This window comes from Arthrobacter hankyongi, assembly GCF_022012395.1.
In the GTDB taxonomy this organism is placed as follows: domain Bacteria; phylum Actinomycetota; class Actinomycetes; order Actinomycetales; family Micrococcaceae; genus Crystallibacter; species Crystallibacter hankyongi.
Map to the genome: position 1 here is coordinate 113,193 of NZ_JAKLTQ010000004.1, position 55,687 is coordinate 168,879.

The 55,687-nt window shown below is 69.6% G+C and carries 55 protein-coding genes and 1 tRNA gene (2 of these 56 only partly in view); 35 read left to right on the forward strand and 21 right to left on the reverse strand.

Translation table 11 applies throughout. The features are described 5' to 3' along the window. The 5 genes from LVY72_RS08180 to LVY72_RS08200 form a co-directional block, all read left to right on the forward strand. A protein-coding gene (locus tag LVY72_RS08180) for an MFS transporter (protein ID WP_237819562.1) crosses the window boundary here: on the forward strand, positions 1–595 show its end. 626 nt of this gene lie to the left of the window's left edge; only the last 595 of its 1,221 coding nucleotides appear in the window; its start codon lies off the left edge, out of view; its stop codon occupies positions 593–595. 116 nt (positions 596–711) lie between these two features. Further along, positions 712–1,773 carry a metallophosphoesterase gene (locus LVY72_RS08185; RefSeq protein WP_237819564.1) on the forward strand — a complete coding sequence of 354 codons (1,062 nt, stop codon included), beginning with the start codon at positions 712–714 and terminating at the stop codon, positions 1,771–1,773. A 118-nt stretch (positions 1,774–1,891) separates the two neighbouring features. Beyond that, entirely contained in the window at positions 1,892–3,217 is a 1,326-nt protein-coding gene (locus LVY72_RS08190; protein ID WP_237819872.1) for an MATE family efflux transporter, read from the forward strand. A 10-nt stretch (positions 3,218–3,227) separates the two neighbouring features. Next, complete coding sequence (locus LVY72_RS08195; protein WP_237819566.1) at positions 3,228–3,800, forward strand: hypothetical protein; 573 nt, start codon at positions 3,228–3,230, stop codon at positions 3,798–3,800. Positions 3,801–3,853: 53 nt separating this feature from the next. Then, a complete protein-coding gene (locus LVY72_RS08200) occupies positions 3,854–4,264 on the forward strand; it encodes a hypothetical protein (RefSeq protein WP_237819568.1) in 411 nt (136 codons plus the stop codon). Positions 4,265–4,329: 65 nt separating this feature from the next. Here the strand turns inward: LVY72_RS08200 and LVY72_RS08205 are convergent, their stop codons facing one another. Further along, on the reverse strand, positions 4,330–4,884 hold the full coding sequence (locus LVY72_RS08205; RefSeq protein WP_237819570.1) for a CGNR zinc finger domain-containing protein: 555 nt from the start codon (positions 4,882–4,884) through the stop codon (positions 4,330–4,332). 152 nt (positions 4,885–5,036) lie between these two features. Here LVY72_RS08205 and LVY72_RS08210 point away from each other — a divergent pair, with 152 nt between their 5' ends. The 4 genes from LVY72_RS08210 (at position 5,037) to LVY72_RS08225 (ending at position 9,815) form a co-directional block, all read left to right on the forward strand. Continuing rightward, positions 5,037–6,167 carry an EamA family transporter gene (locus tag LVY72_RS08210; protein WP_237819572.1) on the forward strand — a complete coding sequence of 377 codons (1,131 nt, stop codon included), beginning with the start codon at positions 5,037–5,039 and terminating at the stop codon, positions 6,165–6,167. A gap of 247 nt (positions 6,168–6,414) precedes the next feature. Beyond that, positions 6,415–7,773 carry an MFS transporter gene (locus LVY72_RS08215; protein ID WP_237819574.1) on the forward strand — a complete coding sequence of 453 codons (1,359 nt, stop codon included), beginning with the start codon at positions 6,415–6,417 and terminating at the stop codon, positions 7,771–7,773. A gap of 148 nt (positions 7,774–7,921) precedes the next feature. Next, on the forward strand, positions 7,922–9,445 hold the full coding sequence (locus LVY72_RS08220) for an HNH endonuclease signature motif containing protein (protein WP_237819576.1): 1,524 nt from the start codon (positions 7,922–7,924) through the stop codon (positions 9,443–9,445). Positions 9,446–9,539: 94 nt separating this feature from the next. Continuing rightward, positions 9,540–9,815: a DUF2277 domain-containing protein gene (locus LVY72_RS08225; protein WP_237819578.1), complete on the forward strand. Its 276-nt coding sequence runs from the start codon at positions 9,540–9,542 to the stop codon at positions 9,813–9,815. Between the two features lie 73 nt (positions 9,816–9,888). Here LVY72_RS08225 and LVY72_RS08230 read toward each other — a convergent pair whose 3' ends face one another. The 4 genes from LVY72_RS08230 to LVY72_RS08245 form a co-directional block, all read right to left on the reverse strand. After that, positions 9,889–12,159, reverse strand: coding sequence for a heavy metal translocating P-type ATPase (locus LVY72_RS08230; protein ID WP_237819875.1), 2,271 nt, complete (start codon positions 12,157–12,159; stop codon positions 9,889–9,891). 154 nt (positions 12,160–12,313) lie between these two features. Further along, entirely contained in the window at positions 12,314–12,538 is a 225-nt protein-coding gene (locus tag LVY72_RS08235; RefSeq protein WP_237819580.1) for a heavy-metal-associated domain-containing protein, read from the reverse strand. Positions 12,539–12,559: 21 nt separating this feature from the next. After that, complete coding sequence (locus LVY72_RS08240; protein WP_237819877.1) at positions 12,560–12,901, reverse strand: metal-sensitive transcriptional regulator; 342 nt, start codon at positions 12,899–12,901, stop codon at positions 12,560–12,562. A 39-nt stretch (positions 12,902–12,940) separates the two neighbouring features. Further along, positions 12,941–14,479: an MFS transporter gene (locus LVY72_RS08245; protein WP_237819582.1), complete on the reverse strand. Its 1,539-nt coding sequence runs from the start codon at positions 14,477–14,479 to the stop codon at positions 12,941–12,943. An 85-nt stretch (positions 14,480–14,564) separates the two neighbouring features. On the opposite strand from LVY72_RS08245, the gene LVY72_RS08250 reads away from it, so the two are divergent. Further along, positions 14,565–15,137 carry a TetR/AcrR family transcriptional regulator gene (locus tag LVY72_RS08250; RefSeq protein WP_237819584.1) on the forward strand — a complete coding sequence of 191 codons (573 nt, stop codon included), beginning with the start codon at positions 14,565–14,567 and terminating at the stop codon, positions 15,135–15,137. Here LVY72_RS08250 and LVY72_RS08255 read toward each other — a convergent pair. After that, on the reverse strand, positions 15,097–15,531 hold the full coding sequence (locus LVY72_RS08255; protein ID WP_237819586.1) for an arsenate reductase/protein-tyrosine-phosphatase family protein: 435 nt from the start codon (positions 15,529–15,531) through the stop codon (positions 15,097–15,099). The genes LVY72_RS08250 and LVY72_RS08255 overlap by 41 nt on opposite strands. 49 nt (positions 15,532–15,580) lie before the next feature. On the opposite strand from LVY72_RS08255, the gene LVY72_RS08260 reads away from it, so the two are divergent. Beyond that, entirely contained in the window at positions 15,581–16,003 is a 423-nt protein-coding gene (locus LVY72_RS08260; protein ID WP_237819589.1) for an arsenate-mycothiol transferase ArsC, read from the forward strand. Positions 16,004–16,036: 33 nt separating this feature from the next. Here the strand turns inward: LVY72_RS08260 and LVY72_RS08265 are convergent, their stop codons facing one another. From LVY72_RS08265 to LVY72_RS08275, 3 genes are read right to left on the reverse strand one after another with little or no spacing between them, the layout of a single operon-like run. Further along, positions 16,037–19,282, reverse strand: coding sequence for a heavy metal translocating P-type ATPase (locus tag LVY72_RS08265; RefSeq protein WP_308190720.1), 3,246 nt, complete (start codon positions 19,280–19,282; stop codon positions 16,037–16,039). Between the two features lie 40 nt (positions 19,283–19,322). Next, positions 19,323–19,781: a hypothetical protein gene (locus LVY72_RS08270; protein ID WP_237819591.1), complete on the reverse strand. Its 459-nt coding sequence runs from the start codon at positions 19,779–19,781 to the stop codon at positions 19,323–19,325. 33 nt (positions 19,782–19,814) lie between these two features. Beyond that, positions 19,815–20,048: a cation transporter gene (locus tag LVY72_RS08275; RefSeq protein WP_308190721.1), complete on the reverse strand. Its 234-nt coding sequence runs from the start codon at positions 20,046–20,048 to the stop codon at positions 19,815–19,817. A gap of 141 nt (positions 20,049–20,189) precedes the next feature. Here LVY72_RS08275 and LVY72_RS24610 point away from each other — a divergent pair, with 141 nt between their 5' ends. After that, positions 20,190–22,928: a helix-turn-helix transcriptional regulator gene (locus LVY72_RS24610; protein WP_237819593.1), complete on the forward strand. Its 2,739-nt coding sequence runs from the start codon at positions 20,190–20,192 to the stop codon at positions 22,926–22,928. 53 nt (positions 22,929–22,981) lie between these two features. Beyond that, positions 22,982–23,377, forward strand: coding sequence for a hypothetical protein (locus LVY72_RS08285; protein ID WP_237819595.1), 396 nt, complete (start codon positions 22,982–22,984; stop codon positions 23,375–23,377). A gap of 5 nt (positions 23,378–23,382) precedes the next feature. On the opposite strand, the gene LVY72_RS08290 is transcribed toward LVY72_RS08285, so the two are convergent. Continuing rightward, positions 23,383–23,835, reverse strand: a complete 453-nt coding sequence (locus LVY72_RS08290; RefSeq protein ID WP_237819597.1) for a VOC family protein — start codon at positions 23,833–23,835, stop codon at positions 23,383–23,385. 266 nt (positions 23,836–24,101) lie between these two features. Here LVY72_RS08290 and LVY72_RS08295 point away from each other — a divergent pair, with 266 nt between their 5' ends. Further along, entirely contained in the window at positions 24,102–24,305 is a 204-nt protein-coding gene (locus LVY72_RS08295; protein ID WP_237819600.1) for a hypothetical protein, read from the forward strand. Between the two features lie 187 nt (positions 24,306–24,492). After that, the gene (locus LVY72_RS08300) at positions 24,493–25,641 is read left to right on the forward strand and encodes a pyridoxal phosphate-dependent aminotransferase (protein WP_237819882.1); all 1,149 of its coding nucleotides are present in this window, start codon (positions 24,493–24,495) and stop codon (positions 25,639–25,641) included. 112 nt (positions 25,642–25,753) lie between these two features. On the opposite strand, the gene LVY72_RS08305 is transcribed toward LVY72_RS08300, so the two are convergent. Both LVY72_RS08305 and LVY72_RS08310 read right to left on the reverse strand, forming a co-directional pair. Beyond that, positions 25,754–26,212, reverse strand: coding sequence for an acyl-CoA thioesterase (locus LVY72_RS08305; protein ID WP_237819602.1), 459 nt, complete (start codon positions 26,210–26,212; stop codon positions 25,754–25,756). 36 nt (positions 26,213–26,248) lie between these two features. Next, complete coding sequence (locus LVY72_RS08310; protein WP_237819604.1) at positions 26,249–26,743, reverse strand: GNAT family N-acetyltransferase; 495 nt, start codon at positions 26,741–26,743, stop codon at positions 26,249–26,251. Positions 26,744–26,910: 167 nt separating this feature from the next. On the opposite strand from LVY72_RS08310, the gene rlmN reads away from it, so the two are divergent. The 3 genes from rlmN (at position 26,911) to LVY72_RS08325 (ending at position 30,324) form a co-directional block, all read left to right on the forward strand. Next, entirely contained in the window at positions 26,911–28,176 is a 1,266-nt protein-coding gene (gene rlmN, locus LVY72_RS08315) for a dual-specificity RNA methyltransferase RlmN (RefSeq protein WP_237819606.1), read from the forward strand. Between the two features lie 76 nt (positions 28,177–28,252). After that, positions 28,253–28,534: a phage holin family protein gene (locus LVY72_RS08320; RefSeq protein ID WP_237819608.1), complete on the forward strand. Its 282-nt coding sequence runs from the start codon at positions 28,253–28,255 to the stop codon at positions 28,532–28,534. Continuing rightward, entirely contained in the window at positions 28,531–30,324 is a 1,794-nt protein-coding gene (locus tag LVY72_RS08325) for an alkaline phosphatase family protein (RefSeq protein ID WP_237819610.1), read from the forward strand. Before LVY72_RS08320 ends, LVY72_RS08325 begins: the two co-directional genes overlap by 4 nt. A gap of 111 nt (positions 30,325–30,435) precedes the next feature. Here LVY72_RS08325 and LVY72_RS08330 read toward each other — a convergent pair. Together LVY72_RS08330 and purB are read right to left on the reverse strand one after the other, a co-directional pair. Then, positions 30,436–30,509 (reverse strand) — tRNA-Met (locus LVY72_RS08330). A gap of 168 nt (positions 30,510–30,677) precedes the next feature. Then, a complete protein-coding gene (purB, locus tag LVY72_RS08335) occupies positions 30,678–32,093 on the reverse strand; it encodes an adenylosuccinate lyase (RefSeq protein WP_237819612.1) in 1,416 nt (471 codons plus the stop codon). A 157-nt stretch (positions 32,094–32,250) separates the two neighbouring features. Here purB and LVY72_RS08340 point away from each other — a divergent pair, with 157 nt between their 5' ends. Further along, on the forward strand, positions 32,251–32,550 hold the full coding sequence (locus LVY72_RS08340) for a hypothetical protein (RefSeq protein WP_237819615.1): 300 nt from the start codon (positions 32,251–32,253) through the stop codon (positions 32,548–32,550). Continuing rightward, on the forward strand, positions 32,547–34,049 hold the full coding sequence (locus tag LVY72_RS08345) for a hypothetical protein (RefSeq protein WP_237819617.1): 1,503 nt from the start codon (positions 32,547–32,549) through the stop codon (positions 34,047–34,049). The genes LVY72_RS08340 and LVY72_RS08345 overlap by 4 nt, the downstream gene beginning before the upstream one ends. Here LVY72_RS08345 and LVY72_RS08350 read toward each other — a convergent pair. From LVY72_RS08350 to LVY72_RS08365, 4 genes are all read right to left on the reverse strand, one after another. Continuing rightward, positions 34,020–35,633, reverse strand: coding sequence for an FAD-dependent oxidoreductase (locus LVY72_RS08350; RefSeq protein WP_237819619.1), 1,614 nt, complete (start codon positions 35,631–35,633; stop codon positions 34,020–34,022). The two genes, LVY72_RS08345 and LVY72_RS08350, sit on opposite strands and share 30 nt — an antisense overlap. Next, a complete protein-coding gene (locus LVY72_RS08355) occupies positions 35,630–37,831 on the reverse strand; it encodes a molybdopterin oxidoreductase family protein (protein ID WP_372463686.1) in 2,202 nt (733 codons plus the stop codon). Before LVY72_RS08355 ends, LVY72_RS08350 begins: the two co-directional genes overlap by 4 nt. Further along, positions 37,828–39,243, reverse strand: a complete 1,416-nt coding sequence (locus LVY72_RS08360) for an MFS transporter (RefSeq protein ID WP_269092319.1) — start codon at positions 39,241–39,243, stop codon at positions 37,828–37,830. Before LVY72_RS08360 ends, LVY72_RS08355 begins: the two co-directional genes overlap by 4 nt. A 168-nt stretch (positions 39,244–39,411) precedes the next feature. Next, positions 39,412–39,816, reverse strand: coding sequence for a phage holin family protein (locus LVY72_RS08365; RefSeq protein ID WP_237819623.1), 405 nt, complete (start codon positions 39,814–39,816; stop codon positions 39,412–39,414). Positions 39,817–39,877: 61 nt separating this feature from the next. Between LVY72_RS08365 and hisC the strand changes: the two genes are divergently transcribed. From hisC to LVY72_RS08395, 6 genes are all read left to right on the forward strand, one after another. Continuing rightward, on the forward strand, positions 39,878–41,053 hold the full coding sequence (gene hisC / locus LVY72_RS08370; RefSeq protein ID WP_237819625.1) for a histidinol-phosphate transaminase: 1,176 nt from the start codon (positions 39,878–39,880) through the stop codon (positions 41,051–41,053). A gap of 178 nt (positions 41,054–41,231) precedes the next feature. Continuing rightward, positions 41,232–42,416, forward strand: a complete 1,185-nt coding sequence (gene pdhA, locus LVY72_RS08375; protein WP_237819627.1) for a pyruvate dehydrogenase (acetyl-transferring) E1 component subunit alpha — start codon at positions 41,232–41,234, stop codon at positions 42,414–42,416. Then, on the forward strand, positions 42,416–43,390 hold the full coding sequence (locus tag LVY72_RS08380) for an alpha-ketoacid dehydrogenase subunit beta (RefSeq protein WP_237819629.1): 975 nt from the start codon (positions 42,416–42,418) through the stop codon (positions 43,388–43,390). The genes pdhA and LVY72_RS08380 overlap by 1 nt, the downstream gene beginning before the upstream one ends. A 21-nt stretch (positions 43,391–43,411) precedes the next feature. Further along, positions 43,412–44,920 carry a dihydrolipoamide acetyltransferase family protein gene (locus LVY72_RS08385; RefSeq protein WP_237819631.1) on the forward strand — a complete coding sequence of 503 codons (1,509 nt, stop codon included), beginning with the start codon at positions 43,412–43,414 and terminating at the stop codon, positions 44,918–44,920. An 85-nt stretch (positions 44,921–45,005) separates the two neighbouring features. Continuing rightward, positions 45,006–45,488 carry a ribonuclease E activity regulator RraA gene (rraA, locus tag LVY72_RS08390; protein WP_237819633.1) on the forward strand — a complete coding sequence of 161 codons (483 nt, stop codon included), beginning with the start codon at positions 45,006–45,008 and terminating at the stop codon, positions 45,486–45,488. Positions 45,489–45,517: 29 nt separating this feature from the next. Further along, a complete protein-coding gene (locus tag LVY72_RS08395; RefSeq protein ID WP_237819635.1) occupies positions 45,518–45,736 on the forward strand; it encodes a hypothetical protein in 219 nt (72 codons plus the stop codon). 29 nt (positions 45,737–45,765) lie between these two features. Here the strand turns inward: LVY72_RS08395 and LVY72_RS08400 are convergent, their stop codons facing one another. Both LVY72_RS08400 and LVY72_RS08405 read right to left on the reverse strand, forming a co-directional pair. Continuing rightward, positions 45,766–47,037 carry an aminotransferase-like domain-containing protein gene (locus LVY72_RS08400; RefSeq protein ID WP_237819637.1) on the reverse strand — a complete coding sequence of 424 codons (1,272 nt, stop codon included), beginning with the start codon at positions 47,035–47,037 and terminating at the stop codon, positions 45,766–45,768. A gap of 68 nt (positions 47,038–47,105) precedes the next feature. Then, positions 47,106–48,077, reverse strand: coding sequence for a helix-turn-helix transcriptional regulator (locus LVY72_RS08405; RefSeq protein WP_237819639.1), 972 nt, complete (start codon positions 48,075–48,077; stop codon positions 47,106–47,108). Between the two features lie 385 nt (positions 48,078–48,462). Here LVY72_RS08405 and LVY72_RS08410 point away from each other — a divergent pair, with 385 nt between their 5' ends. From LVY72_RS08410 to LVY72_RS08440, 7 genes are all read left to right on the forward strand, one after another. After that, positions 48,463–48,624 carry a hypothetical protein gene (locus LVY72_RS08410; protein WP_237819641.1) on the forward strand — a complete coding sequence of 54 codons (162 nt, stop codon included), beginning with the start codon at positions 48,463–48,465 and terminating at the stop codon, positions 48,622–48,624. A 104-nt stretch (positions 48,625–48,728) separates the two neighbouring features. After that, positions 48,729–49,697 (forward strand): lantibiotic dehydratase C-terminal domain-containing protein, encoded by a 969-nt coding sequence (locus tag LVY72_RS08415; protein ID WP_237819643.1) that lies wholly within the window; start codon positions 48,729–48,731, stop codon positions 49,695–49,697. Continuing rightward, positions 49,694–49,855, forward strand: a complete 162-nt coding sequence (locus LVY72_RS08420) for a hypothetical protein (RefSeq protein ID WP_237819645.1) — start codon at positions 49,694–49,696, stop codon at positions 49,853–49,855. The genes LVY72_RS08415 and LVY72_RS08420 overlap by 4 nt, the downstream gene beginning before the upstream one ends. A gap of 299 nt (positions 49,856–50,154) precedes the next feature. Continuing rightward, entirely contained in the window at positions 50,155–51,138 is a 984-nt protein-coding gene (locus tag LVY72_RS08425) for an ABC transporter substrate-binding protein (protein WP_237819647.1), read from the forward strand. Further along, the gene (locus tag LVY72_RS08430; RefSeq protein WP_237819649.1) at positions 51,135–51,989 is read left to right on the forward strand and encodes an ABC transporter permease; all 855 of its coding nucleotides are present in this window, start codon (positions 51,135–51,137) and stop codon (positions 51,987–51,989) included. Before LVY72_RS08425 ends, LVY72_RS08430 begins: the two co-directional genes overlap by 4 nt. Further along, positions 51,986–52,768 (forward strand): ABC transporter permease, encoded by a 783-nt coding sequence (locus LVY72_RS08435; protein ID WP_237819651.1) that lies wholly within the window; start codon positions 51,986–51,988, stop codon positions 52,766–52,768. The genes LVY72_RS08430 and LVY72_RS08435 overlap by 4 nt, the downstream gene beginning before the upstream one ends. A gap of 19 nt (positions 52,769–52,787) precedes the next feature. Then, positions 52,788–53,630 (forward strand): ABC transporter ATP-binding protein, encoded by an 843-nt coding sequence (locus LVY72_RS08440; protein WP_237819887.1) that lies wholly within the window; start codon positions 52,788–52,790, stop codon positions 53,628–53,630. Between the two features lie 197 nt (positions 53,631–53,827). Here LVY72_RS08440 and LVY72_RS24615 read toward each other — a convergent pair whose 3' ends face one another. Next, entirely contained in the window at positions 53,828–54,331 is a 504-nt protein-coding gene (locus tag LVY72_RS24615; protein ID WP_308190723.1) for a MarR family winged helix-turn-helix transcriptional regulator, read from the reverse strand. A 142-nt stretch (positions 54,332–54,473) separates the two neighbouring features. Here LVY72_RS24615 and LVY72_RS08450 point away from each other — a divergent pair, with 142 nt between their 5' ends. Both LVY72_RS08450 and LVY72_RS08455 read left to right on the forward strand, forming a co-directional pair. Continuing rightward, complete coding sequence (locus LVY72_RS08450) at positions 54,474–55,409, forward strand: SDR family oxidoreductase (RefSeq protein WP_237819890.1); 936 nt, start codon at positions 54,474–54,476, stop codon at positions 55,407–55,409. A gap of 59 nt (positions 55,410–55,468) precedes the next feature. After that, positions 55,469–55,687, forward strand: partial view of an amidohydrolase family protein gene (locus LVY72_RS08455; protein WP_237819893.1) — the 5' end (the start) only. 630 nt of this gene lie beyond the right edge of the window; 219 of the gene's 849 nt are visible here — the first part of the coding sequence; its start codon is at positions 55,469–55,471; its stop codon lies off the right edge, out of view.

Consider the following 55,687-nt stretch of genomic DNA (forward strand, 5'->3'; position numbering starts at 1 on the left):
GCGCGGACAGGGGCCGAGCCTGGCCCGGCGCATCCTGGCCAACCTGCGCGTGCCCCGGCTGCTGGCGCTCTACGCGCAGGGGTTCCTGCTGATGGGCGGCTTCGTGGCCGTGTACAACTACCTCGGGTTCCGGCTGGAGGCACCCCCGTTCTCGCTGCCGGCGTCCCTGGTCAGCCTGCTCTTCCTGGCCTACCTGGCCGGCACGGTGTCCTCCCGGCTGGCCGGCGGACTGACCATGCGGCTGGGACGGCTGCCGCTGCTGCTGATGGCGATCCCGGTGATGCTGGCCGGGCTGGCTGCCACGCTGGTGGATTCGCTGCCGGTCATCCTGGCCGGGCTGGTGGTGTTCACCGGCGGCTTCTTCGGCGCCCACTCGGTGGCCTCCGGGTGGACCCCGCGGCTGGCGGCGCAGGGCCGGGCGCAGGCGGCCGGCCTGTACAACTTCTTCTACTACGCCGGCTCCAGCCTGCTCGGCTGGGCCGGCGGCCTGTTCTTCGGCTCGTTCGGCTGGACCGGCGTCGCGCTGTTTGCCGGGGTCCTGGCACTGCTGGCCGGCACGACGGCGCTGCTCCTGCTGCGCGGGGCACCGGACTGACGGCCGGCTGCGCCGGACCGGACGGAATGTTCCCAGGGCGTTCACCGCCGGGACGGCTTCGCGTCGGTTCCGGCTCCTAGGCTGTGCGGGCAACCCGTACTTTCCAGGAGGACCCCATGTCGCTTCGCATCCTCGCCGCCGCAGCCGCGGCCGTACTGGCCGCAGGTCTCGCCGCCGCACCGGCCACGGCAGTCCCCGCTGCCGACGCGGCCGGTCCCGGCACCCAGGCCAAGGACTCCGCCTTCAGCTTCGGCGTCATCGGGGACATCCCCTACGGCGAGGCGGAGATAGCCAAGTTCCCGTCCCGGATCCAGGACATCAACGCCGATGCGGACCTGAAGTTCGTGGTCCACGTCGGCGATATCAAGAATGGCTCCTCGCGCTGCACGGATGAGTACTTCGCCGACATTCGCGCGGACTTCGACACCTTCGAGCACCCGCTGGTCTACACTCCCGGCGACAACGAGTGGGTGGACTGCCACCGGGCCAACAACGGCGCGTACAACCCGCTGGAACGGCTGGACACGCTGCGCGAGGTCTTCTTCCCGGTGGCCGGAAAGACGCTCGGCGGCACGATGCCGGTCAAATCCCAGGCCGCGGACGGCCTGCCGGAGAACGTCAGGTTCGCCAAGGACCGGGTAGCGTTCTCGGTGGTGAACGTCCAGGGCAGCAACAACTCGCTGCAGCCGTGGAGCGGCCTGGGCCTCAGCGAAGCAACGGCCGAACAGCTGGCCGAGGTGGAACACCGCACCGAGGCCGCGCTGCAGCAGCTGCGCGAAACCTTCCGCGACGCCAGCCGCCGCAACGACCGCGCCGTCGTGGTGATGACGCAGGCGGACATGTTCGACCCGGCGCTGCTGGCCGGCGCCACCGCGGACCCGGAGTCTGTCTCCGGCTTCCGGGCCATCGTCCATGTCCTGGCCGAGGAAGCGAACCGGTTCGACGGCGCCGTCTATCTGGTCAACGGCGATAGCCACGTCTTTGACGCGGACCGGCCGCTGGCGGCGGGGTCGGCATGGCTCGGCGTCTACGGCCAGGACGCGGCTGCGGGCAAGCTGCAGCGCATCACGGTGGATGGCTCGGCGAACGCCACGAACTACGTGCGGTTCACCGTCGCGCCGAACAGTTCCCAGGACTCCGGCGTGCTGTCCTGGGAGAAGGTCGGCTACCGGCAGTAGTTTCCCTTCGGCAAAGACCGCCGTTTCCGGCAGCCGCAGGCCGCGGGATTGAGCCAGGTGCGCGGTACCGGGCTACCCTCGAAGCGTGCCCCTCCATTCCACCCCTAACGTCCAGTCCATGGAGTCCGGCCGGGGCCTGAACCGCCGCATCCTGGCCCTGGCCGTACCGGCCTTCGGCGCGCTCATCGCCGAGCCGCTGTTCCTGCTCGCGGATTCGGCCATCGTCGGTCATCTGGGCGTGGCCGAACTGGCCGGCGTCGGGCTGGCGGCCACGGTGGTGCAGACCGCCGTCGGGCTGATGATCTTCCTTGCCTACTCCACCACGCCCGCCGTCGCCCGGCTGCTGGGCGCCGGGCGGATGCCCGCCGCGCTCGCCGCCGGCCGGGACGGGATCTGGCTGGCGGTGCTGATCGGCGTCGTGCTGTCGGTGGCAGGCTGGATCTGGGCGCCGCAGCTGACCGCGGCGATGGGTGCCGCGGGCGAGGTCCAGGTCTTCGCGGTGGATTATCTGCGCTGGTCCATGCCGGGGCTGACCGCGATGCTGCTGGTGCTCGCGGCCACCGGGGTGCTCCGCGGGCTGCAGGACACCCGCACGCCGCTGGTGGTCGCCGGGGCCGGCTTCCTGCTCAATATCGGCCTGAACCTGCTGCTGGTCTACGGACTGGACATGTCGGTGGCCGGGTCCGCGCTGGGCACCAGCCTGGCCCAGTGGGGGATGGCGGCGGTGTACCTGGCTATCCTGTACCGGCTCGCAGCCAAGTACGGCGTGCCGCTGCGGCCCCGCTGGGCCGGCATCCGGGGCACCGCTCACGTGGGCTCCTGGCTGATGCTGCGGACGCTGTCCATGCGCCTGGCCCTGCTGGCCACGGTGTTTGTGGCCGCGTCGCAGGGCGAGGTCAGCCTGGCCGGGCACCAGCTGGTGATGACGATGTACAGCTTCCTGGCCTTCGCGCTGGACGCCATTGCCATCGCTGCCCAGGCGCTGATCGGCAAGGAACTGGGGGCCGCGCACACCGCCGTTGCCCATGCGCTCACCCGCCGGATGATCCTCTGGGGCTTGGGCTTCGGGGTGGTGACCGGCGGGCTGCTCGCCGCCGTGGCGCCGTCGGCCGGCTGGCTGTTCACCTCCGACCCCGCGGTGGTGGAGGCCGTCACCGCGGGCCTGTGGCTGTTGGCGGCCAGCCAGCCGGTCTGCGGCTTTGTCTTCGTGCTGGACGGCGTGCTGATCGGTGCCGGGGACGCGAAGTACCTGGCCGTGGCGGGCGTGCTGAACCTGCTGGCGTATATACCGCTGCTGGCATGGGTCCACGCCGCGCAGCTGACCGGTGGAACCGGGCTGGCCTGGCTGTGGGCGGCCTTCGCCCTCGGCTACACCTCGGCCCGTGCGGCCACCCTAGGCTGGCGGGTCCGCACCGACGCCTGGATGGTCACCGGCGCCCACTAAACTCTCTACCGTGAGCATTTCCCCAACCGCCCAAGCTGCCGCCTTCTGGCAGCCCACTCTGTTCCGAGCCGCCGTCGCCGCCGTTTTCGGCGCGGTCTCCATTTTCTGGCAGGAACCGGCGCAGGGCCCGGCGTCGCTCGCCGTGGCGGCCTTCCTGCTGCTGACCGGCGTATCGGTCTGGCTGCTGGCGCGGCGGCCGGAGGCGGCGCCGCAGCGCCGGCTGCTCGGCGCGGCGGCCGCAGTGTTGGCGGTGGCAGGTGCGCTCGTGCTGTTCTTTCCTACACCCGCGGCCCTGGCGTGGCTGGCGGCGGCCGGGCTTGTGCTCTCCGGAGCCGTGGAGCTGCTGCTGTGGTGGCGCAGCAGGACGCAGGAAGCGGCCCGCAGCGTGTTGGCCAAGGACTGGCTGATTACCGGTGCGGTGGCCGTGGGCTTCGGCGCCGCCCTGCCGTTCTTCGTGCCGCTGGGCGCGCACGCCCTGCTCGGCGTGGCCGGCGGCGCGGCGATTATCACCGCCGTCGTGCTGTTCATTGCCGCCCTGAGCTACCGCCACGACGCGGTCCGGACGGGCTCCGTCCGACCCTAGCCGCGGCAGCCCGGACGGACAGCGGTCTGCGGCAGGTAGACTGGATGGGGACTTTGAGCAGTAACCAGGAGGAAACCACGGTGGCGAAGAATGCGTCAGGACGCCCGAACGAGCCGCGGGTGTCGGTCAAGGCGCCCCTCATTTTTGCCGCGGTGCTAGGTGTCATCGCCGGTTTCTTCACCATGATCTTCTCCACCGGCGGCGCCTCCAAAGCGCTGCGCTGGGACCTGGGACTGACTGCGGCCGGTATTGCCTTCATTGCGTCCCTGCTGGTGGTGGCCGTCCTGACCATGTCCACCAAGGAGAATCCGAACCATCTGAGCGAAGGCTCCGGGATCCACCGGGTTTCCTCCAAGATTCCGGGCGGTGCCGGATCGGTCAAGCCGGGCGCTCCCGTGCCGCCCGAGCCGGATGCCGGCCCCCGGGACGGGGAGCCCGACGACGGCGCCTCACCGCGCCGCTGATCCTCGCCGATCCGGCGCCGCGGCCGGGGCACCGGGCGCGCGGGCGGCCTTCAGGCCTTCAGGCCTCAGGCGCTCCGGACTGCGGCGTGCTTGCGCGCCCGGTACGCGGCCACGTGCGTGCGGTTGGCGCAGTTGCCGGTGTCGCAAAAGCGCTTGGACCGGTTGCGCGACAGGTCCACCAGTACCGCGTCGCAGTCGTCGGCCGCGCAGAGCTGCAGCCGGTCCAGTTCCTTTTCGCGGATCACGTCCACCAGAGCCATCGCGGCCTCGACGGCGAGCCGGACATCAACCGGGGCCTCCGGGGTGGTGGCATGCAGGTGGTAGTCCCAATGGTCGTGCTTGACCAACTGGGGGAGCGCCCGGGCCTCGCGCAGGATCGCGTTGGCCAGTTCCACGGCATCGTCCTCGCTGGCGGCCCAGGCTGACCGGAGCCGCGGCCGCAAGTCCTTTACGGCCTGCAGTTCGTCCTCCGTGTGCGTCCGGGAACCGGTGAATTCGATCATGTCGAGGAATCCGTCCAGGTCCGCCGGAGTGCGCAGTTCGTCCGATCCATGCGCGGCCGTGTTGATCAGTTTCGCCATGTCCACGAGGGATTGCTCGGTGTCATAGGCAAACGTCATTTTGACTCCTGACGTCCTTCGAAATAATGTCAGTAGTATACTTGTGGGTTATTCCTGACATGCCTGCCGCCTCCTGTGACGTACGGCGGTTCCCGCCGCTGCGGCCGCCAGGATCCCCCGCGCCGCCGTTTCATTGTGTTCAGGGGTTATCTATGCGTTCTTCCACGGATGCCGCCGCCCTCCGCCCGCCGCGCAGCCTGGCCCAGCCCGGAGTGTCCGGTGTGTGGATTGCGCTGGCCTCGTCGGCAGTCTTCGGGCTCTCCGGCTCTTTTGCCAAATCACTGCTGGAAGCCGGCTGGACGCCCGGCGCCGCCGTCGCCGTCCGAATGCTGGGTGCCGCACTGCTGCTGCTGGTGCCCGCCCTGGTGCTGCTGCGCGGCCGCTGGTCCACGCTGCGCAGCAACTGGCGGACCATCGTGCTCTTTGGACTATTCGGTGTGGCCGGCTGCCAGCTCTTCTACTTCAACGCCGTATCCACACTGTCGGTGGGGGTGGCGCTGCTGCTGGAGTACCTGGCTCCGGTGCTGATCGTGCTGTGGCTGTGGATTTCCACCCGGCGCACTCCGCGCACCGCCACCATCGCAGGGTCGCTGCTGTCCCTCGCAGGCCTGGTGCTGGTGCTCGACGTCGCCGGCGGCATGAAGCTCGACGTCGGCGGGGTCCTGTGGGGCCTGGGTGCTGCGGTCTGCCTGGTCGTCTACTTCTTTATCACCGCCAAGCAGAACGACGGCCTGCCGCCGCTGGTGCTCGCCGCCGGCGGCATGCTGGTGGGTGGGGCGACCATGCTGCTGCTCGGCGCCGTCCGCGTCCTGCCCATGCAGTTCAGCCTGGCCGACAGCCAGTTGGCCGCCTGGCCTACACCCTGGTGGGTCCCGCTGGCCGGGCTGATTGTATTTTCCACGGTGCTGGCCTACGTCAGCGGCATCATGGCCGCTCGTGCCCTCGGCTCGACGGTGGCTTCGTTCGTATCCCTGACCGAGGTGCTCTTCGCCGTGCTCTGGGCCTGGCTGCTGCTGGGCGAACTGCCCGCGGGCATCCAGCTCACCGGCGGCGCCCTGATCGTGGCCGGGGTGCTGCTGGTGCGCCTCGACGAACTGCGTCCCCCGCGCGCCCGTGCCTCGCGTACGCCGTCGCCGGCCGCGCCGTCGTCTGCTGTGCCGTCGCCCGCTGCGCCGTCGATCGTGCCTGTTCCCGCCGTGTCTGTGCCTGAGCCGGCCGCGCCCGCCGCGCCGTCGGCCGCGCACGGGCCCCGGGTGGCGGCGAAAGCCGGGCCGGCTGGCTAGCGGCGGCAGGTGTGGAGGCCATGGACCGGGCGGCAATGCCCGGCCCATGGCGTATCCGGGAGCCTTTTCGCAGCGGCCGCACCGGCCTGCCCCTGTGATTTGCGTCCCAGACTATGGCCAGCGACACATTGAGGCGTAATCCGCATCATATAGTGGTTGACCGAACGGTCGGTCCGCACACCTGTTCGTCATTCGAACAATCGTGCCGGGCGCGGCTGCCGTGGCAAGCAACACAGTGAGGCACCCTATGGACATCAAGGCGCGCATCGAGGCGTCACCAATGAAGCGTGTGCAGGTCGGCGTCATCGCCATCTGCATGGCGCTGTACATGATCGACGGCTTCGACGTACTGGTCATGGCGTTCAGCGCCAATGCCGTCATGGAGCACTGGGCCCTGAGCGCTTCCGAACTGGGCGTGCTGCTGAGCGCGGCGCTGGTGGGCATGGCCATCGGTTCCATTTTTGTCTCCAGCATCTCGGACATCATCGGCCGGCAGCGGACGCTGCTGATTGGTGCGGTCATCGTCGCGCTGGGCATGCTCGGCTCCGCGTTTACCCCCAGCTACGAGGTGCTGGTGGCCCTGCGCTTCATCACCGGACTCGCCGTGGGCACCCTGCAGGCTACCGCCAATGTGCTGGCCTCCGAGTTCTCCAATGCCAAGCGCCGCTCGACTGCCCTGGCCATCGTCAGCATCGGCCAGCCGATCGGCGGCGTCGTCGGCGGCATTATTACCGGCATGTTGATCCAGGCCTTCAGCTGGCATGCAGCGTTCATTTTCGGTGCCATCATCACCGCCGTCATGATCCCGCTCATCCTGTTCGCCGTCCCGGAGTCGGTGGACTTCCTGCTGGCCCGCCGCCCGTCCGGCGCCCTGCCGCGGGTGAACAAGGTGCTGCGCCGGATGGATCAGCCGGCGGTGGCCGAGCTGCCCGCAGCTGCCCCGGTAGCGGCAAAGAAGAAGTCCCGCTTCGCGGATGTGCTCACCGGCGCCAACGCCCGGCGGACCATCCTGATTTCGCTCACCTACTTCGTCCTGATGGCCAGCTTCTACTTCGCCAACTCCTGGACCCCCAAGCTGGTCACCGCCAGCGGCTTCAGCCAGCAGGACGGCATTAACGCAGGCGTGCTGTTCAGCGTCGGGGCCATCGTCGGCGCCGTGGTGCTGGGCTTCTTCGGGGCGCGCTTCCCGATGCGCAAGGTGCTCGCGGTGTTCTTTGTCCTCGGCGGCCTGACCTTCGGCGCGTTCTCGCTGTCCACCGGCTCGCTGGCCGGAGCGCTGTTCGCCGCCTTCCTGGTCGGCTTCGGCTCCAATGCGCCGATTGCCGGCATGCTCGCGATCAGCCCGACCTACTACACCTCCGAGGTGCGCGGCACCGCCCTCGGCCTGGTCATCGGCATGGGCCGGGTGGGTGCCATTGCCTCCCCGATCATCGCCGGGACCCTGATGGACGGCGGCTGGGCGCCGACGGACCTGTACTTCCTGTTCATCGTCCCGATGCTGATCGGCGCCGTGTTCATCTCCATGCTCGGCAAGCCGGTGCTGGGCGCCCCGGCGACGGCGGCCGATAAGACGGTGCCGGAGCGCGAGTCCGTGGACGCGAAGTAGCCTTCCGGGCAGTCCGGGGCAGCGGCGGGGTCCGGCTTTAGGCCGGGTCCCGCCGCTGCCTGTTTTGCTATCGCTGTTTCTGCGGCGGATCCGCGCGGGCTGCTCCGGACGGAACCAAATTGTCGGAACCGGCCGATAACGTACAGCCATGGACGGAGGCCAGCGTGAATACCTGCTCCCCGAGGAGGGGGACAGGTCCGTGCTGGAGCTTTGCGTCCACAAGCTGCTGTTGGATGCCTGGGCCGGGCAGCTGAACCTGCCAACCGAGGCGCCGGCGGCAGAGCAGTTCCGGCCTGCCCTGGCGGCCGACGGCGATCCCGTGACTCCTGTCGCGCAACTGGCCGCGCAGGTCGCGGACAGCCGCATCGCCGGCCTGGGGGACGCGGAAATCATCGACTTCCTCAAGGCCACCGGACGCCTGCAGTCCATGGTGCAGTCCCTGATGGTGCAGGCCCTGCACCGGTTCACGCAGCTGCGCCCGGCTGCAGGTGCCGAGGCCGGGGCCGTCGACGGGTTCTCCCGCTTCGCGGCCGGGGAAATCGCCGTCGCCTTGGGCCTGGGCGATGCCGAGGCCCGGAAGAACCTGGCCGATGCCGCCCAGATCTGCACCCATTTGCCGGCCACCGCGGCCGCCATGGCCGCCGGCGAGCTGGACCTGGCCCGTGCCGCGGCCATCGCCCGCGGCTCCGCCGACCTGCCCGTGGAGCTCCTGCCGGACTTCGAGCAGGCCGTGGTCCCGGAGGCCGGCACCATTACCCGCCAAGGTGTTGAGGCCCGCTGCCGTACGGCCCGGCACCACCTTCATCCCGAACCGCTGGAAGAACGCCACCGGCGCGCCAACGAGTCCCGGGACGTCAGGCTCGTTCCCCAGGATGATGGCATGGCCGAACTCTGGATCCGTACCAGCGCGGACAAGGCCTGCCTGATCTACCACCGCGTCCAGACCCTGGCCCGTTCACTGCAGGGACCGGAGGAGGCCCGGACCCTGCCACAGCTGCGGGCCGATGTAATCACCGACCTGCTGACCGGCTCGGCCGCGCCCGGGCAGGCCTTGGGCGGCACCCCGGACAACTGTGCCGGGACCGGTACGGTGGTGATCACCGGCGTCGCGGTGACCTTGCCGCTGGCGACAGCCGCCGGCCTGGGCAGTGAACCCGGGGATCTCGCCGGGTACGGGCCCATCCCCGCGGAACAGGCGAGGGAACTGGCCGCCCTGGCCAAGTCCTGGCTTCCCGTCCTGACCGACGGCAACGGACAGGCCATTGCCGCTGCGGCAAACCTGCGTATCCCGCCCGGATGGCTCAAACGCCTGGTCCGGCTGCGCGACCGCCACTGTCGCTTCCCCGGCTGCCGCCGGGTCGCCGCACACTGCGAGATCGACCATGTCACCGAGTGGGAAGCCGGCGGGAAAACCGTCTTCGGGAACCTGCAGTGCCTCTGCGAAGCCCACCATGCGGCAAAGCAGCACGGCGGGTGGCGGGCCAGGCCCGGGCCGGGTGGCCACATCCACTGGACGGCGCGCACCGGCCACCGCTACACCACAAAGCCCGACGACGGTTGGGGCGTCGCGCTGCCGTCCGCGGGGGATGCCTCGGGTCCGGGTCCGGCAGCGGGCCCGGCCACCGGTCCGGCCGCGGGGGATGCCGGCCCGGACGAACCGCCGCCGTTCTGACCCGGGTGCCCCAGCGGGTGCGTCATCAGCAGGTGTGCCATTGTCCCCGGCCGGGGACAATGGCAGTGGGAATCGACTCCGGAAGGAAGACGCCATGTGCCGCAACATCCGACAGCTGTACAACTTCGAGCCGGCCGCGACCAGCGCCGAGGTCGAGGCCGCCGCCCTGCAGTATGTCCGCAAGGTCAGCGGCAGCACCAAGCCGTCCAAGGCCAACGAGGCTGCCTTCAACGAAGCAGTGCACGAAATCGCGCACATCACGCAGCACTTGCTGGACTCGCTGGTGACCACCGCCCCGGCCAAGAACCGGGACGAGGAGGCCGCCAAGGCCCGGGCCCGGTCGCTGGCCCGTTTCGGAGCCGCAGGTTAGCACCGCTCCCTCGGCCCTGCCGAGTCAGGCAGGTGCAGGCCCGGCCGGTTCAGGCCTGATACCCGGCCAGGTTTCAGGCCCGGGAGCCGAACCGGCGCAGCCGCAGCGAATTCGCCACCACCAGCACCGAGCTGGCGGCCATGGCGGCGCCGGCGATCATTGGATTCAGCAGGCCCAGAGCCGCCACCGGGATGCCCAGCGTGTTGTAGGCGAAGGCCCAGAACAGGTTGGCCTTGATGGTGCCCAGCGTCCGGCGGCTCAGCTCGATGGCCTGCACCACCTGGTGCAGGTCGCTGCCCATGACGGTGATGTCGGCGGCCTCGATGGCCACGTCGGTGCCCGAGCCCATGGCGATCCCCAGATCCGCCTGGGCCAGGGCGGCGGCGTCGTTGACCCCGTCGCCAACCATCGCCACGGTGCGGCCCGCGGCCTGCAGCTGCCTGACCGCTGCCACCTTGTCCGCGGGGAGCACATCGGCGTGGACGTCTTCCGCGGCAATGCCGACGGCGGCGGCCACCCGGTCGGCCACGGCGGCGTTGTCGCCGGTGAGCAGGACCGGCCGCAGTCCGAGTTCCTTCAGCCGGCTGATCGCGTCGGCCGAGCTGTCTTTGACGGTGTCCCTGAGACTGACAATGCCGGCCGCTTCACCGTCCACGGCCAGCCAGATGGCGGTGGCTCCGCCGTCCTGCTGACCTTTGAATGCGGCCTGTTCCGCCGTGCTGGGGGCGATGCCGTTCTCCTCGAGCCAGCCGGTGCGTCCGGCCACCAGCGTCAGGAGAGCACCGCCGTCGTAGGCAGCGGTCCCGCGCACACCGCCGCCGGCGGCACTGTGGAAATCCGCCAGGACCGGAACCGGCCCGGCGGCGCGGGCGGCCTCGACCACGGCCTTGGCAATGGGATGCTCGGAACCGGCCTCGACGGCGCCGGCCAGCGCCAGCACCTCGGCCGAGGTGCGTCCGTTCAGGGCGGTGACGGTGTCGACCGCCAGCCGGCCGGTGGTCACGGTGCCGGTCTTGTCCAGCAGGATGGTGTCCACATGGCGGGTGTCCTCGAGGATCTGCGGACCCTTGATCAGGATGCCCAGCTGGGAGGCCCGCCCAGTGCCGGCCAGCAGCGCGGTGGGTGTGGCCAGGCCCAGCGCACACGGGCAGGCGATGACCAGCACCGTCACCGCCGCGGTGAAGGCCGCCTCGAGGCCGCCGCCGAAGGCCAGCCACAACACGAAAGTGGCCACGGCGATGGCGAGCACGATGGGGACGAAGACCGCGCTGATCCGGTCCGCCAGCCGGGCGATCGGTGCCTTGCCGGCCTGGGCCTGGCTGACCAGCCGTCCCATCTGCGCCAGCGTGGTTTCGGAGCCGACACGGGTGGCCCGCACCAGCAGCTGCCCCGAGGTGTTGATGGTCGCGCCGGTCACGGCATCGTCTACGCCCACGTCGACCGGCACGGATTCACCGGTGATCAGGGAGGTGTCCACGGCGGAGCGGCCCTGGACCACGTAGCCGTCGGTGGCGATCTTCTCGCCCGGGCGGACCACGAACTCGTCGCCCGGAACCAGTTGCTCGGCCGGAACCCGGACCTCGATGCCGCCGCGCAGCACAGTGGCTTCCTTGGCGCCGAGGTCCAGCAGCGCCTGGAGCGCGCTGCCGGCCTTCTGCTTGGCGTTGGCCTCCAGATAGCGGCCGAGCAGCAGGAAGGTGACCACAACGGCGGCGGTCTCGAAGTAGAGGGCGTGTTCGGCCATGCCGCCGTGCACGTGCGCCGTCATCATCGGGTCCATGACCAGCTGCCAGGCCGAGAAGATGAACGCCGCGAGCACACCGAGGGAGACCAGGGTGTCCATAGTGGAGGCCAGGTGCCGGGCGTTGACGGCGGCGGCGCGGTGGAACGGCCATGCAGCCCAGAACACCACCGGGGCCGAGAGGACCAAGGCAGCCCAGCCCCAGTGCGGGAACTGCGCGGCCGGAACCATGGAGATGATGAAGACGGGAATGGTCAGGACGACGGCAGCCCGGAGTCGGGGGCGCAGCTGCGCAGTGGTGCCGCCGTGGGCCAGATGGTCTTCATGGGCCGGGTGGTCCGTTGGGCTGTGTTGGTCCGCATGCTGCGTCTGGCCGCGGTGGTCCGGGTGCCCGGGCTGCGGTGCGGCCGACGGCGCCCCGTGGGCCGTCCGGAGCGTTGCCTTGTAGCCGGTGGCCTTGACGGTGTCGAGGATCTGCTGGTCCGTGACGGACGCGGGGACGCTCACCTGTGCAGATTCGAGCGGCAGGTTGACGCTGGCGGAGACGCCCTCGATCTTGCCGAGCTTGCGTTCCACGCGGCTGACGCACGAGGCGCAGGTCATCCCCTCGATGTCGAGTTCAACCAGCCGGGTGTCTGTCCGGCCGGTGCTGCCGGTTGTGCCGGCCGCTGCGTCAGTGCCCGTTTCCTGGGCCATGGTCCCCTCATTCCTTCTGGTCTGTGCAGTCCGGCTGCGTCCTTCGGAGCTGCCGGGCCGCTCAGGCGTCCGCGGCGACGACGAGGTAGCCGGCCTCGGCGACAGCTTCGCCGATCTGTTCCGGGTCCAGCGATCCCTCGGAAGTAACGGTGGCGGTGGAAATGCCACCCTTGTTCAGTTCGATCTCGACCTGCTGGACGCCCGTAAGCGAGGTCAGTTCCTCGGTCACGGCGTCGATGCAGTGGCTGCAGGTCATGCCGTCGATGCTGATCCGGGTCGTGGTCATGGTGTTCTCCTTGGCGGGTTCCTAGCGGAGCAGCCGGCCGATGGCGTCCGCGGCTTCCTTCACTTTGTCCTGCACGAGCTGCGGGTCCCCGGAGGCCTCCGAATCCCGGGCGGCGCCGACCACGCAGTGGGCGATGTGGTCCTCGAGCAGGCCGAGGCTGACCGCATGCAGGGCCTTGTTGATGGCCGAGACCTGCGTCAGGATGTCGATGCAGTACTTGTCCTCGTCCACCATCCGGGCGATGCCGCGGACCTGACCCTCAATGCGCTTGAGCCGGCGCAGGTAGGCGGCCTTGTCCCTGGTGTAGGCGTGGCCGACATGGATGTCGGCCACCACGGTATCCGGGATGTCGTTGGTGCTCATGATCTCCCTTTCCACGCTCATGGCACCAATAATATACCCCTATGGGGTATGTGGCAAGGCTGTGGAAGCCGGCTGCTTGGTCTGCGGGCGCAGCGTCCACCAGGCAAGGGCAGAGGCGGCGAGCATCAGGACCGCGGCAATGCCGGCGGTGACCTGCACGCCGCTGTCGAAGGCCCGGTGGGCCGAGTCCAGCAGCTGCCCGGCGGTGTCGGCCGGCAGGCCGGCGGCGGCGTTGATGGCCCCGCCGAGGGTTTCGGAAGCGGCCGAGGCCTGTTCCGGGTCAAGGCCGGCGGGCAGTTGGAGCTGGCTGCGGTAGGAAGAGACCAGGATGCTGCCGAGCAGCGCCGTGCCGAAGACCGAGCCCACTTCGTAGGCCGTTTCGGACACCGCGGAGGCGGCGCCGGCCTTGGCGGCCGGCACGCTGGAGAGGATCAGGTCGTTGGACAGGGTCTCCGAGGCACCGACGCCGGCACCCAGCAGGGCGAACGCGGCCATCAGCGTGCCGGCCGGAGCGCCCTGGCCGGCGGCGGCCACCATCCAGTAGGCGCCGGCCGAGAGTAGCAGGGCGGCGGAAACCACCAGGTGCGCAGGCATCCGGCGGACCAGCGGCACGGCGGCGAATCCGGCGATCACGGTGACGGCCAGGCCTGGCAGCAGAACCAGGCCGGCCTGCAGGGGGCTGAGGCCGAGCACCAGCTGCAGGTGCTGGGAAACGAAATAGAGGAACCCGACCAGGGAAAAGACCGCCAGCAGGTTCACCAGCACCGCGCCGGTGAACGGTCGCACGCGGAACAGCCTGACGTCCAGCATCGGCTCCGGCCGGCCCAGCTGGCGGCGGGTGAACAGCCAGCCGGCCAGGATCCCGAGGCCCGCCGCGGCGGCGGTGACGGCCGGGCTGCCCTCGTTGGCTAGGTTCTTGATGGCGTAGACGACCGGCACCATGGTCAGTACGGACAGGGCGATGCCGGGCACATCGACGCTGCCGGGATGCGGATCGCGGCTTTCCGGAACGCACAGCGGCGTCAGGACCAGCATGGCCGCCAGGACCGGAACCGCCAGTAGGAACACCGAGCCCCACCAGAAGTGCTCGAGCAGCACGCCGCCGACCAGCGGGCCGACGGCGGCGCCGGCGGAGAAGCCTGCGGCCCAGACCGCAATGGCCATCCGCCGCTGCCTGCGGTCGGTGAAGATGTTGCGGATCAGCGAGAGCGTGGCGGGCATCAGCATTGCGCCGAACACGCCCAGTCCCGCGCGGGCCGCCACCAGGGCTTCGGCGCTGGGCGCGAAGGCGGCGGCGACGGAGAGCGCCGCAAACCCTGCGGCCCCGATCATCAGCATCCGCCGGCGCCCGAACCGGTCGCCGAGGCTGCCCATGGCGACCAGCAGCCCGGCCAGCACCAGCGGATAGATGTCGATGATCCACAGCAGTGTGGTGCCGGTCGTGTTCAAGGCCAGCGAAATGGCCGGCACGGCGAAGCTGAGCACGGTGTTGTCGACGGCGACCAGCAGGACCGGCAGCATGAGCACGGCCAGGGCCGTCCATTCTTTGCGGCCGGCGCGCAGTTCGAGGGCGAGCATGAGTGTCTCCTTGGAAAATCGGTCTGGCCCTACTGTACCGTCTGGACGGTTTAGTCGCCAAGCCGGTGCGACGTACCATGGAGGCATGTCCAGTGCCAGAGACCGCATCCTCGACAACTTCGAAGACATCCTGATCAAGGAGGGGGAGAGGGCCGCCACGATGGATGCGGTGGCAGCGGCCGCCGGTGTTTCCAAGGGCGGGCTGCTGTACCACTTCCGGTCCAAGGAAGCCATGGTCGAGGCGCTCTGCGAACGCCTCGCAGCCCTGACAGCGGCGGAGGCGGACACCATCAAGGCGGCGCCCGAGGGGGCCGCGCGCTACTACGTCAGAACCTCGCGGTACGTGGATTCGCCGCTGGACCGCGCGATCGTCGCGGCGGCCCGGCTGGTCCAGCAGGGCCATCCGGCCGCTGAGGCGACCTTCGCCGGGATCCAGGATGTCTGGCTGGAGGCACTGGAGTCATGTCTGGGCAGCCGGGCCCTGGCACAGGCGGTCAAGCTGATGGGGGACGGGCTGTATTACAGCGCGACCTTCCTCTCCGCTGGCGTCGCCGCGCCGCGTGTGACGGACGAGGAGCTGGAGGCAGTGCTGGAGCAGGTGGACGTGCTGGTAGCTGCTAGCTCGCGTCCGGATGAAGGGCCGGCAGCAGCTCGGTGAGCAATTGCTGGACGCGGCCGCGGATCTCGTCCCGGAGGGGCCGGAGGCCGGCAACGTCCTTGCCCTTGGCATCGGCCAGGTCCCAGTCCTCGTAGCGTTTGCCCGGCGGCACCGGGACATTGCCGCCGCAGCCCAGGCTGACGACAATGTCGGCGTCCTCCACCGCCTGGGCGGTCAGGGCCTTGGGCCGTTCGGCCGAGATGTCGATGCCTTCCTCGGCCATGGCCGCCACGACGTCGCGGCTGACTTCGCGGGCCGGACGCAGCCCGGCGGACCGGACGTCGATCGTGCCGCGGGCCAGCTGCGCCAGAAAGCCGGCTGCCATTTGCGAGCGGCCGGCGTTGCGCTCGCAGACGAAGAGGACGGAGGGTCGGTAGGCAGGGGATCCGGTCATGGGGCTATTATTCGCCGGGTAAACCAATCCCGTCCACGGAAAGCAGCCAGTGAACTTCAAAGCAGACCAGCCCAGTGTCCTCTTCGTCTGTTCCAGCAACAGCGGCAAGTCCCCGATGGCGGCCGGTCTGATGGAACAGGTGGCCGCCGGCACCGTCCGGGTCCGCTCCTGCGGTACGGCTCCGGCCGGGTCGGTGAACCCGGAATCGGCGGCGTCGCTGGCCGAACTCGGCATCGATATCGGTGACACGGTACCCACCGCGGTCACGGATGAGGCGCAGCGGGCCGCCGACGTCGTCGTCATCCTCGGCAGCAATGCCCAGCTGGAACCGCTGCCGGGCACCCGGTACGAACGCTGGGAAATCGACGAGCCAAGCCTGCGCGGGATCCACGGTGCGGAGCGGATGCGCCTGGTCCGGGACGAGATCAAGGCCCGGGTCGAGGCGCTGCACCGGGAACTTACCCAGCGCTGACGGCCCGGCCGCACCGGCCGGGCCGGGCCCGGGTCAGGCCGCCCTGACCGTGAAGGGCACGGTGGCCACCTTGCCGTCAGCGAGGCGGAACTGGCCCCAGAGCCGGTACAGGCCCGGGTTGTCGAACCGCGCATGCACCGTCAGTTCCGGTCCGAACGTCTGGCCGGGTAGCGCGAACACCGGGTTGCCGCCGGCGTCCTCGACCTCGGCGTGTTCGTGGGCGAAACTGCCGTCGGCACCCATAATGACCACGTGCCCGGCGGCGGCCAGATACGGCTGCAGGTCGGCCAGCGGGCGCCCGGACACCGCATCCGTAAAGGAAAAGACCAGTTCGCTGGTCCGGCCGGCGCGTACGGCACCGGTCAGGGAGACCCGCACCCCGCCAACCGTCTGCGGACGAGTGTCCTCGGCCAGGCCCGCCGGAACCGACACCGCCGGACCGGCGATGCGGACCTGCTGGACATCGTGGATGTCGGCCATCTCGCCCTGCCGGCGGAATTCCGTGTCGATCCGGTAGCGGCCGGCGGTCGGGAAGGCCATGTCGACGGCCAGCTCTCCGGGCTCCCCGGTTGGCTCGGGGTGGACGTGGGTGAAGGTGCCCAGGTCCTCCCGGGTGGCAATCAGGTGCATGAACACCGCGTGGCTGCGGCCCAGGTCCGCCACCGGCCGGCCGGTGTGGGCATCGGCGAGGTGGACCAGCACGCGGGTGGGCCGGCCCGGCCGGGCCGTGGCGGGGACCTCGAGCCTGACCTCGACGCCGGCGTCCTCGGCATCGGCCGGGTCGATCTCAGCGGCCATCATGGTGCTCATGGCCGGGCGCATCGGCATGCCGGTGGACTGGGTCCAGGCCAGCACGCCGTTCATGCCCCGCTGGGCGGCATCCGACCGGCTCAGCACGGTGAACCCGGTCCCGAGCAGCACGGCCAGGGCGCCGACGCCGGCCAGGTAGGCGTAGCGGCCGAGCCGCTCGCGCAGCGGCGGATGCAGGATCTCCCGGACGCCGGCCGGGCGGCGGAAGCCGCGCAGCCGCAGTGCGTTGGTGATGACGCTGACCGAGCTCATCGCCATGGCGGCGGAGGCCAGCACCGGGTCCAGCAGGATTCCGCCGGCAAAGTACAGCATTCCGGCGGCCACCGGGATGAGCAGCACGTTGTAGGCGAAGGCCCAGAACAGGCCCTGCTTGATGGTGGACACCGTGCGCCGGGACAGCGCGATCGCGGCGACAATGCCGCGCAGGTCACCGCCGACCAGGGTGATGTCCGAGGCGGCGATGGCGACGTCGGTGCCGGTGCCGATGGCGATGCCCAGATCGGCTTGGGCCAGCGCCGGGGCGTCGTTGATGCCGTCACCGACCATGGCGACCACGTGCCCGCCGTTCTGCAGCGAAGCGATCCGGTCCGCCTTCTGCGCCGGCAGCACCTCGGCCAGCACCCGGTCGATGCCGGCGGCCCGGGCGACCGCGGCCGCGGTGGCGGCATTGTCCCCGGTGAGCATCCACACCTCCAGGCCCACGGCCTTCAGCTGGGCCACCGCGTCGGCCGACTCGGGCCGGATGGTATCGGCGACCGCGACCAGGGCGGCCGCCCGGGCATCCACGGCGACGAACATCGGTGTCTGCCCGGCTTCGGCGGCGGCCGCTGCGGCCTCGTCCAGCGCGGCCGTGTCGACGCCGGCCGAGGCCATCAAGGCCCGGTTGCCGATGACGACGGTGCGGCCGCCGGCGCTGGCCCGGATTCCGTGTCCGGGCAGTGCCTCGAAGCCCTGCACCGGCGGCAGGTCCAGGCCACGCTCCCGGGCGGCGGCGGTGATGGCCTCGCCCAGCGGGTGTTCGCTGCCGAGTTCGGCCGCGGCGGCCAGGGCCAGGATCTCGTCGGCATCCCAGTTCCCGGCCGTTTTGATGCCGGTGAGGGCCGGCCGGCCGGTGGTGAGGGTTCCGGTCTTGTCCAGCACGACGGCGGTCAGCCGCCGCGCCTGTTCCAGGGCCTCGCCGTTGCCGATCAGGATGCCCAGTTCGGCGGCCTTGCCGGTACCCACCATTACCGCCGTCGGGGTGGCCAGGCCGAGGGCGCACGGGCAGGCAATAATCAGCACCGCGATGGCGGTGCCGATGGCCAGGGTCATCCTGCCGCTTTCCGGCCCGAACAGCGCCCAGCCGGTGAAGGTGGCGGCAGCGATCAGCAGCACCGCCGGCACGAACCAGGCCGAGACCTTGTCGGCGAGCCGCTGCATCGGGGCCCGCGATCCCTGCGCGTCCTCGACCAGCCGGATGATCCGGGCCAGCGTGGTGTCGGAGCCGACGGCGGTGGCGCGCAGCACTATCGAGCCGGTGCGGTTCACGGTCGCGCCGATCACGGCGTCGCCGGCGGCCTTGTCCACCGGGACGCTCTCGCCGGTGAGCATGCCCTCGTCCACCGTGGAGGCGCCGTCGGTGACCAGGCCGTCGACGGGGATCTTCTCACCCGGCCGGACCCGCACCAAGTCGCCGACGGCGACGTCCTCGACCGGAATGTCGGTCTCGCTGCCGCCGCGGATGACCCTGGCGGTCCGGGGCGCCAGGTCCGCCAAGGCCTTGAGGGCGGCGGCGGTCTGCCGTTTGGCCCGGCCTTCCAGCCACTTGCCCAACAGCACCAGGGCCAGGATTACGAGCGAGGTCTCGAAGTAGACGTGCAGCGGCAGGCCCCAGCCTTCGGCGGTGGCGGGCCACAGGGTGACGAACCCGCTGTAGCCGTAGGCCACGCCGGTGCCCAGGGCCACCAGCGTGTTCATGTTGGTGGTGCGGTGCCGGGCGGCGGCGACGGCGGCCGCATAGACGCCGCGGCCTGCCCAGAACTGGACCGCGGTGGCCACCACCAGCAGCAGCGGCATCAGCCAGTCCATCGCGTCCACCGGCAGCGGCAGGTACATCAGCACCATCATGGCCAGGCCGGTGGCCAGGGTCAGTTGCCACCGGCGTTTCAGGGCGGCGAGTTCGGCGTCGCGCCGGGCCTCCGGATCCGGGTCCGACGGCGCGTCCCCGGTTTCGCTGGGCGGTGCGGACGGGGTGCCGGGCCGGGGCCGCACGGTGCCGGTGTACCCGGCGGCGGCGACTGCGGCGGCGAGCCCGCCGGGCTGCACCAGCGCCGGGTCGTAGGCGACCGTGGCCACCTCGGTGGCCAGGTTCACCCGGGCGGAGGCCACGCCGTCGAGCCCGGCCAGGGCCTTCTCCACCCGCCGCACGCAGGCGGCGCAGGTCATCCCGCCGATCTCCAGGGCGCATTCGGTCAGGGTCGAAGTGGTCATGGTCCGTCCTTCCGTCCGGGCCGGCGGGTCGGCCGGCAGGTCAGTGGTGCTGCCCGGCGTGGTGGGCGTGGGTGTACTCGCTGCGGCGCAGCAGCATGGCCAGCGCCATCGCCGGCAGCATGAGCAGGTGTCCGGCGGCCATCAGGGTGTGCCCGGAGATGGCGCCCAGCCACAGCGGGGGGAAGAGCATCACGAAGGGCAGGTACATGGCCGCGGCCATCTCGGCGATCGGGGCCCAGCGGTGCCCGCGGTAGAGCATCCATGCGGACATCGCCAGCGTCATGTTGGTGGCCATCACCAATGCGGCGACGTCCGGGCGGTCGAACACCGCGGACACCCCCAGCGCATCCGTGGCCCAGGACCAGACCGGTGCCAGGGCGGCCATGCCGATGATCATGGCCACCACCATCTCCAGGTAGTGCCGGGTGAACGCCCACACGGCGGTGCGGCGGCCGGCGCGGTGATCGGCAGGATGCTGTTGCAGTGCTGTCTTGTCCACGGGAATTCCTTTGCTGGCTGGGGTAGGGAAGGATCAGGCGAGCGTGTAGCCGGCTTCGTCGACGGCGGCCGCGACGTCGGCACGCGCCAGCGGCCTGTCGCTGGCGACGGTCACGGTGCCGGTGGCCAGGTCCACCCGGACGGAGCGGACGCCGGCCAGGCGGCTGATTTCGCCGGTCACGGCGGCTTCACAATGGCCGCAGGACATCCCTGCCACCTGGAAGGCGGTGGTCTGGGCGTCGGATCCGGTAGCGGAGTAGGTGTTCACGGGGTGCTCCTTGGGCAGTTGCTGCGGTTTTGGACGGTTCGATCATCCAACCGGGGGCAGGTGGCTCGGACCGGCAAAATTGCCGGGTTTTGGCGGGGAAACAGCGGGCTCTGCGCCCGGGTGCGTTGTTAGACTCATCCGGTGGTTCACGGGAGGCAGGATGAACGCGCCGCGATCGCGGCTCTGGTGGACGAGGCGTGGGCGTCGCGCGGCGGCGCCCTGGTCGTACGCGGGCTGCCCGGCGTCGGTAAATCCACGCTGCTGGACGACGCCGTGGCCCGCAGCGAGGGGATGCAGGTGCTGCGCACCGCAGGCATCGAGTCCGAATCGCCGCTGGCGTTCGCGGCCCTGCACCGGCTGCTGCGCCCGCTGATGCCGCGCGCCGGCAGTCTGCCCGAGCCGCAGGCCCGGGCGCTGCGGGCCGCCTTCGGCGAGATCGCCTCCGACGGCGTCGACCGCTTCCTGATCTTCCTGGCCGCCCTGAGCCTGCTGGCGGATGCCGCCGAGGACGGGCCGGTGCTGGCCGTGGTGGACGATGCGCAGTGGCTCGACGAGGTTTCCGCCGCAGCGCTGCTGTTCGTGGCGCGCCGGCTGGATGCCGAACGGGTGGCCCTGCTGTTTGCCGCCCGGGACGGGGACGAGCGCCGCTTCGACAGTGCGGACCTGCCCGGGATTGTGCTGTCCGGCCTTGACGAGGCCGCCGCCGCAGCCGTGTTGGCCGAATGCTCCGGCGTTGAGGTTCCGGCCGAAGTAGCCGGGGAACTGGTGCGCGGCACGGGCGGCAACCCGCTGGCGCTGGTCGAGCTGGCCGGCTCGCTGTCTGTGGACCAACTGGCCGGAACCTCCCGGTTGCCGGCCCGCCTGCCGCTCACCGCCGGCGTCGAGCGCGCCTTCCTGGACCGCTACCGCAGCCTGCCGGAATCCGCCCGGACCTGGCTGCTGGTGGCCGCGGCCGACGACGCCGGGGCGGCGGCGGTGGTGCGCGCGGCGGCCCGGGCCCTGGGCGCCGGCGGTGACGGACTGGAGGTGGCGGAACAGTCCGGCCTGCTGAGCGTGCAGGACGGGCAGCTGAAGCTGCGTCACCCGCTGGTCCGCTCGGCCGTCTACGGCGCGGCGCCGGGCCAGCTCAGGCGGCAGGTGCACCGCGCCTTGGCCGACGCGCTGGCCGGCGAACACAACCGGGACCGGCGGGTCTGGCACCTGTCCGCCGCTGCCGAGGAGCCCGACCCGGCAGTGGCCGCGGAGCTCGACCAGGTCGCCGACCGGGCCCGCCGGCGCGGCGGGCACGAGGCCGCCGTGGCCGCCTGGGAACGGGCGGCCGGACTGAGCACCGACGCAGCGGCCAAGGCGGCTTTCCTGCATGCTGCGGCCGGCAGTGCCTGGCTGGCCGGCCAGCCGGTGCGGGCCCGCGCGCTGAACGACGTGGCCCTTGACGCTGCCACGGATCCCGGCCTGCGTGCCGATGCCGCGCTGCTGCGGGCCCGGATCGAATGGAATACCGGATCCCTGCAGCAAGGACATCACCTGGTGCTGGAGGGAGCCCGGGAGGTTGCCCCTGCCGATCCGGTCCGCGCCCGGCAGATGGCCATGTTCGCCGCGGCCCTGGCCTCCTTCGGCGGCGGTGCCGACGGCGGCGTCAGCCCGGTGTCGTTGGCAACGGAACCGGAGGACGGTGCACCGGCCCGCCAGCGTTGTTGCTGGAACCTGCTCGTCGGGTTCCACCACGTGCGCTGCGGAGAGCTGGAAGAGGGCGCGGCCGTGCTCCGGGCCGCCTATGCCGACGGCGCGTCGCTGGAAGATGCCGACCAGGACCTGCTCCCGAACCTGGGCGTCGCCGCCATGCTGCTCGGCGATGACCGGGAGTACCTGCAGTACCACCGTCTGCTGCTGGCCCGGGCCCGCAGCACCGGCGCCTACGTGCTGGCGCTGTATGCGCTCACCCGGCGCGGCCTGGCCGACTTCGTCACCGGCAGCTGGGGCAATGCCCGCGCCGCCGCCACCGAAGCACTGCAGCTGGCGCGGGGCACCGGGCAAGCCGGGCTGGCCGCCTACCCGCTGGCCATGCTGGCACTGCTCGACGCCGTGCAGCAGGACGAGGGCTTCGCCGGACACCTGGCCGAGGCCGAGGACGTTGCCGGCGGCCGCCAGCTGGGAACCTTGGGCGGGATGGCGCACGATGTGCTGCTGTGGGCCAAGGCCCTCCGCAGCGGCCAGGCCGATACCGCCTTCCACCATCTGGCCCAGCTGCAGCTGCCCGGCATGCAGTACTTGACGGCGATCGACCGCGTCGAGGCCGCCGTGCGGTCCGGCCGGCCGGAGCAGGCCGCCGCCTGGCTCGATGACCTGCGGCGGTACGCTGCGGCCACCGGCAACGCGTGGCCCGCTGCCGCCGTCGCGCACGGGCAGGCGCTGCTCGCCGAGGGCGCCGGCGCCGAGGCGCTGTATCTGGCGGCGTTGGAACGGCACCGTTCCTCGCTGCGCGTGTTCGACCGGGCCCGGACCCAGCTGGCCTACGGCGAATTCCTGCGCCGGGCCCGGCGGCGCGTCGATGCCCGGGTCCATCTGCAGGCGGCCCTGGACACCTTCACCGACCTCGGGGCACGGGCGTGGGCCGAACGTGCGGGCCAGGAACTGCGGGCCTCGGGCAGGACGGCCCGGAAGCGGGATCCGTCCACCACGGCCGCCCTCACGCCGCAGGAATTGCAGGTGGCCGGGCTCGTCCAACAGGGCCTGTCCAACCGCGAGGCGGCCGCCCAGCTGTTCCTCAGCCCGCGCACCATCGACTTCCACCTGCGCAATGTCTTTGCCAAGCTCGGCATCAGCACCCGCGCCGAGCTGATACGCCGGCGGCTGGAAGGAAACGCTTCCGGCGGGGCGTGACCCGGCAATTCCACCGGTGCGATCCGGGCCGGTGCGGCCGTAGCGTGGCGGCCATGCTCACGACATCATGGACCCCCGGTACCCCGGATCCCGCCGGCGGCTGCACCGTGGTTGCCGTGTGCCTGCGGCTGCGCTCCTACCGCGACCTGCCCCGGCTCCTGTACCGGATGCTGCCGGTGCGGCGCCGGCTCCGGGACGCCGGCGGACTGCTCGGCTATGCGTTCGCCTTCGAACCTGCCGCCGCTGCCATCTGGACCGTGTCCGCGTGGTCCCGGCGGGACTGCCTGGCCCGGTTCGAAGCCAGCGCAGCACACCGCGAAGCCAAACTGGCGCTGCGCGGCGTGCTGCGGCCTTCAACCGTGCTGGTGTGGGACTGCTCCTCGGGCCAGCTGCCGCCGGACTGGGCCGAGGTCAGGGACCGGGAGGCCGCCGCGGCCCGGCGCGGCTGACCGGGTCAGGCCTGCGCTGTCTCTTGGCCGGTATTCTGCGCCGCGACGTCTTTGATAGCCTGCGGCGACATCCAGAGCAGCTCCCACACATGGCCGTCGGGATCGGCAACCGAGGCCCCATACATGCCGGGCATTTGTTCCTTGGCCGGCAGGTAGACGCTGCCGCCGCTGGCCTCGGCCCTGGCGACGAGGTCATCGACCTCCTCGCGTGAATCGCAGCTAAGGCAGTTGAGCACCTCCTTGGCGTTGGAATTGAGGTGCGCCGTGCCGCCTTCGCCGAGGAAACCCTCGTACATGCCCTTCTCCAGCAGCATCACGGTGATGTTCTCCGCCACCGTGATGGCCGAGCACTCCTCGCTGCTGAAGCGGGGTTCCTTGGCGAAGCCGAGCCCGGTGTAGAACTCGGTCGCCTTGCCCAGATCGGAGACGGGGAGGTTGGGGAAGATCATGCGTGCCATGGGGTGGTCCTTTCGCGAAGGTTCGGGCCAACGGGGTGGGCTGCTGGACGTCAACAGGAACTGAACCGGCCATACGAAAGCGGCGCGCGCTCCGGAGCCAGCCTGGAAACCTCGGATGGAGCGGCGCGGCCTGGGCCGGACACCGTTCACAATGGCATCGGACAGGGGGTGAAGGCAAGGGGGTGCCGGGTTCGGGCGGCATACCCTTGATGCACCTGCCGTGCCCGCCTACGGTGGAAGTAACGGTCCGATCGGAGGGTTGAGCAATGGTGGAACGGCACATTGAGCAATGGTGGGTGGATCTGGAGACCGACCACAAGGAATGGTTCCGCGAGAACCTGCGGGCCGAGGTCATTGATACCGATGTGGCACTGGCTGTGTACGAGGCCGGCGGCCCGGACCTGAAGGAGAAGTCCCTGCATCAGCGCGACTGGGATTTCATCGAGACGCAGTCCGAGTTCGTGGACTGACAGTTCGTAGCTTGAGCGCCGCCCGACGCAGCCGGGCTGGCGGTTTCTCGCCGTCGGGTCGGTCCACCCTGCCCAGTCGAATTCAAATCATCCCGGAACCCGCCTGGCCCGGCCGCCGCGATCGGAGAGACTCGTGACCCCGCCCCTGAAGGTTGCCGGCCGCGCACTGGTCCCGCCGTTCGAGGTCATGAACATCCTGGCCCGGGTGGCCCAGCTGCGGGCAGCTGGCCGCGATGTCATCTCGCTGTGCGCCGGGGAGCCCTCCGGCGGCGCACCCCGGGCGGTCTCCGCCAAGGCCGCGCAGCTCCACGCCTCCGGCCTGGCCCTGACCTACACCGAGGCGCTGGGCATCCGGCCGCTGCGCGAGGCAGTGGCTGCCCATTATGGCCGCTGGTACGGCCTGGACGTCGCCCCGGAGGAGGTGGCCATCACCACCGGATCCTCGGGCGCCTTTATGCTCGCGTTCCTCGCCGCCTTCAACCACGGGGACCGGGTGGCCCTGGCCCGCCCGGGGTACCCGGCCTACCGCAACATCCTGACGGCGCTGGGCTGCGAGGTGGTGGAGATCGACTGCGGCCCGGCCGAGCGTTACCAGCCTACGCCCGCGCTGCTGGAAGCCGCGGCACACGGGCCGCTGGACGGATTGGTGCTGGCCTCTCCGGCCAACCCGACCGGCACCATGGCCACCCGTGCGGAAATCGAGGCTCTGGCCGGCTGGTGCGCGGCCAACGGCGTGCGTCTGGTCAGTGACGAGATCTACCACGGCATCACCTACCCGGCGGACCCGCAGTCCCCGGACGCGCGCGGCGTCTGCGCCTGGGAATTGGACCGGACCGGCGTCGTCATCTCCTCCTTCTCGAAGTACTGGGGGATGACCGGCTGGCGCCTGGGCTGGGCCCTGATGCCCGCAGACCTGGCCCGGGCCATGGACGCGCTCGCCGGGAACGTGGCGCTGTGCCCGCCGGCGCCGGCCCAGTTGGCGGCGGTGGAGGCCTTCAGCAATGAGTCCTATGCCGAGGCGGACGCCGCGGTGGCCGGCTATGCGAAGGTGCGCAGGCTGCTGCTGGAAAACCTTGGCCGGCTGGACTGGGGGGCCGCAGCGCCCGCGGACGGCGCCTTCTACCTGTATGCGGATCTCGGCGCGCAGCTGGCCGGCTTCGCCGGTTCGGCCGACTACTGCCGGGCACTGCTGGAGCAGGAGTCGGTGGCCTTGGTGCCGGGCTCCGATTTCGACGCCGTGAACGGCACCCGTTCGGTCCGCCTCTCCTTTGCCGCCGGCGAGGCGGCGGTGGCCGAGGCGGTGGAACGGATCATCCGCTTCCAGGCCCGGCACTGACCCCCGCGCCCACCTTCCCCAAGGACCTCGCTTTTCCCTCCCCTCGGACCCACTTCCCCGCCCCTCCCACTTCCTCCTCCCCCCGAAATGGGAATCGGGGAAGAGGCGGGTGCTAGTCCTGCTCCGCCGGCGCCTTGATGCCCAGATGGTGGCTCGGCAGACGGTCCCGTTTGTAGGTGATCTCGGTATAGCCGTGCGGCGCCGGGTTGCCCTCTTCGTCCAGGTTGACGAAGACGATCTTCTCGATGGTCAGGATGCTCTTACGGGTGATGATGTTGCGCACTTCGGCCCGCATGGTCAGCGACGTCCGGCCGAAATGTGTGGCTGTCAGGCCCATCTCGATCAGGTCTCCCTGCTCTGCGGAGCTGACGAAGTTGATCTCGGACATGTACTTGGTCACCACCATGCCGTTGCCCAGCTGGATGATCGCGTAGATGGCTGCTTCCTCGTCGATCCAGCGCAGCAGGCTGCCGCCGAAGAGCGTGCCGTTGGCGTTGAGGTCCTCGGGCCGCACCCACTTGCGGGTGTGGAAGTTGATCTCGTCGGAAGTCGCAGAAGTCTCGGAAGCCATGGTCCGAGGGTAGCCGAGGCGGCGCCGGCCAGGCCGTTACGGCACCGTGGCGGCGGTCCGCACGGCAATCGTCTTGGCATAGCAGTGCGAGTCGGCCACCCCTTCGTATGGGCCGAAATTCGGGATCGGCAGGTAGCCGCCGCGCTCGTAGAACCGCATTCCGTCGCTCTGCACCGAGCCGGCCTCCGCCCGGATCTCCGCGTAGCCGGAGGCCAGTGCCTTGGCTTCCAGCGCCGCCAGGATGGCCGCGGAGACGCCCGAGCCGCGGGCATAGGGGACCACGTAGACCCGCTTGATCTCCGCCGTCGACTCATCCAGCCGCCGCAGGCCGCCGCAGCCCAGCGGCTGGCCCGAGGACTTCTCGTAGGCAATCAGGAAGACCGGCATGTCCTCGGCCGACGGCGGCGGGCCGGCTTCGTGGTCGGCGGTGCCGAAGCGGGAGCTGAGCTCCCGCTGCTGGGCCGCGCGCAGGTCCGCCCCTACAGGGTTGGACCAGGGCATTTCCTTGATGGTGAGCCGGGGATGCTGCATCACTGCCTCCTGTCTGCCGAAGGTGTATGCAACTAAAGCCTAGGTACGCCCGGTTTCGGCAGTGTTTCCGTCCGGTTCAAAGTCCTTTACATCCTCGACGGCGGCTCCCGGTGCCGCCGGGCGCGGTCGAGCGGGAGAACTTTAGTCTCTATGAGACAATAGTGCCAATGTCTTCCCATAAATCCTCCACTGTGTCTTCCGCCGTGCCTTCGACTGCGCCCGCCGCTGCGCCTTCCGATGCCCCGGTCCGTCCCCAGGTCCGCCCGGCGGCCGAGGGCTGGCAGCAGGCCGTCACCACCGAGGGCCGGCCGCTGCTGCAGTTCAAGTCCCCGCGGGTGACCCAGCCGCCCGTGCATCTGGCGGATCTGAGTCTGGCCGAGCGCCAGGAGAAGCTCAAGGAGCTCGGCCTGCCGGCGTTCCGGGCCAAGCAGCTTTCGGTCCACTATTTCCAGCACTACACCACCGACCCGGAGCGGATGAGCGACCTGCCCAAGGCCGGACGCGAGGAACTCGTGGACGCGCTGTTTCCGAAGCTGCTGACCGAGGTCAAGCGGCTGGCCACGGACAAGGGGGACACGATCAAGTTCCTCTGGCGGCTCTTCGACGGCTCGCTGGTGGAGTCCGTGCTGATGCGCTACCCGGGCCGCATCACGCTGTGCGTGTCCAGCCAGTGCGGCTGCGGCATGAACTGCCCGTTCTGCGCCACCGGCCAGGCGGGGCTGACCCGCAACATGTCCACCGCGGAGATCCTGGACCAGATCGTGCAGGCCAACCGGGTCATCGCCGAAGGCGGTCTCGGCGGCAGCCGGCGACCGGCCGAGGCCGGTCAGGACGCCGAGCGCGTCACCAACATCGTGTTCATGGGCATGGGCGAGCCGCTGGCCAACTACAAGCGCGTGATGGCCGCGGTCCGCCGGATGGCGGCCCCGGCTCCCGAGGGCCTGGGCATGAGTGCGCGCAACATCACCGTCTCCACGGTGGGCCTGGTTCCGGCGATCAACAAGCTCGCGGCCGAGGACCTTCCGGTGACCTTCGCGCTGAGCCTGCACGCGCCCGACGACGAACTGCGCGATGACCTGATCCCGGTCAACTCCCGGTGGAAGGTGGACGAGGCCCTGGATGCGGCCTACAACTACTACCGCACCACCGGCCGGCGCGTATCCATCGAGTACGCGCTGATCAAGGACATGAACGACCATCCGTGGCGTGCCGACCTGCTGGCCAGGAAGCTGAACCAGCGCGGCCGCGGCTGGGTGCATGTGAACCCGATTCCGTTGAATCCGACGCCGGGCTCCATCTGGACCAGCTCCGAGCCGGCCGTCACCCGCGAGTTCGTCGACCGGCTGTCCGCCGCCGGCATTCCGACGACGCTGCGCGACACCCGCGGCAAGGAGATCGACGGCGCCTGCGGTCAGCTCGCAGCCGCGGAGTAGCTAGCCCCGGGGTAGTTGCCACCCCTCATCCTCCATGGATGATGGCAAGTCGGCGCCTGCGGCCGATGCTGGGTATGTGAGCCGTATCCGCGTGGCAGATCTCCTGCGCCTTGTTGTGGCGTGGCTGATTTCTGCGGTGGCCCTCGGCGTTGCCGTCCTGCTGTTGCCCGGGGTGGAAACGACCGGCGGCTTCCTGTCCCTGCTCGCGGTCTCGGCGGTCACCGGCCTCGTGGGCGTGCTGATCCGGCCGGTTCTGGCCGAACTGGCCGCCGCCGTCGGCTGGATCGCCGTGGGGCTGATGGCCCTGGTAGGTCAGGCCGTGGTCATGCAGGTGGCCCTATGGGTGGTGCCGGGGTGAATTCCACCTCGTTCTGGGCGACGCTGGCGGCTGCGTGGATTGCGTCCGCCGTCGGCACGCTGCTGTCCTGGCTGTTGACCGCCGGCACCTCGGACGCGTTCAGCGTGGCCTTGCGCCGCTTGACGGACCGGCCCGCCGCCGTGGCCGATCCGGAGATCGACGGCATGGTCTTCGTCCAGCTGGACGGGGTGCCCTATCCGGTCATGCAGTGGGCCCTTCAATCCGGAACAATGCCGACGCTGCGCCGGTGGGTCCGGTCCGGGTCCCACCGCCTGCAGGAGTGGACGGTACAGCTGCCCTCCACGACTCCGGCCAGCCAGCAGGGCATCCTGCACGGTACCTGTGACCGGATCCCCGCGTTCCGCTGGTACGACCGTGAACTGGGCCGCCTGCTGGTGGCCAACCGTCCGGCCGACGCAGCGGTCATCGAACAGCGTGCCAGCACGGGACGGGGGCTGCTGGCGGACGACGGCATCTCGGTGTCCAATCTGTTTTCCGGTGACGCGCCGCGCAGCTCCATGGTGATGAGCAAGATCCAGCTGGCCCGCGGATCCCGCGAGACCAGGCGCGCCTTCGGGCGGTTCGTGCTGCGTCCCGAAGGTTTTGCCCGCAGCTTTTCCCGCACCCTCGCGGAGGTGGCCCGGGAACGTTTCCAGGCCCGCCGGCAGCGGCTCCGCGACGTCGTGCCGCGGGTGGAGCGCTCCTGGACGTTCGCCGGGCTCCGTGCGATCAGCAACGGACTGCTGCGGGACATCAACACGGCAGTGGTTGCGAACGAAATGATGCGCGGCACCAAGAGCATCTACGTCGACTATGTGGACTATGACGAAGTCGCCCACCATGCCGGCGGCGCAAGGCTGGAGTCGCTCGCGCCGCTGGAGGCCCTCGACCGGGTGCTGGCGATGCTCGAACAGGTGGCAGGCAAGGCGCCGCGCCGGTACCACTTGGTCGTGCTCTCCGACCATGGGCAGTCGATCGGTGCCACCTTCGCCGAGCGGTACGGCACCGACCTGGGCGGCGTGTGCGCTGCGCTGATAAACGAGTCCGTGGTGGAAATCGATAAGAACGTGGAGAGCCTTGGCCGGGCGCAGGCGCTGGTGGGGGATCTGGCCGGCGCAGGCAAGGGATCGCAGCGGACGGTTCGGAACGTCAGCGGCCGGCTGGGCCGCCAGGCCGAGGCTGAAAGTGCTGCCGCCGCGACTGGCACCGGCACCATGGTGCTGGGCTCGGGGAATCTCGGCCTTGTCTACCTGATGGAGCCGGAGCGGCTCCTGATGGAGGACATCCAGGAACGCTACCCGGCGCTCCTGCCGGGGCTCGTTTCCCATCCCGGGGTCGGTTTCGTTGCGGTCCTGAGCAGGACCGCCGGTCCCGTTGTCCTCGGAGCGGGGGGAACGCACCGGCTCGCCGATCATCAGGTCGACGGCGCGGATCCGCTCGAACCCTTCGGCAACGATGCGGCGCCCCTGATTGCCGCCGTGACCGCGATGAAGGAGGCGCCCGATATCTACGTCAACAGCGCCTGCGATCCTTCGACGCTGGAAGTCGTGGCCTTCGAGGACCTGGTGGGGTCCCATGGCGGGCTGGGCGGCTGGCAGAACCGGGGCATGCTCGTGGCGCCGGTAGACCTGCTGCCGGCCGACGTCCGGATTGTCGGTGCAGTGCAGTTGCACGGGCACCTGGTACGGATGCTGGAGCAGTTGGGCCAACGGCGGCATCTGGTTCAGGACGAGGCCCCGCCGGTCCCGCCCGGGGCTCAGATGCGTAGCCCCGGAGGGCTGGGGGACTAGGAGGCCGCAGACCGTCTGCCCTTGCACCGGACGCATGGGTAGCGGCACAGGGGCCGGAGATTGCGAAGGCCCCCCGACCGGACGTTCTCGCCCGGTCGGGGGGCCTTTTCGTTGCGGGGAGAGGATTTGAACCTCTGACCTCTGGGTTATGAGCCCAGCGAGCTACCGAACTGCTCCACCCCGCGGCGTGTTAACGACTCTAGACCGTCGGGTGTCCAAAGCACGAATTTGGTGTCCATAGTCACATCCGGCAGGTGCCTGCAACCGTCCGCCGCGGCAAAGCACGACGGCGGGAGCCTGGGGCCGCGAAACCCAGGCTCCCGCCGTCGTCGTCCTGTGCCCGGCGGGACAGCCTACTTGCCGAGGTGGTCCACCAGTTGGCCGGCAATGCCGTGGTAACTGCCCGGGGTCAGCGCGAGCAGCCGCGCCTCCGCTTCGGCGGACAGACCGAGCCCGGAGACGAACTCCTTCATGCGCGCGGCATCCACCCGGTGGCCGCGGGTCAGGTCCTTGAGCCGCTCGTACGGATTCTCCATGCCCGGAACCCCGGCGATCGCTTCGGCGCGCATGACCATCTGGATGGCCTCGCCGAGCACCTCCCAGTTCTGGTCCAGGTCTGCGGCGAGCACGTCCGTGGCTACGTCCAGGCGGTCCAGGCCCTTGGCGACGTTGGAGATGGCCAGCAGCGAGTGCCCAAAGGCGACGCCGATGTTGCGCTGCGAGGAGGAGTCCGTGAGGTCGCGCTGCCAGCGGGAGGTGACCAGGGTGGCCGCCAGCGTGTCCAGCAGGCCGTTGGAGATTTCCAGGTTCGCCTCGGCGTTCTCGAAGCGGATCGGGTTGACCTTGTGCGGCATGGTGGAGGACCCGGTGGCGCCTTCGACCGGGATCTGGACGAAATAGCCGATGGAGATGTAGCTCCAGATGTCGGTGCAGAGATTGTGCAGAATGCGGTTGAAGCGTGCGACGTCCGCGTACAGCTCGGCCTGCCAGTCGTGCGATTCGATCTGCGTGGTCAGCGGGTTCCAGGTCAGGCCCAGGTGCTCCACGAAGCTCTTGGCGACGTCCTGCCAGTCGGCTGTGGGGACCGAGGCGTAGTGCGCGGCGTAGGTGCCGGTGGCGCCGTTGATCTTGCCCAGGTATTCGGTGCGGCCGATCCGGTCCAGCTGACGGGTGAGCCGGTGCACGACGACGGCGAGTTCCTTGCCGAGCGTGGTGGGAGTGGCCGGCTGGCCGTGGGTGCGCGACAGCATCGGTACGTCGCGGTTGGCCTCGGCCATGGCGGCCAGCTGGGCCACCAGGTCGCGGGCGGCCGGCAGCCAGACCTTTTCGACCGCTCCCTTGACCCCCACGGCGTAGGAAAGGTTGTTGATGTCCTCGGACGTGCAGCCGAAGTGGACCAGGGCCTTGAGCTGGCCGATGCCAATGTCCGGCAGCCGGCTGCCGATGTAGTACTCCACGGCTTTGACGTCGTGCACGGTCACGGCTTCGATGTCGGCCAGTTCGCGCACGGAGTTGCCGTCGAAATCGGTGACGATGCGGCGCAGCGCGGCCTGCTGCTCGGCGCTGAGCGGGCCGGCGCCCGGGAGCACGGAGTTGTTGGTCAGGTGGATCAGCCACTCGACTTCCACATGCACGCGGTCACGGTTCAGTGCGGCTTCGGAGAGGAAGTCCACCAGCGGGGCGACGGCGCCGTGGTAGCGGCCATCCAGCGGGCCGAGGGCGATTGTGGGGGAGACGTCTGCCAGTAGGACGCGGTGATGTTCAGCCATGGCCCTTATTCTTTCATGCCCGCCGCGGCCGGCCCGCGGCGGGATCCGCCCTCCACAGCCTGCCGGCGGGACCGGTTGCGCACATCCGGGGTCCGCTTACCTGCCGGCAGGGTGGCTGCGCAGGTAGCGTCGATGGCGGGGAGAAGGAGCATCTCGGATGGATTTCTTCACGACGGGGCCAGCCGTCCTGGCCGCTGCCGCCGGCCGCGAGGTCCGGCTGCTGGCGCAGCGGTTGCTCGACTGCGAGGCCCGGCTGCTGGAACTGAATGGTTCGCTGGCGCAGCTGGAACTGGTCTCTTGGGAATCCCGCGCAGGCGAGGCGTTCCGGCAGACGCTGGCCGTCCGGCGGCTGCGGATGGACGACGCCGCGGACAGCCTCCGTGCGGCAGCGGGCCAGGTCGCTGCCTTCGGCGAGGCCGCGGAACAGGCCCTGGCCCAGAGCCTGCCGTTCCGATGACCGGTGAGGACTGGTATCCGGCGCCTGCCCGCTGGTGGGAGAACCGCTTTGGCTCCACCAGCTACCCCGGCTACACGGTGTCCGGCGGCCTCGGCGGTGCCGCCTTCCAATGGGAGGAACTCCAGGACGCCGCCGCCCGGCTCGAGGCCATCGCTGTCCGGGCGGAACAGCTCCGCGCGGAGGCCGCGGAGGTGGAGGGGCAGCTTCTCGACGGCACTCTGGCCACGGTACCCGGCTGGTTCGCCGTCCGGTTGACGGTGCTCGGAGCCTGGACTGCGGTGGCGGAGGCAGGCCGGCGAATCCGGGAGCTCTCGGACAGCGTCCGCCGGGCGTACGCCATCTACCGCGTCGCCGACGAGGCGGTGCGCGCCGGAATGCGGGCCGTGGACAGCTCCACCTGGTGGCTCACCGCGCCCTTGGGCGCACTGGCGAACGAAGGCCGGCCCACCCGGGAGGGTGCCGAACGCCTGCTGGACCACGGGCCCGCGGCATTGGCGGTGCTGCTGGGACTGCCGCCGGCCTTCGCAACGCTCCTCTTGCGGGATGTCCGCCACGGCGGTGCCGGCGGGGGCTCCGAATCGGGCCGGCTGGCATCGGCGCTGGTCGCCTCGGCCAACGCCGCCGGGCTGCTGCGGGCCGCACCGATCACGGTTGCGCGCGCCGGGCCCGCGGCCGCCGTGGTGCTGCCGCCGACCCCGGCGGGCTTGCTGGCCCGTGCCGCCGCGGCAGAGCAGGCCGGTCCGGGGTACATCGAAGTGGTGGAAGTACACCGGGACGGCCGCAGCAGTTGGGTGGTGGCGCTGCCCGGGACCCAGGCAAGCGGGGGAGCAGCGGCAACAGCCAACCCCTTTGACGAAACCGGGGTAGCCGAGGCCATGGCCGCGGACAGCAGGTTCGTAGCGGGGGCAGTGTCCCAGGCGCTGGACGAGGCCGGTGCGCAGGCCGGGGAGCCGGTTCTCCTGGCCGGCTACAGCCAAGGCGGGATCCACGCCATGAACCTGGCCGGCGACCGGCGGTTCCTGGCCCGGCACCCCGTGCGGTATGTCCTCACCGCGGGTTCGCCGGTGGGGGACCGGCCGGCCGCACCGGGGGTGGCGAGCCTGCACCTGGAGCACCGGCAGGACTGGGTGCCCGGCGCCGATGCCGTGCCGAACCCGGACAACCGGGACCGGGTCACGGTCACATTGACCGGTAAGGTGGCCACGCCCGAGGGCGAGGATGCCGGTCTCGGACCCGGCCACAACTTCGCCAACTACCTGGCCGGAGCCCGGACGCTTGAGCGCAGCCCTGACGTTTCCGTCGCGGATTCAGCCGCGGTCCTCAGCACGGCGCTCGCTGGCGGCACTGCCCGGCGGCAGCTGTTCCAACTGACCCGGCAGCCGGCCCCGCCGGCCCCTCCGGCCCCGCCGGCCCCTCCGGCCCTGCCGCCGGGACCGGCGGCGGCCCGCCCGGGGATGATGCCACCGACCTCAGGAGGTGCCGGTGGCCGCCCCGGCTGACTGCAGGTGGGCCTCGATCATGTCCACAATCCGGCTCCGGCAGCCGCCGCAGCCGGTGCCCGCCCGCGTCGCGTCGCCGACGGCGCCGGGGGAGTGGCAGCCGCCGGCCACCGCCTCCTGGACCTGTCCATGGGTGGCCCCGGTGCACCGGCACAGCGACGCTGCCGGATCGGCCGGCCCGGACAAATCCGGCAACTGCTCGGCTGCATCGAGTCGGAACAGGGCCGTCCGGTCCGCGGGCAGTTCGGACCCGCGCTCGTACAGCAGCACCAGTTCGGCAGCCGTCCGCGGCATGCCCACGCAGACCAGGCCCTCCAGCACGCCGCCGCGGGTAACCATCTTGACGTACCGGCCGTGTTCGGGATCCGCCCACTGGGCCACCTGCCGCGGCGGTATGGTGCCCCCGCAGCCGCCGCTGCCCACCTCGTCATCCCATAGTTCGGCTTCGACGGCGCCGGCCGAAGCCATGTCCACGTTCCGGGCCTTCAGCAGCATCACGCCCGGCCTTTCGGCCGCCAGTTGCGCCGGCGCTCCATCGGCTCCGCCCGTACCGGCAGCGGAAGGATCCTGCGGAACGAGGCGCCGGGCCAACCATTCTGCCTGCCGCCAGCCGGGCCCGATGAGTCCGGCCGGCCCGCCGCCCGGACCGGAGCAGCCGGCGCAGGCAGGATCGGTGCAACGGACTTCGGCGCAGTCGCCGATGGCGAAGATGGTGCCTTCCTTGTCCGCCTCCAGCCGGTGGCTGACCAGGATGCCCTTGGCCACCGGCAGTCCGGCGCCTTCGGCCAGGCCGGTGCGCGGCCGGATGCCACAGGAAAGCAGCAGCAGGTCGCCGTCGATGCGGCGGCCGTCCTCGAGCTCCAAGGCCTCGAAGCGGTGCCGTCCGCCGGCCTGGGGCAGGAAACGGACACCGGTGGAACGCGCACCGGACACCAGGTCGATGCCCGCCGCGCGCAGGGTCCTGGCCAAGGTTTTTCCTCCGCCGTGGTCGATGTTGCGGGCCAGCGGCCGGTCGCCGTTGTGGACCACGGTTACCCGGGCGCCTTCCTCCGCGGCAGCCAGCGCCGCCTCGATGCCGAGGATGCCCCCGCCGAGCACGATCACATGCCCGCCGCGGTGCACCGTCTCGCGCAGCCGGGCCGCATCGGCCAGGTCCCGCAGCGCCGTGACGCCGGGCGGCAGCAGATGAACCGCCGCGGGATCCGGGTTCAGGCCGGTGAGGGTGGGCACGATGGCGCCGGCGCCGGTGGCCAGCACCAGCCGGTCATAGGGGTCGTGCGAGCCGTCGTCGAGTTCGATCCGCCGCCTCGGGCGGTCGATCCGGCGGACCGTGCGCCCCAGCCGGACATTGACCCCCGCGGCGCGCAGCTCGTCGGCGTCCGCGAGCTCGATGTCTTCGGGCGTGGTCCGCCCGACGCCCAGGTCGGCCACCAGGACCCGGTTGTAGGCAGGGGCGGATTCGCTGCCGATGACGGTGAGCAGCACGCGGCCGGCGCGGACGGCGGGCAGCAGTTCGTCGACCAGCCGGGCGGCTACCGGCCCGAATCCGACAACGGCAATCCGTTCGGGGGCTTGGTGATTCACCGGGAACCTGCTTTCTCCAGCACGCGCACCTGCACGGCGCTGGTCTTGAATTCCGGCATCCCGGACACCGGGTCCGTCGCGGCCTGGGTCAGCAGGTTGGCGCTCTGTTCGCCGGCGAAGTGGAAGGGCAGGAAGACGGTGTCCGGCCGGATATCGGTGCTCAATTCTGCGCGGGCCCTGACCGTCCCCCGGTGGTTGCTGATCTCGGCCATGTCCCCGTTGCCGATGCCCAGCGGCAACGCCGTGGCCGGATGCAGCTGGAGCCGGGGCTCGGGCTGGGCGGCGGAGAGCTCGGCCACCCTCCGGGTCTGGGCCCCGGACTGGTAATGCTCGAGCAGCCGGCCGGTGACGAGCGTGAGTTCACCCGGGCGGTGCAGCGCGTCCGCGGTGTCGCCCGGCGACACCGCGGTGAAGCGGGCCCGGCCGTCCGCATGGGCAAATGCCTCGAGGAAGAGCCGCGGCGTGCCGGCCGAGCCGGCGGGGAACGGCCAGTAGGCCGGAACGCTGTCATCGTCCAGGATCCCGTAGTCGATGCCGGAGTAGTCCGCAGGTCCGCCGGCCGAGGCCCGCCGCAGTTCCTCGAAGATGGTTTCCGGATTGTCGCTGAACATGGACGGTGCCCCGAGCCGTGCCGCCAGCTCCTGCATGATCCACAGTTCGGAGCGGGCGCCCTCGGGCGGGGTCACCGCCCGGCGTCGGCGCAGGACCCTTCCCTCGAGGTTGGTCATCGTGCCTTCCTCCTCCGCCCACTGCAGCACCGGAAGGACCAGGTCCGCCTCGGCGGCGGTCTCCGACAGGACGAAGTCCGCCACCATCAGGAAGTCCAGGCTCCGCAGTCCCGCCAGCACGCGGCCGGCGTCGGGCGCGGAGACGGCGATGTTCGAGCCATGCACGAAGAGGCAGCGGACACCGCCGGGCCGGCCCAGGGACTTCAGCAGTTCCACCGCCGGCAGGCCGGGACCGGGAAGCTGGTCCGGGGCGATGCCCCAGACCGCGGCCACGTGCTCGCGGGCCGCCGGATCGGTGATCTTGCGGTAGCCGGGCAGCTGGTCGGACTTCTGCCCGTGCTCGCGTCCGCCCTGTCCGTTGCCCTGTCCGGTCAGCGTGCCGTAGCCGCTGTGGGTTGTCCCGGGCAGTCCGAGCAACAGGCTGAGGTTGATCGCTGCGGTGGCGGTATCGGTTCCGTCCACGTGCTGTTCGACGCCGCGGCCGGTCAGGATATAGCTGCCGCCGGCGGTCAGCCCGGCACGGGCCCGGCGGGCGCCCTCGGCCAGCCGCCGGGCAGTCTCGCGGACCAGTTCGGCGGGCACTCCGGTGACGGCCTGGACACGCTCGGGCCACCAGGCGTTGAGGCTGCGGGCCACGGACCGGTAGCCTGCGGTGCGCCGTTGGATGAATTCCTTGTCGGCGAGTCCTTCCTGCACCACCACATGGGCAATGCCCAGCAGCAAGGCCAGGTCGGTTCCCGGCGACGGCTGCAGGTGCAGTCCAGTCCCGCCGCCCGTGAGCGCGGCGGTCGCCGAGCGCCGCGGATCCACCACGATCAGCCCGCCGGCGTCCCGGGTGCCCTGCAGGTGCGCCACGAACGGCGGCATGGTGTCCGCGACGTTGGACCCCAGGAGCAGGACCGTGTGCGCGTTGTCCAGGTCGGCCAGCGGGAAGGGCAGTCCGCGGTCCAGACCGAACGCCCGGTTGCCTGCCGCAGCCGCGGAGGACATGCAGAACCGCCCGTTGTAGTCGATCCGCGAGGTGCGCAGGGCCAGCCGGGCGAACTTGCCGAGCTGGTACGCCTTTTCATTGGTCAGCCCGCCGCTGCCGAAGACCCCGACGGCGTCCGTGCCGTACGCTGCCCAGGCCGCGCGCACGGCGCCGGCCGCCCGGTCCAGGGCCGCGTCCCAGCCCACCGGATGCAGTTCCCCGTCGGCACCGCGCAGCAGCGGGGTGGTGAGCCGTTCCGGGGAGTTCAGCAGGGTCGGGGAGGTCCAGCCCTTGCGGCAAAGGCCGCCCCGGTTGGTGGGGAAGTCCCGGCCGGCGGCTTCCAGGACGGTTCCAGCGGGAGCAGGCCCGGCGGCCGTTGTGCCGGTTTCAGCGACGGCGGACGCCGTGCCCGCGGGGACGGCCATGCGGCCGGCCGGAGCCAGCCGCATGGCGCACTGCAGGGCGCAATAGGGGCAGTGCGTGTGCGTAGCCATGCTCAGACCCCACCCTGGGCCATCCTGCTGCCCGGCCGCAGGTAGCAGAACCAGGCCAGCACCAGCATCAGGGCGTAGGCGCCGACGAAGCCGTAGAACGCGCCGTCGTAGCTGCCGGTGGCCGTGTTGGAGGCGTTGAGCACCTGCGGGATGACGAAGCCGCCGTATGCGCCGATGGCCGAGATCAGGCCCAGCGCGGCCGAGGACTTGCGCTGGCCGTCGACGCCGCCGCGGTCCGGGCCGGCTTGCTGGCCGCGGATCGCGAAGATGCGCGGGATCATCCGGTAGGTGGCTCCGTTGCCGAAGCCGCTGGCGGTGAACAGGACCAGGAACAGGACCAGGAAGAGCCAGAAGTTGGCCGCCGGCAGGGTCCACACCACGGCCAGGGCGATCACGGCCATGACGGCGAAGGAGGCCACCGTCATCCGGGCGCCGCCGAAGCGGTCGGCCAGTTTGCCGCCGAGCGGCCGGGCCAGCGAGCCGACCAGCGGGCCGAGGAAGGCCAGGGACAGCGCGGCCGAGCCGACGGCGAAGGCGGAGAAGTCGGGGAAGACGTCCTTGATCAGTTTGGGGAAGACACCGGAGAAGCCGATGAAGGAGCCGAAGGTGCCGATGTAGAGCAGCGACATGATCCACAGGTGCGGTTCGCGCAGCGCGGCCAGCGAACCGGCGACATCGCCCTTGGCGTGGGAGAGATTGTGCATGAACCGGCGGGCGCCCCACACGGCAAGCAGGATCAGCGGCACCCAGATCAGCCCGGCCAGCGGCAGGTTCAGGGTGCCGGCGGCGCCGAGGGTGATGGCCAGCGGCACCACCAACTGGGCGACGGCGGCGCCCAGGTTGCCGCCCGCGGCGTTCAGCCCCAGCGCGTAGCCCTTTTCGGACGCCGGGTAGAAGTAGGTGATGTTCGCCATCGAGCTGGCGAAGTTGCCGCCGCCGAAGCCGGCGAGGCCGGCCATCAGCAGCAGCACGCCGAACGGTGTCTCCGGGTTCGCGGTGCACACGGCCAGGCCGACGGCGGGGATGAGCAGCAGCAGCGCCGAGATGATCGTCCAGTTGCGGCCGCCGAACTTCGGCACCATGAAGGTGTAGGGGATCCGCAGCGTGGCACCGACCAGGCTCGGCATGGAAATGAGCCAGAAGATCTGGGAGCTGCCCAGGTCGAAACCGGCCGCGGGCAGCTGGACCGCGACGATGGACCACAGCTGCCAGACCACGAAACCGAGGAACTCGCAGAAGATCGACCACCGCAGGTTCACCCGGGCCATCGCCCGTCCGGTTCCCTCCCAGAACCCGCGGTCCTCCGGATCCCAGTTGTCGATCCAACGGCCGGGCCGCTGCCGGAGGCGGGCCGGACCGGTCGCGGCCGGTGCGGGCTGCGGGGCGTGGCTGGTGTGGGTGCTCTGGTCAATGCTCAACGGAATCCTCCAGGGGTCGGTGGTTCACCCGGTGGAAGAAACGTTAGGCAGCGCGTGTTTCGGTTGTTGCGGCGGCCGGTTACGAATGGATCAATCGTGCATAACCGCTCCCGGCAGGAGCGGTGAGATGGTGAGGATCCCTAGAGCGGGTTCCGAGGAACCCACTCCTTAACGGCGTCCGCCGGTGAAGACGCTGGCCACGATCGAGACCACACTGATGATCAGCGCGCCGAGGATGGCGTCCCAGAAGAAGGAATCCACGTCGAAATGCACCGGCGTGTAGCTGGAGATCCAGGCGGTGAGCATCAGCATGGCGGCATTGATGATGACGGTGAAGATGCCCAGGGTCAGGATGGTCAACGGCAGGGAGAGGAAAGCGACTACCGGCCTGACGACGGCGTTCACCAGCCCGAAGATCGCGCCAATGAAGATGTAGCCCAGCACCACGGCCACCGTGTGGTTGCCGCCGGCCACCCCGCCGGCGGCCGAGGCTTCGATTTCGATCCCTGGCAGCAGCCAGGCGGCCACCCAAAGGGCCAGCGCATTGATGAGCACCCGGAGGACGAAGGTCATGCCTACATGGTGGCATATCGGGTGGACACACACGGTTTTGGCCGCACGTATCCTTTAACGCATGACTTCCACTGAGAACCCCATCAATGAAGCTGCGGGTCAGGCCGCAGGCACCGAAGCTGGCGCGGCAGTAGACAACGACGTCGAAATCACTCCGCGCAGCGTGCTCGGCCGCCTGCCCAAGTACGCTGCGGGTAAGCCTCCCGCCGCCATCGAGGGCCTGCAGGCGTACAAGCTGTCCTCCAACGAGAATCCGTTGCCCCCGATCCCGGCCGTGCTCGAGGCGATTAATGCCCAGACCGACATCATGCGCTACCCGGACCCGCTGTCCACGGCGCTGCGCACCGAACTGGCGTCCTTCCTGGATGTGCCGGCCGACGACATCGTCACCGGCGCGGGCAGCCTGGGGGCCCTGGTGCAGATCCTGCAGACCTTTGCCGGCCAGGACGACGACGGCGCCGCCGACGAGGTGGTCTACCCCTGGCGTTCCTTCGAGGCCTACCCGATCATGGTCGGACTGGCCGGGGCGCGCAGCGTCCAGGTTCCCAACCGGGCGGACGGCAGCCATGATCTGGAGGCGATGGCCGCGGCCGTCACGGACCGGACCCGGGTCATCCTGCTGTGCACCCCGAACAACCCGACCGGCCCCGCCCTGACCACTGCCCAGGTCGAGGGCTTCCTGGCTTCGGTCCCGGGCAATGTCATTGTCGTGATCGACGAGGCGTACACGGAATTCGTCCGGGACCCGGAGGTGGTGGACGGGATCGCGATGTACAAGAAGTACCCGAACGTGGTGGTGCTGCGCACCTTCTCCAAGGCGCACGGCCTGGCCGGCCTTCGGGTGGGCTATTCGGTGTCCAGGCCGGCCATCACGCAGTACCTGCGTGTGGCGGCGACCCCGTTTGCCGTCTCGAGTATCGCCGAGCATGCGGCGATCACCTCGCTGCGCCACTACGGCCAGGTCAAGGAGCGGGTGCAGAGCCTGGTGGACGAGCGCGAACGGGTGGTCGCGGGACTGAAGGAACTGGGCTGGAAGATTCCCCAGACGCAGGCGAACTTCGTCTGGCTGCCCTTGGGCGAGAATGCCCAGGTCTTCGCCGAGTTCGCCGGCAAGGAGGCGCTTTCGGTCCGGGCCTTCGCCGGCGACGGCGTGCGGGTCAGCATCGGCGAGGTCGAGGCGAACACGCGCTTCCTTCAATTGTGCGCGGCCTACGCGAAGGTGCAGGCGGTCTCCTGACCGCTGTGCCGGCGGAGCAACGCACGGCCGGAACGCTCCGCCGGCGCTGTCACATGGCGCCGGCGGGTCCGCGCTGCCGGTACTCTTGACACGTAACGATTCAGATATATGCCCTAGTCGGAATGCATTCCGGCCGGGGAATATAGCAAGCGCCGAGCGAAGGCGGGGAGGAGTTCGCATGGGCCCTGAGCATCTGCCCACGACGGAATTTGAGATCGAGGATCCGGGGCAGACCCTGGGCGCCTTGGCCGGGTCCGGCGAGGAACCGGATATGGTGCAGCTGCTCGATGCCGAGGGCGTGCTCCGCGAGGACCCGGCCTACAGCCGGTATGTGGCGGACCTGGACGGCGAAGCACTGCGCGCGCTGTACCGGGACATGTTCATCATCCGCCGTTTCGATATCGAGGCGACGGCCCTGCAGCGCCAGGGAGAGCTCGCGCTGTGGCCCCCGCTGCAGGGGCAGGAGGCTGCCCAGATCGGTTCGGGCCGTGCTCTTCGGCCGCAGGACTACGCGTTTCCGACCTACCGGGAGCACGGTGTGGCGCTGACCCGCAACGTGGACCTGGCTGATCTGCTGCGCCAGTTCCGCGGGATTTCCAACGGCGGCTGGGATCCCAGACAGAACAACTTCCACCTCTACACACTGGTGCTGGCCGCCCAAACGCTGCATGCCGTCGGCTACGCGATGGGCATCCAGCGCGACGGCGCCGACGCCGTCAGTATCGCCTACTTCGGCGACGGCGCCAGCTCTGAGGGGGATGTGCACGAGTCGATGGTTTTCGCCGCCTCGAACAATGCCCCCGTGGTGTTCTTCTGCCAGAACAACCACTGGGCCATCTCGGTGCCCACCGAAGTCCAATCCCGGATTCCGCTGGCCAACCGGGCCAGCGGCTACGGTTTCCCCGGCATCCGGGTGGACGGCAACGATGTGCTTGCCGTCCATGCAGTCACGAAGTGGGCCCTCGAGCACGCCGCTTCCGGTCAGGGGCCGGTGCTGATCGAGGCTTTCACCTACCGGGTCGGTGCCCATACCACGGCGGACGATCCGACGAAGTACCGGGTCACCGCCGAGGAAGACGCCTGGCGGCGCAAGGACCCGCTGCTCCGGCTGGAGAAACACCTGCGCTCCGCCGGTCTCGCCGACGATGCATTCTTCGCCGCGCTGCAGGTGGAGTCGGACGCTTTTGCCAAGCAGATCCGCAGCGCGGTGCTGGCCATGGAAGGCCCGGCCATGGAGGACAGTTTCAACACCGTCTACGCCGATCCGCACCCGCTCGTGGCCGAGGAGCTGGCCTGGTTCAAACAGTATGAGGCAGGCTTCGCCGACGCCGAAGCCGGACACACTGCGGGGGAGACGCGCTAATGGTGACGATGACTATTGCCAAGGCCATCAACGAGGGCCTACGCGCGGCGCTGGCCGGGGACCCGAAGGTCCTGCTGATGGGCGAGGACATCGGCAAGCTCGGCGGCGTGTACCGCGTCACCGATGGACTGCAGGCCGACTTCGGCCCGGACCGGGTGGTGGACAGCCCGCTGGCCGAATCCGGCATCGTCGGTACCGCGATCGGCCTGGCCTTCCGCGGCTACCGGACGGTGTGCGAGATCCAGTTCGACGGCTTCGTATTTCCGGCCTTCAACCAGATCACCACCCAGCTGGCCAAGATCCATGCCCGCAGTTCCGGGATGTTGAGCGCTCCGGTGGTCATCCGCATCCCCTACGGCGGCGGCATCGGCTCCATCGAGCACCACTCGGAGTCCCCGGAAGCGCTCTTTGCCCATACCGCGGGGCTGCGCATCATCACCCCCTCGAACCCGCACGACGCCTACTGGATGATCCAGCAGGCCGTGGCCAGCAATGACCCGGTGATCGTGTTCGAGCCGAAGCGGCGCTACTGGCTCAAGGGCGAGGTGGACACCGCCAACCCCGGCCTGGACCCGTTTACCGCGCAGGTGCTGCGTGAAGGGACGGACGCCACGATCGTGGCCTACGGCCCGCTGGTGCCGGTGGCGCTGGCCGCGGCCGAGGCTGCGGCCGAGGAAGGCCGCAGCGTGGAGGTCATCGACCTGCGCTCGATCAGCCCGATTGACTTCGACACCGTCACGACGTCGGTGCACAAGACCGGACGGCTGGTCGTGGCACACGAGGCCCCGACCTTCGGCGGCATCGGTGGCGAAATTGCCGCCCGGATCAGCGAACGGGCGTTCCTGAGCCTGGAGGCGCCCGTGATCCGGGTCGGCGGCTTCCACATGCCCTACCCGGTGGCCAAGGTGGAGGAGCATTACCTGCCGGACATCGACAAGGTCCTCGAGGCGCTGGACCGCTCGCTGGCCTACTGAGCCGATTCCTAGGAGGACACCATGCCGAACACCCAGATTTTCAAGCTGCCCGACGTCGGCGAAGGCCTGACCGAGGCCGAAATCGTTTCCTGGAAGGTCAAGCCGGGGGACGCTGTGGCCGTCAACGACGTGCTTGTGGAGATTGAGACCGCCAAATCCCTCGTTGAGCTGCCGAGCCCCTTCGAAGGCGTGGTGGCCGAGCTGCTGGTGCCCGAGGGGCGTACTGTCGACGTCGGCACGCCCATCATTGCCGTGTCCGCCGCCGGCGCGCCCGGCAAGGCAGCAAAGCCGGCGGGCAAGGCGCCGAAACCGGCCGGCAAGGCGGCAGCGCCGTCGTCGAACGCGGAGTCCGGCCCCGCCGCCGAGCCGCTGGTCGGCTCCGGGCCGAAGGCCGATGCGGTCAAGCGCCGGCCCCGCCGGCCGCTGACCCTGCCCTCGCTGCACCTCCCCGGCCGGCCCGCGCCGCAGGCCCCGGCCGCACCCGAGGTCCACCTGCCGGCCCCGCACGGCCAGGCAACGCATGTCCCGCCGGCTCCCACCCTCGACGGCGCGACGCCGGTGGCGGACGAGGCCCTGCCCGGCGCCAAGGCACCGCAGCAGCGGGGCGAGACGATGCAGGCCGCGGTCAGCCGGCTGATCACCCGGGTGCTGGCCAAGCCTCCGGTGCGCAAGGCCGCCAAGGACCTGGGCATCGACCTGGCCGACGTCACGGCCACCGGCCGCGGCGGCGAGGTCACCAAGCAGGACCTGCTCAGCTACCAGGCCCAGCGCGACGCCGAAGTCGACGCCGCGGAGCAGTTCTGGACGCCGGGCCTCGACCCGCAGGCCCGGCGGATCGAACGGATCCCGGTGAAGGGCATCCGCAAGATCACCGCGCAGAACATGGTCAAGTCCGCCTTCAGCGCCCCGCACGTGAGCATCTTCGTGGATGTGGACGCCTCCCGCACCATGGAGTTCGTCAAGCGGCTCAAGGCCAGCCGGGACTTCGAGGGCATCAAGGTGTCCCCGCTGCTGATCCTGGCCAAGGCCGTGATCTGGGCCGCCGCGCGCAACCCGTCCGTGAACGCCACCTGGGCCTCCGGCCCGGACGGTGACGAAATCCTGGTCCACCACTACATGAACCTGGGCATCGCGGCGGCCACGCCGCGCGGCCTGCTGGTGCCCAACATCAAGGATGCGCAGAACCTGTCGCTGAAAGAGCTGGCCATGGCGCTGAACCAGCTGGCCGCCCGGGCCCGGGAGGGCAAGACGCAGCCGGCCGAGATGCAGGACGGCACCTTGACCATCACCAATATCGGCGCGCTGGGCATCGATACCGGCACCCCGATCATCAACCCGGGCGAGGTGGCGATCGTGGCCTTCGGCACGATCAAACAGAAGCCCTGGGTGCTGGACGGCGAGGTCATTCCGCGCTGGATCACCACGCTGGGCGGTTCCTTCGACCACCGCGTGGTCGACGGCGACCTGTCCGCCCGCTTCATGGCCGACGTCGCCGCCATCATGGAGGAACCCGCCCTGCTGCTGGATTAGCTGTTCCTTGCTGTCCGACACGCCGCCGAACGGTGGGAAGGTGCGGCGCGGTAGGCTGGGCTCCGTGGCGAGGAGGAGCCTATCCGTGACTGAACCCGATGCCCTGACCGCAACGGCCGACCTTTACGACGCGCGCGGTGACGAACTGCAGTCCGTGTGCCTGCAGTTCCAGGACCTGGGCGGCCGGCAGAGCTTCAGCGGCCCAGTGCGTACCGTGCGCTGCCGCGAGGACAACGGCCTGGTCAAGGCGGTGCTGAATTCGGCCGGCCACGGGGCCGTGCTGGTGGTGGACGGCGGCGGGCTGCTGACCACCGCGCTGATGGGGGACATGATTGCCGCCGCGGCGGTGGAGAACGGCTGGGCGGGAGTCGTGATCCATGGTGCCGTGCGTGACCGGACGGCGCTTGCCGGGCTGCCGCTGGGGGTCAAGGCCCTGGGCAGCAATCCGCGCAAGAGCGCCAAGGCCGGCGCCGGCGAAGTGGACGTGGTGCTTCAGATCGACGGCGTCGTCTTCCGTCCCGGCGCCATGCTCTACGCCGATCCGGACGGCATCCTGGTTGAATACTGAACGGTATCCGGCCGTGGTTGACTAGGACCATGAGCGACTACCGGCCGCAGCGGCCTCCGAGGAACGACGGCGGCCTGCCGCGGATCGACTGGCGCGGCACCTTGTGGGGGACGCTGTGCGTCCTGCTGCTGAGCTTCGTGCTGGTCTTTATGTTCCCGACCATGAACGGACTGCTGCGGATCATCCTGGTGCTGGCGTTGTATTTCGGCGGCCGGTACGCCTACGGAAAGTACGTCCGCAAACGCTAGGAAGCTCCCACGGGCGCTGTGCGTCCGGATCAGATGGCAGCCTGCAGCACCGGCGCCAGCCGGCGGACGCCTTCGCGGATGCTGTCGGCCGAGACGGCGCTGAACGCCAGCCGGAGCTTGCTGGACGGGCGGTCCGACGGCGAGAACGCGGCGCCGGGGATGAAGACGACCCCGGCGTCGATCGCCCGGTGCAGCAGGGGATAGGTATCCACGTGCCCGGGCAGCGACACCCAGACGAAGAAGCCGCCGTCGGGTCTGGTCCAGCTGATCCCTGCCGGCATGAATTCATCGAGCGCGGCCAGCATGGCGGCGCAGCGTTCGGCATACAGTCCGCGGTATGTGGCGATCTGGCCGCGCCAGTCATGCCCGGCCAGGTAGCCGGAGACCAGCATCTGGTTCAGCGTCGGCGGGCAGAGCGTCACGGATTCGCTGGCCAGGTAGAAGCGCCGCTGCAGGTGGGCAGGCACCAGGGCCCAGCCGAGGCGCAGGCCCGGGGCGAGGATCTTGGAGAACGACCCCAGGTAGATCACGTCGTCGGGATTCCCGGCACGCAGCGGGCGCATTGGCCGCCCGTCGAAGCGCAGCAGCCCGTAGGGGTTGTCCTCGAGCACAAGCACGTCGGCCGTCCGGCAGATTTCGACGATCCGCTGCCGCCGCCCGGCCGCCATGGTGATCCCCGAGGGATTGTTGAAGCTGGGGATCGTGTAGAGGAACTTGACGTTGGCGCCGGCCGCGCGCAGTTCGGCGATCCGGCGTTCCAGTGCCTCGGGCACCAGGCCGTCCTCGTCCGTGGCCACCGGCTCGGCCCGCACCTGGTAGGCCTCGAAAGTGTTCAGTGCGCCCACGTAGGTCGGGTCCTCGCACAGCACCACATCGCCCGGATTGCAGAAGACCTTGCAGGCGATGTCCTGGGCCGACTGCGAACCGACGGTGACGATGACGTTGGCCGGGTCGGCATCCGTGATGCCTTCCTCGGCCATCACCTCGCAGATCTGCCGGCGCAGCTCAGGTGTGCCTTGGCCGGCGCCGTACTGCAGGGCAACCAGGCCCTGCTCGGTAATCAGCTGGTAGGCCAGCGCGCCGAGCTTCTCCAGCGGCAGGGACTGCAGGAACGGATTGCCGCCGGCCAGCGAGACCAGGCCGGGACGCATGGAGATGTCGAAAACGTCCCGTACGGCGGACTGCTTGATGCCGGCTGCACGTTCGGCAAAAAGGTGCGCGTGGCGGCGGGCGGCGACGGCGCGCTCCAGCGCGACCTCGACATCGTCGGCGGGGACCAAGGGCGTATCCGGAGAAGCCATCCACACAGAATAGCCTGATAGGTTGCCTGTCAGGCAACAGCTGTTTTCTATCGCTCCGGGTGCGGGCCCTAGACCCAGCCCCGGTCCCGGGCCTTGAGGGCGGCTTGGAAGCGGCTGTCCGCGCCCAGCTCCTCCAGCATCCACGCAATGTGCCGGCGGCAGGTGCGGACGCTGATGTTCAGCCGGCGGGAGATCACCTCGTCGGAGTATCCCGCTGCCATGCCCTGAAGCACCGCCGCCTGGACACTGGTAAGGCCGGTGCCGCCGTCGTCCTCGTCCAGCCAGGGGTAGGGGGAGGCCAGATCCCAGCCGACGTTGAACAGGTGCGTGAAGATGTTGATCAGGCTGGCGTCGCGCACCACCAGGGCCGCCCGGTCTCCGGGGTGATGCTGGCGGCCGACCAGCGCCAGGCTCCGGTCGAAGATCATCAGTTTCAGCGGAACGTAGGTGAGCGTGCGGTATTCCAGGCCGGCCGGTGCGGTGGCGGCCACTGCCTTGCGGGTCGGCACGTGGTCGAGCGTGCTGGCGTTGTACAGGTTCTTGCGCACCACTCCGCGCTGCAGCAGTTCCAGGTCCTTCTGGATGCCTTCGTGGTGGACGTCCGCTGTGGACGCGGCAGGCTGGGCGATCAGGACCTGTTCGCCGACGTCCCGGCCGTAGTCGATCAGCAGGTTGCGGATGACCACCGGGTCCTCCAGCACCTCCACACCCGAATCCATCGCGATCTTCCTGCGTGCGGCGACATAGGCCGGCACCAGGGCGGCCATGTCGGCGCGGTGGCTGCCGATCTTGGTGCGCAGGTCGATCAGCAGCCGTTCGTCTGCCTCGACCAGCTGGGACAGCGCGACGTCGGGGGAGATGGCGACCATGTGGTCCGCGCCGTCGGCCGGAAGTTGGAAGAGCCGTCGGCCCGCCAGCTCCTCGATCGCCCTGTCCAGATCGCGCAGGGTGTAGCCGAGCGCGGTCGAGGCGTCCTCGCGGGACCAGCCTGGATGGGTCACCGCATACTGGTACAGCTCGAAGGCCGTGGTGCTGATCATCGAAAACCCCCTTCCGGCAAATCCATCCTTGCATGGCGGGCGTGGCAGCGCCGTCATGGCCGGAACCACCACCACTCTAGCGGCGTGCCGGGCTGGACCGCGCCCGATTTTCTATGGCAACTCTATGCCATGGCAGGATCATGCCATGGTGCGGAGTGAGGCTGCCAATCATGCTTGAAATCCTAAAAATCCGCATCACGACAAGGAAGGAAGCCGTCTGCAGCGGCTGGCACCAAGTGGTCAGACAGCGCCGAAAGTCCTCTACCGGGCATGTCCTGAAGTTGCCCCGGGAGCGGCTGGACATACCCGGCAGGCGGCGGAATTCTGGAGGTGCCGGGTTAGCCGCCCGCCTCAAGTCTCAGACACTCATAAGGGGATAGACGTGTTGAAAAAGATTGCATGCACCACCGCCGGCCTGCTGGTTGCATTGGGCGCCCTGGCTGCCTCCACTCCGGCAGTCGCCGCCGATGCCGGCAGCCAGACCACTGTCCAGCCGGCCAAGGCGCCTTCCGGCATCATCCTCGCCGCCCGGGCCTGGGACTGGTAAACCCTAAGCTGCCCCGTCCGGAAGCCATGCTGCTGAACCTGTAACCAGGGGCGGCCGGTCTTCCCCTCCCCCAACCCACCAGCGAGCCTTGTTAGGAGCAGCGCATGAGCCAGCTGACAGCCATCCGCACGTCCGAGTCGCTCGGCCTCGAACCATACTGGTGGGTCCTGTCTATTTACACGGCTAGACAGGACGAGGCCGAAGCCGTCATAGGAGAACTGGTTACGCCATTGGTGGCCCACGCGCGCCGCGAAGGCGTGGGACGCTGGTACTTCAGCCAGCATGACGGCCGGACGGGGCCCCACGTGAAGGTCCGGTTCCTGGGTTGCCGCTCCAGTCTCGACAGCCTCAGGCGGTTCGAACTGGCGGCCAGGAACCGGACCAGGTCCCTGGCCGGGGCCACCACCGAACAGCATTATGTCCTGTCGCCGCTGCATGACGCGTCGGCTGCCGTGGCCGCCGGCGTGGAGCTGCAGGAAGTGCAGGAGGCCGAGCTGGACCGTTTCGGCGGACCCGAAGGCCTGGCCCTGGCCGAGGAGGTGTTCGAGCTCTCCTCGGAGCTGGCCGTGTGGGCCACCCAGCGGTTCAGCAAGCGCCAGGGGCGCTCTGCCCTGGCTGCCCTGCTGCTGTCGGACGCGGCCTGGGCCATGTCCCACGGCACCCGTGCCGCCCAGTGGCCGGACCGGACGCGGCTGTCCTGGGACTACTGCTGGGACAACCACCTGCGCGCGTCGACGGCGGAACTGGGCCGCAATGGCGCGAAGGCCCGGGACGGATTGGCGGCGGGCCTGGCGTCCCGCACCGCTCCGATGCACCGGCTGATGGCGGCAACCGCGGCCGAGAGCAGCGTGCAGAACTGGCGGCGGCGGTGGACCCGAGCCATTGACACCTACCTCTACCGGGCAGACAAGGCCCGGACGAGCAGAAGCGCGCAGCATCTGACGTTCAGCCAGTCGCACCTGATGGTCAACCGGCTGGGCTTCAGTGCCTGGGAGGAAGCCTCCCTCGGCATCTACGCCCGGGGCTGGACTCCGGAAGTCGAGTCTTTCCTGCTGGAGAAGAGGGAACGATGAGCTCAATGAACGGGACCGTGCCGGAGACGGCAGATCAGGGCGCCGCCATGGAGGCGCCGGCGGTGCTGGGTACCCATGGACAGGATGCCGACCTGCTGAACCTGCGTGGCGACGAGTATTCGCGCGACGCGGCCTGGGCGGATCATTCCTGGCAGTAACGGCGCAGGCAGCACGCCATCGGAAAATTTCATAAGCCACTGGCCGGAACTCCCCCCAACGGTTCCGGCCAGTTCTTTTTGTCCGGCGGGCCCCGCCCCGCCGGAGCCTTGGCGGCGGACCAAAATAGTTGATACTCACAACTATGGTGATTATTAAGTTTTTTGAGTATCGTGTGAATAACGATCGATTGATGTGTTTGACCTCACACGCGCAAGTCCGCGACAGTGAGTTCTGGACATCTGTTCGATCAGCGAACGGGGCAGCCGGCAAGGCCGGCTGCTGGATATAAGGAGCTCTAATGAAACGTGCATTGACTGTGCTGGCGGCCGCGGCATCGGTACTGGCGCTGTCGGCCTGCGGCTCGGGATCCCCGAGCGGCGCAGGCTCTGCACCGGCCCCGTCCGCGGGGGCCGGCGGCAATCTGACCAAGATCACCGTCGGTGTCATCCCGATTGTGGATACCGCGCCCATCTGGCTCGGCGAATCCAAAGGCTTCTTCAAGGAAGAAGGACTGGACCTTGACATCCAGACCGCAACCGGCGGCGCGGCGATCGTTCCGGGCGTGGTCAGCGGCAGCTTCGACTTCGCCTTCTCCAACCTGGTTTCGGTCATGGTGGCCAAGGACAAGGGCCTGGACCTGAAGTTCGTGGCCAACGGCGCCTCCAGCACCGGCGACACGAAGAAGGACATCGGTGCGGTCGTCGTGCCGGCGGATTCGGACATCAAGTCGCCCAAGGACCTGGCGGGCAAGAAAGTGTCGGTCAACAACCTTTCGAACATCGGCGACACCACCATCAGTTCCGTAGTCGAGGCCGACGGCGGAGATCCCAAGAGCGTGGACTTCGTCGAGGTCGCCTTCCCGGATGCTCCCGCGGCGCTGGAGAACAAGCAGGTCGACGCCGCCTGGATCCTGGAGCCGTTCCTGAGCTCCGCGGTGGAAAAGGGCGCCCGGGTCATCACCTACAACTTCGCCGATTTCGATCCGGAACTGGACATCGCCGGCTACTTCACCACCGGCGACACCGTGGCCAATGACCCGGCCCTGGTGGAGAAGTTCACCAAGGCCATGAACAAGTCGCTGGAATACGCGCAGGACAACCCACAGGAGGTACGCGACATCGTGGGCACCTACACCAAGATCGACGCAGCGACACGGGACAAGATGACCCTCCCGCGCTACCGCGCCGAGTTCAATAAGGCTGCGGCCACCAAGCTGGGCGAGGCCGCCGCCAAGTACGGCACCCTGTCCCAGACCCCGAACCTGGACCAGCTGCTGCCATGAGCGCCCCGGTGGTAACCACTTCCGGATCCGCTGCCTCCGGCAGCGGGCAGCACAGGGCGGTCCGGAAGCCGGCCAGAAAGTGGCCGGTCAAGCAGTTGCTGGGCCTCGCGGGCATTCTTGGCTTCCTGCTGGTGTGGGAACTGATCCCGCGCGCAGGCATTATCGAGGCCCGGTTCCTGCCCCCGGCTTCGGAAGTCATTGCCGCACTGGGCCGCGATTTCGGGCTGACCGCGTTCTGGGCGGCCGTCGGCGAGACGATGCTGGCCTGGTTCCTGGGCCTGCTCATGGCGATCGTGCTGGCGGTGGCGCTCGGCTTCGTCATCGGGTCCTCGTCCGTCCTGCGGAAGCTGACCAACTCCACCGTGGAGTTCCTGCGGCCGATTCCCTCGGTGGCGCTGATTCCGCTGGCCGTGCTGCTGTTCGGGGTGAAGATCGAGTCCTCCCTGATGCTCATTGTGTACGCCTCGTTCTGGCAGGTGTTCATCCAGGTCCTCTACGGCGTCGCGGACGTGGACAACGTCGCGATGCAGACCGCGCGGTCCTACGGGCTGGGCACGGCCGCCCGGGTGCGCTATGTGGTGTTCCCGACGGCGCTGCCGTACCTGATGACCGGGGTGCGCCTGGCCGCCTCGGTGGCGCTGATCCTGGCGATCACCGCCGAACTGGTGATCGGCTCTCCGGGCCTGGGCCGGGAGATCGCGCTGGCGCAGTCCGGCGGGGCCATCTCCGGCATGTACGCCCTGGTCCTGGCCACCGGCCTGATCGGGGTACTGATCAACCTGGTCATGCGGTTCATTGAGCGCAAGACCCTGTCCTGGCACTCCTCCGTGCGCTCCGAGGTGATCGTGTGAAACCGGCCAATATTCTCAAGGCCCTCCTGTACGCCGTCGGGCTGCCGGCGGTCCTGGTCCTGATCTGGTGGGCCGCGACGCTGGGGGCGAAGAATTTCTTCGTCCCGACCCCCGGGACGCTGCTCTCCACCTTCGCCGAGACTTGGTTCGGGGAACGGATTGTCTCGGACGTGCTGCCGAGCCTCGGCCGGCTGGTGGTGGGGGTGGTTGCCGCCATCGTGCTGGGCATCGTGGCGGGGCTGCTGATCGGTTCGGTGAAGTGGCTGCGGGCCTTGACCGAGCCGGTGCTGGAGTTCTTCCGGGCTGTGCCGCCGCCGGTACTGGTGCCGGTGCTGATGCTGCTGATGGGCATCACGGACTCGATGAAGGTGGTTGTGATCATCTCCGGCTGCATCTGGCCGGTGCTGCTGAACACCATCGAGGGCGTGCGCGCGATCGATCCGGTGCTTTCGGACTCGTCCCACACCTACGGGATCACCGGGGCCGCCCGGGTGCGCTACCTGGTGCTGCCCTCGGCCGGCCCGCAGATCATGGCCGGGGTGCGCCAGTGCCTGTCGATCGGCCTGATCCTGATGGTCATCTCGGAAATGTTCGCTTCGTCCTCCGGGCTCGGCTTCACTATCGTGCAGTTCCAGCGCTCCTTTGCCATCCCCGAAATGTGGTCCGGCATCGTGATCCTGGGCCTGATCGGGGTGGCCATGTCCTTCATCTTCCAATTCACCGAGCGCCGCATCCTGCGCTGGTACCACGGCCTGCGAGAGGTAGAAAATGCAGTCTGAAACCACCGACAAGACCACTATGCCCGCCGGCAGCCCGGCACCGGCCGGACGCACCCTGCCCGAGGGCCAGGCCATGCTCTCGGTGCGGAACCTGAAGAAGGTCTACCAGACCGACGGCGGGCCGATCGAGGCCGTGCGCAACCTGACCTTCGACCTGCGCGCCGGGGAGCTGGCCTGCCTGGTCGGGCCGTCGGGCTCGGGCAAGACCACGCTGCTGAAGTGCATCTCCGGGCTGATGGCCCCCACCGAGGGCCAGGTGCTCCTGGACGGGGCGGTGGTTTCCGGCCCGCCGAAGAAGATGGCCGTGGTGTTCCAGGAATACGGCCGCTCGCTCTTCCCCTGGATGCGGGTGCGCGAGAACGTCGAACTGCCGCTGAAGAACCAGGGTGTGCCGAAGGCCGAACGCGACAAGCTGGTGGACGAGGCGCTCGAGGCCGTGGGCCTGTCCCACGTGCCGATGTCCTACCCCTGGCAGCTCTCGGGCGGCATGCAGCAGCGCGTGGCCATCGCCCGCGCCGTGGCCTACCAGCCCGAGGTGCTACTGATGGACGAGCCGTTCGCCGCCGTGGACGCCCAGACCCGCGCGGACCTGGAGGACCTGATCCGCACCGTGTGGAAGAAGCTCGGGGTCACCGTCCTGTTCGTCACCCACGACATCGACGAATCGGTCTACCTGGGCCAGCGCGTGATCATCCTCTCCTCCTCGCCGACCGTGATCCAGGAGGACCTGGTCATCGACCTGCCCGAGGAACGCGACCAGCTCAACACCCGCGCCCTGCCGCGCTTCACCGAGCTGCGCCACCACGTCTACGAGCAGATCCAGCTCGCCAAGCAGGGCCACCGCCCCGCGGCGGCGCACTGACCCTAAGGAGCGGCAAACAGCAGGCGCCCTCCCCGGCTACGGGAAGGGCGCCTGCTCTATGTCCGTGTATCCTCATGTCCCTCAAACTCCCCGATTTCCCCCGCCCCGCGTTCCGGGAATCCCCTGCACCTGCGGAACGCGGTGGATTCCCGGAACGCAGCGAGGTGGGGGAGGAGGGGCGGGGCCGGAGGGTGTGCTCAGTCCCCGTTGAAGGCCACGCGCTGGAGCAGCGACCGCAGCGTGTCACGTTCGGCCGTGCTGAGCCGGCGCAGTGATTGGGCCTCTGATTCGCGCACAATGGCAGCCGCCGCCCGGTACAGCCGGCGTCCGGCGGCGGTGGCCGCGATGACTTTGGAGCGGCGGTCCCGCGGGTCCGCTTCCCGGGTGACCGCGCCGCGCTTTTCGAGCTGGTCCACCAACGAGACGATCTGGCTGGGATCCAGGCTCAGGAAGTCCGCGAGTTCGCGCTGCGAGGGGTTCTCTCCGCTGCAGGCCAGCGAGAGGACGGAATAGGAACGGACCTTCAGGTCCAGGTCCGCCAGCAGTTGGTTGGCCCGCCCGGAACCCAGGGACCGCGCCCGCGCCGTGAGGAATTCGACTTCGGCGGCCAGTTCGGTGCCCTGCAGCCGCTCGATGCCGGAGTGTGGGGAGGCCGATGCCTCCTGCTGTGCTCCGGGGGCCTCCGTTGGCTGTGCGGACATGGTTCCTCGCTCTGGATGAGTAGAAAAAACTAATGATTGACTTTTTCAATGGTATAGGTTGTCATTGAATTTAGATCAGCATATCGCCAATACCCGGAGCAGGGAACCGGGAAAAGCAAAGGAGTTTGAGATGTCTTCGACCATGAATCTGACTGGGAAAGTCGCGATCGTAACCGGCAGCGGCCGGGGCCTGGGCCTGGCCTACGCGCGGGAACTGGCCGCCCGGGGTGCCGCCGTCGTCGTCAACGATGTCGACGCGGCCGTGGCGGACGAGGCGGTGGCTGCGATCACAGCCGGCGGCGGCCGGGCCGTTGCAGTTGCCGCCGCCGTCGGATCCACCGAAACCGCCAAGGCCCTGGTGGCCGCCGCGGTTCAGAACTTCGGCCGGCTGGACATCCTGGTCACCAACGCCGGGGTGCTGCGGGACAAGTCCCTGCTGAAGATGACCGACGAGGACTTCGACCTGGTCATCAACGTGCACCTGCGCGGCACCTTCACCTGCGTGCGCGAGGCCTACGCGTACTTCAAGGAGAACAACGTGGCCGGGCGGATCATCGCCATCGGCTCCCCGACGGGCCAGCGCGGGAACTTCGGGCAGACCAACTACGCCGCGGCCAAGGCCGGCATCGTGGGCATGGTGCGCACCTGGGCGCTGGAGATGAAGCGCGCCGGGGTCACCGCCAACGCCGTGATCCCGGTGGCCGCGACGGCCATGACCAAGACCGTGCCGTTCTTCGCCAAGGCGGTGGAGGCTGAGGAGGCCGGCGAGGCCATGCCGGAGTTCTTCCGCAAGGAACTGGGTTTCGGCACCGCGTCCGACGTCGCGCCGCTGGTCGCCTTCCTGGCCTCCGACGCTGCCTCGGACGTTACCGGCCAGGCCATCGGCGTCGGCGGGGACCGGCTGCAGCTGTGGAGCCATCCGGAGGCTGTGGCCACCGAGTACCGCGACGGCGGCTGGAGCTTTGAGGCGCTGGCGGAGCAGTTCGGCGCCCTCTTCGGGGACAAGCTGCAGTCCGTGGGCGAGTCCTTCCCCGAACTGCCGGCCGAGCTGCAGCCGGAACCGGCGGGGACCAAGTAGCCGTGGCACCGGTGCGCTACGAACCGGCGCTGGACGTCGCGTCGCTGGCCGCGATCGACATGCACGTGCATGTCGAGGCGGACAGCCACGGCCACCTCTCGCTGCCGCAGCCGCTGATGGAGGCCTCGGGCAAGTACTTCAGGGCCGCGGACCGGACCCCGTCGCTGGATTCGATCGCGGAGACCTACCGGGGGCTGAACATGGCCGCGGTGGTCTTCACCGTCGACGCCCGGACCCGGCTGGGGCACGAGCCGAACAGCATCGAGGAAATCGCCGAG

Bases quoted from the DNA above. Each gene is read 5' to 3' on its own strand.
- LVY72_RS08305 (WP_237819602.1), bottom strand. From the start codon at position 26,212: ATGGCTTCCGAGACTTCTGCGACTTCCGACGAGATCAACTTCCACACC.
- LVY72_RS08405 (WP_237819639.1), bottom strand. From the start codon at position 48,077: ATGATCAGCACCACGGCCTTCGAGCTGTACCAGTATGCGGTGACCCAT.
- LVY72_RS08250 (WP_237819584.1), top strand. From the start codon at position 14,565: ATGTCCAGTGCCAGAGACCGCATCCTCGACAACTTCGAAGACATCCTG.
- LVY72_RS08450 (WP_237819890.1), top strand. From the start codon at position 54,474: ATGAATCTGACTGGGAAAGTCGCGATCGTAACCGGCAGCGGCCGGGGC.
- LVY72_RS08235 (WP_237819580.1), bottom strand. From the start codon at position 12,538: ATGACCACGACCCGGATCAGCATCGACGGCATGACCTGCAGCCACTGC.
- LVY72_RS08415 (WP_237819643.1), top strand. From the start codon at position 48,729: ATGAGCCAGCTGACAGCCATCCGCACGTCCGAGTCGCTCGGCCTCGAA.
- LVY72_RS08230 (WP_237819875.1), bottom strand. From the start codon at position 12,159: ATGACCTGCGCCTCGTGCGTCAGCCGCGTGGAACGCAAGCTCGGCAAG.
- LVY72_RS08225 (WP_237819578.1), top strand. From the start codon at position 9,540: ATGTGCCGCAACATCCGACAGCTGTACAACTTCGAGCCGGCCGCGACC.
- LVY72_RS08245 (WP_237819582.1), bottom strand. From the start codon at position 14,479: ATGCTCGCCCTCGAACTGCGCGCCGGCCGCAAAGAATGGACGGCCCTG.
- LVY72_RS08310 (WP_237819604.1), bottom strand. From the start codon at position 26,743: ATGCAGCATCCCCGGCTCACCATCAAGGAAATGCCCTGGTCCAACCCT.
- LVY72_RS08295 (WP_237819600.1), top strand. From the start codon at position 24,102: ATGGTGGAACGGCACATTGAGCAATGGTGGGTGGATCTGGAGACCGAC.
- LVY72_RS08255 (WP_237819586.1), bottom strand. From the start codon at position 15,531: ATGACCGGATCCCCTGCCTACCGACCCTCCGTCCTCTTCGTCTGCGAG.
- LVY72_RS08300 (WP_237819882.1), top strand. From the start codon at position 24,493: ATGAACATCCTGGCCCGGGTGGCCCAGCTGCGGGCAGCTGGCCGCGAT.
- LVY72_RS08285 (WP_237819595.1), top strand. From the start codon at position 22,982: ATGCTCACGACATCATGGACCCCCGGTACCCCGGATCCCGCCGGCGGC.
- LVY72_RS08220 (WP_237819576.1), top strand. From the start codon at position 7,922: ATGGACGGAGGCCAGCGTGAATACCTGCTCCCCGAGGAGGGGGACAGG.
- LVY72_RS08190 (WP_237819872.1), top strand. From the start codon at position 1,892: ATGGAGTCCGGCCGGGGCCTGAACCGCCGCATCCTGGCCCTGGCCGTA.
- LVY72_RS08385 (WP_237819631.1), top strand. From the start codon at position 43,412: ATGCCGAACACCCAGATTTTCAAGCTGCCCGACGTCGGCGAAGGCCTG.
- LVY72_RS08205 (WP_237819570.1), bottom strand. From the start codon at position 4,884: ATGACGTTTGCCTATGACACCGAGCAATCCCTCGTGGACATGGCGAAA.
- LVY72_RS08400 (WP_237819637.1), bottom strand. From the start codon at position 47,037: ATGGCTTCTCCGGATACGCCCTTGGTCCCCGCCGACGATGTCGAGGTC.
- LVY72_RS08395 (WP_237819635.1), top strand. From the start codon at position 45,518: ATGAGCGACTACCGGCCGCAGCGGCCTCCGAGGAACGACGGCGGCCTG.
- rlmN (WP_237819606.1), top strand. From the start codon at position 26,911: ATGTCTTCCCATAAATCCTCCACTGTGTCTTCCGCCGTGCCTTCGACT.
- LVY72_RS08420 (WP_237819645.1), top strand. From the start codon at position 49,694: ATGAGCTCAATGAACGGGACCGTGCCGGAGACGGCAGATCAGGGCGCC.
- LVY72_RS08440 (WP_237819887.1), top strand. From the start codon at position 52,788: ATGCCCGCCGGCAGCCCGGCACCGGCCGGACGCACCCTGCCCGAGGGC.
- LVY72_RS08290 (WP_237819597.1), bottom strand. From the start codon at position 23,835: ATGGCACGCATGATCTTCCCCAACCTCCCCGTCTCCGATCTGGGCAAG.
- LVY72_RS24615 (WP_308190723.1), bottom strand. From the start codon at position 54,331: ATGTCCGCACAGCCAACGGAGGCCCCCGGAGCACAGCAGGAGGCATCG.
- LVY72_RS08185 (WP_237819564.1), top strand. From the start codon at position 712: ATGTCGCTTCGCATCCTCGCCGCCGCAGCCGCGGCCGTACTGGCCGCA.
- hisC (WP_237819625.1), top strand. From the start codon at position 39,878: ATGACTTCCACTGAGAACCCCATCAATGAAGCTGCGGGTCAGGCCGCA.
- LVY72_RS08380 (WP_237819629.1), top strand. From the start codon at position 42,416: ATGGTGACGATGACTATTGCCAAGGCCATCAACGAGGGCCTACGCGCG.
- LVY72_RS08430 (WP_237819649.1), top strand. From the start codon at position 51,135: ATGAGCGCCCCGGTGGTAACCACTTCCGGATCCGCTGCCTCCGGCAGC.
- LVY72_RS08365 (WP_237819623.1), bottom strand. From the start codon at position 39,816: ATGACCTTCGTCCTCCGGGTGCTCATCAATGCGCTGGCCCTTTGGGTG.
- LVY72_RS08210 (WP_237819572.1), top strand. From the start codon at position 5,037: ATGCGTTCTTCCACGGATGCCGCCGCCCTCCGCCCGCCGCGCAGCCTG.
- LVY72_RS08340 (WP_237819615.1), top strand. From the start codon at position 32,251: ATGGATTTCTTCACGACGGGGCCAGCCGTCCTGGCCGCTGCCGCCGGC.
- LVY72_RS08215 (WP_237819574.1), top strand. From the start codon at position 6,415: ATGGACATCAAGGCGCGCATCGAGGCGTCACCAATGAAGCGTGTGCAG.
- purB (WP_237819612.1), bottom strand. From the start codon at position 32,093: ATGGCTGAACATCACCGCGTCCTACTGGCAGACGTCTCCCCCACAATC.
- LVY72_RS08425 (WP_237819647.1), top strand. From the start codon at position 50,155: ATGAAACGTGCATTGACTGTGCTGGCGGCCGCGGCATCGGTACTGGCG.
- LVY72_RS08345 (WP_237819617.1), top strand. From the start codon at position 32,547: ATGACCGGTGAGGACTGGTATCCGGCGCCTGCCCGCTGGTGGGAGAAC.
- pdhA (WP_237819627.1), top strand. From the start codon at position 41,232: ATGGGCCCTGAGCATCTGCCCACGACGGAATTTGAGATCGAGGATCCG.
- LVY72_RS08240 (WP_237819877.1), bottom strand. From the start codon at position 12,901: ATGAGCACCAACGACATCCCGGATACCGTGGTGGCCGACATCCATGTC.
- LVY72_RS08265 (WP_308190720.1), bottom strand. From the start codon at position 19,282: ATGACCACTTCGACCCTGACCGAATGCGCCCTGGAGATCGGCGGGATG.